Genomic DNA, 46,149 nt, shown 5'->3' on the forward strand with positions numbered 1-46,149 from the left:
GGTCCCGCCGTCGGCCTGGGCGTCGAACCCCTCGATCTCCACGACGCGGATCGTCTCCAGGTGCGCGGGCACCAGGTTGCGGGCCGTCCGCACCAGGTCCTCCCGAGCGAACGCCTCCCGCGAGACGAAGCGCACCCGCACCGGGCGGCCTTCGGTGATGATGCGGTTGGCCTCGCGCTCGATCGCCTCGACCCGCGCCCGGTCCAGGTCAACCAGCGCGAAGTCCATGCGCGCCCGGTCCGGGTAGATCTGGCCGCCGGTCACGCTGGCCCCAAAGAGATGGTAGACGACCCCGCTGAGGACGTGGAGGGCGGTGTGGTGGCGCATCACCGCGTAGCGGTGCTCCCAGTCCACCACGACCTGCACCGTGGCGCCCGGCGGCGGCACGGGGCCGGCCACCGCATGCCAGGGCGGATCCCCCTCGACCGCCGGATGCGCGTGGCCCACGACCGCCGCCTCCCCGCCGTCCCAGCGCAGCCACCCGCGGTCGGACGGCTGCCCGCCCCCACCCGGAAAGAGCACCGTGGAGGCCAGCTGGACCCGCGCCCCCTCGACGGCGCGCACGTGGGTGGTCTCCTCGCGCGCGTACGCATCGTGGAGGTAGCGGAGAGCGGCGAAGGGGAGCGTCGCACCCATGACTCCACCACCGACCCGGCAGGCAGAGGTTTCGCGACTCCCCCCTCACAGCTCCTTGCTGACGATGAGGAGGCCGTCGGGACACCAGGGGTGCGGCGTCCACTCCCCGTCGAGGCGCGGCAGGGGGAGCCCTTCCGGCGTGAAGACGACGAGGCGGTGGACCTGGTGCGCCCGCGCGCGCTCGGCCACCACCCCGAGCATGGCCGCCACGTGCGAGGGTGGACCGTCGACGAGACAGACCACGGCGGCGTCGCGGTGGAGGGCGAAGAGCGCCGCCCCCTCGACGGGACCCGCAGGCTCGCCGGTGCGCAGGACCCGGCCATCCCTGGCGAGCCCCTTCACCATGGGGACGAGCAGCGTGCGGAACCGCCACCCCAGCGGGGTCAGGCCCGCCCACGCGCGCAGGGTCTCGCCGCCCTGGAGGCGGCGCGCGATCGCCGCCGCCTCCTCGGGGTGCGCCGGGCGCACGTGGGCATCGTAGGGGACATCGATGGGACCGGCGCCGAGACGGGTCTCGCGGACCTGCGCGCGGGTGACGGGCCGGTAGCCGGCGCGCTCCGCCACCGCCTGCGCCGCGTACTCATGGACGGGGACGGCCGTGCGCGCCACTCCGGCGCCGTAGCGCCGCGCCAGCGCCTCCGCCTCGGCGACAAGCCGCCGCCCGATGCCCTGGCCCTGGCGGTCCGCCCGCACGCGCACCCCCTCGAGCCACGCCTCCTCCGCGCTCACCAGGGCCACGTGCACGGCGCCGACCACCGTGTCGTCCTCGGTCAGGACGACCTGGTGCGCCGGCTCTTCAGCCCACGCGTCCCACTCGGGTGGGAGGGCCGTGCCCGGGTCGAGGGCCACCGCGCCCCGCACCAGCGGTCCACTGTGCACCTGCATCGCCCTGCGGATGCCCGGGGCTCAGGAGGACGAGGGCGATCCGCTCTGGCCCAGCAGGCGGCGGAGGTCGTTCAGGAAGATGTGCAGGAGGAGCCAGAAGAAGAGGACGGCGGTGGTGTGGCGGAAGAGGTGGCGGCCCACCTCGGGGACCCCTCGCGCCTCCATCTGCGCCAGCGCCAGGTGCCCGCCGTCCAGCGGCGCCAGCGGCAGGAGGTTGGCCAGTCCCACGCTCAGGTTGATCTGCGCGGCCAGCACGCGCAGGCTCTCCGGCGTCCCCGCGCGCAGCAGCAGCCCGAGCGCTCCGACGATCCCCGCCAGCTGCACGCGCGGTCCCCGCGCGCCCCCGGGGCGGCGCTCCACCGCCATGGCCCGCCGCACCTCCGGGCTGATGCGGCGGGGGAGGAGGAGCAGGCCCAGCAGGAGGTTGGCCAGCGGGCCGGCCAGCAGGACGGGGATGCGCCGGTGGGGCGGCAGGCGCTCGATGTCGATGGCGGCGAAGCCACCCACGAGAACGGGGCGGAGGCTGATCGTGGTCCCGTCCACCTCGCGCGCCAGCAGGCGCGGCCCGAAGCCGATGCCCACCTCCTGGACGCGCCCGCCCGCCCGGCGCGCCGCCACCGCGTGGGCCGCCTCGTGGACGAGCACGGTGGCCGAGAGCACCCCCAGCGCCCGCAGCCAGGCGCCCAGCGTGGGCCCCGGCGGCGTCGCCGCACGGCCGTCTCCGTTCCGTCCCATCGGCGCCAGCCGCGGCTCCACGGCGCTCAGGCCTCCTTCGAGATCACCGCCACCGCGGCCAGACGGTCGCCCTCGTCCAGCTTCTTCACGCGCACCCCCTGCGCCGCCCGCCCCACCAGCGGCACCGAGGCGGCCGGGGTGCGCAGCACCTGGCCCCGCTCGGAGATGATCAACAGCTCGTCCTCCTCGTCGACGGCGCGCACGGCCACCACCGGCCCTGTGCGCTTGGTGAGCCGGATGTTCACCACGCCGAATCCGCCCCGCCCCTTCAGCGGGTACTGCCCGAAGCGCGTGCGCTTGCCGTACCCGTTCGCCGTGAGGGTGAGGAGCGCCTCCCCCTCGGTGACGTCGGCGATCCCCACGACGGCGTCATCCGGCCGGAGGCGGATGCCGCGCACGCCGCGCGCGGTCCGCCCCGTCTCCCGCACCAGGTCGGCCTTGAACCGCAGGGCCCGCCCCAGGCGGGTGGCCAGGATTACCTCGGTGGCCTTCCGGATGTGCCGCACGCCCACCAGCTCGTCCGGCCCCTCGAAGGTGATGGCGAAGATCCCGGCCCGCCGCGTGTGGATGAACTCCATCAGCCCGGTCTTCTTCACCAGCCCGCGTGCGGTGGCCATGAAGAGGGCGCCCTCCTCCTCGAAGGAGCGCAGGGCGATGAGCGCCGTCACCCGCTCGTCCGGGGCGATGGTGACGAGGTTCACCAGGGCCACCCCGCGGGCCACCCGCCCGCCCTCCGGCACCTCATGGGCCTTCAGGCGGTAGACCTTGCCCCGGTCGGTGAAGATCAGGAGGACGGCGTGGGTGGTGGTCACCACCAGGTGCTCGACGACGTCCTCCTCGCGTGGCGTGGCGCCCACGACCCCCCGGCCGCCGCGCCGCTGCAGCCGGTAGGTCTCCAGCGGCAGCCGCTTGATGTAGTTGTTCCGCGTCAGCGTGATGACGACGTCAACGTCGGGGATGAGGTCCTCGGCCTCGAACGCCTCCGCCTCGCGCGCCTGGATGCGCGTGCGCCGCGCATCCGCGTAGCGCTCCTTCACCTCGAGCAGCTCCTGGCGGATGGCCGCCATGATCAGCCGGGGCCGCGGGGCGTCGGCGTCCGCCAGCATCTCGGTGAAGCGGGCAATGTCCTGGAGGAGCTGCCGGTACTCCTCCTCGAGCTTCTCCCGCTCCAGGCGGGTCAGGCGCTGCAGCCGCAGCTCCAGGATGGCGTCGGCCTGGGCCTGGCTGAGGCCGAAGGTCTGCATCAGCCCGTCGCGGGCTGCGGCGGTGTCCCGGGCCTTGCGGATGAGGGCGATGACCGCGTCCAGGTGCCGCAGGGCGGTGCGCAGCCCCTCCAGGATGTGGGCGCGCGCCTCCGCCCGCGCCAGGTCGTGGCGGGTGCGGCGGATGACCACCGTGCGCCGGTGCGCCAGGTAGTGCTCCAACAGCTCCCGCAGCGTCAGCACGCGCGGCACGCCGTCCACCAGGGCCAGGAGGATGGCGCCGAAGGTCGTCTGCAGCTGGGTGTGCTTGAAGAGCTGGTTGCGCACGATCTGCGGGTTGACGTCGCGGCGTAGCTCGACGACCACGCGCAGCCCCCGCCGGTCCGACTCGTCGCGCAGGTCGGTGACGCCGTTGAGCTTGCGCAAGCGGACCAGCTCGGCGATGCGCTGGATGAGCGCGGCCTTGTTCACCATGAAGGGGAGCTCGGTGATGACGGCGGCCGTCTTGCCGCCGCGCAGCTCCTCGATCTCCACTTTGGCCCGCACGGTGATGCTCCCCCGGCCCGTCGTGTAGGCGGCCTTGATGCCGTCGCGGCCCAGGATGACCCCGCCGGTGGGGAAGTCGGGCCCCTTCACGTACCGCAGCAGCTCGGCGTCGGGCAGCGCCGGGTCGTCGATGAGGGCCACCAGGGCGTCGACGACCTCGCCCAGGTTGTGGGGCGGGATGTTCGTGGCCATGCCGACGGCGATGCCGCTGGCGCCGTTCATGAGCAGGTTGGGCACGCGCGCCGGCAGGACCACCGGCTCGCGCAGCGACTCGTCGAAGTTGGGGACGAAGTCCACCGTCTCCTTGTCGATGTCCGCCAGCAGCTCCATGGCCAGGCGGCTGAGGCGGGCCTCGGTGTACCGCTGGGCCCCCGGGGGGTCCCCGTCGATGGAGCCGAAGTTGCCCTGCGGGTCCACCAGCGGATAGCGGAAGGACCAGTCCTGCGCCATCCGCACCAGCGCCTCGTAGATCGGCGCGTCCCCGTGCGGGTGGTAGCGGCCCATGACGTCGCCGACGATGCGGGCGCTCTTCTTGTAGGGGGCGTCGGGGCGCAACCCCAGCTCCAGCATCCCGTAGAGGATGCGGCGCTGCACCGGCTTCAGCCCGTCCCGCACGTCGGGCAGCGCCCGGCTGACGATGACGGACATGGCGTAGTCGAGGTAGGAGGTCTTCATCTCCTCCTCGATCGCCCGGGCGATGATGCGTTCCTCTAGGGCCACGGTTCTCCCCTCACCGGTGCGCCGACGTCTCCCCGCTCAGGGGCGCGCAGCGGCGCCACCTCGTCCCGGCAGCCGGAGCAGACCACGGGCCCGCGCCGGGCCGACGGCGCGTCGATCCGCACCCTCGGTCGGAAACAGGGGGCGCTCAAATGTCCAGGTTCCGGACCTCGCGGGCGTACTGCACGATGAACTGGCGGCGCGGCTCGACCTCCTCGCCCATGAGGGTGGCGAAGAGCCGGTCGGCCGCCTCCTTCGCCTCCGAGACCTCGACGCGCTTGAGCGTGCGCGTGCGCGGGTCCATGGTCGTCTCCCACAGCTGCTCGGGGTTCATCTCGCTGAGCCCCTTGTAGCGCTGCACCTCCACCTTCGCCCCCGCCGCCTCGAACTCCCGCACGATCACCTGCCGCTCCTCGTCGGAGTAGGCGTAGCGGACCTCCTTCCCGCCCTTGACCCGGTAGAGCGGCGGCTGGGCGATGAACACCCGCCCGTGCTCGATGAGCTGCGGCATGTACCGGTAGAAGAAGGTGAGCAGGAGCGTGCGGATGTGGCTGCCGTCGACGTCGGCGTCGGCCAGGAGGATCGTCTTGCCGTAGCGGGCCTTGGCCAGCTCGAAGTCCGCCCCGATCCCGGTGCCCAGCGCGGTGACGATGGCGCGGATCTCCTCGTGCCCGAGGATCTTGTCCATCCGCGCCTTCTCGACGTTGAGGATCTTCCCCTGGATGGGCAGGATCGCCTGGAAGTGCCGGTCCCGGGCCTGCTTGGCCGACCCGCCGGCCGACTCCCCCTCGACGATGAAGAGCTCGGCCCGCTCCGGGTCGCGCTCCACGCAGTCGGCCAGCTTCCCCGGCAGGGTGGAGACGTCCAGGGCGTTCTTGCGGCGCACCAGCTCGCGGGCCTGCTTGGCCGCCTCGCGCGCCCGCGCGGCGGTGATGGCCTTGGTGAGGATGCGCCGCGCCTCGGTGGGGTGGGTCTCCAGGTACTCCTGGAGAGTCTCGGCGACGATGGACTCGACGAGCGGCTTGACCTCGGTGTTGCCGAGCTTGGTCTTCGTCTGCCCCTCGAACTGCGGCTCCGGCAGCTTCAGGCTCACCACCGCGGTGAGGCCCTCGCGCACGTCCTCCCCCGTCAGCGTCACCTCGCCGTTCTTCACCAGTCCGGAGCGGCGCAGGTAGTCGTTGAGCATGCGCGTCAGGGCGGACCGGAAGCCCACCAGGTGCGTCCCGCCCTCGGTGGTCGGAATGGTGTTCACGTAGGTGAGGACGTGCTCCAGGTAGGAGTCGTTGTACTGGATCGCCACCTCCACCTCGGTCCCGTCGCGCTCGCGCCGGCTGTAGATGGGGTCGTGCAGCTTGGCCCGGTTGCGGTTGAGGGTCTGGACGAGCTCGCGGATGCCCCCGGCGTGCTTGAAGGTGGCCGTCGCACCGGTGCGCTCGTCCCGCAGCACGATCTCCAGTCCCGCGTTCAGGTAGGTGATGTCCTCGAGGCGGCGGCGGATGACCTCGGCGTTGAACTCCAGCGCGGTCATCACCTGGGGGTCGGGCTTGAAGCGCACCAGCGTGCCGCTCGGCAGTGGGGCCCCCGGGCTGCTGTGCAGCCCGCTCACCGGCTCGCCGCGCTGGAAGCGCTGCCGATAGGTCTTCCCCTCCCGGTAGACCTCCACCTCGAGCCACTCGGAGAGGGCGTTCACCACCGAGACGCCCACCCCGTGCAGCCCGCCGGAGATCTTGTAGCCGCCCCCGCCGAACTTCCCGCCGGCGTGCAGCGTGGTGAGGACCACCTCCACGGCCGGCCGGCCCACATCGGGGATGATCCCCACCGGGATCCCTCGCCCGTTGTCGAGGACGCTGGCGCTGCCGTCGGCGTGCAGGGTGACCTCGATGCGCGTGCAGAACCCCGCCAGGGCCTCGTCCACCGCGTTGTCCACCACTTCGTAGAGGAGGTGGTGGAGCCCGTCGGGGCCGGTCGACCCGATGTACATGGCGGGGCGCTTGCGCACCCCTTCCAGGCCCTTGAGGACCTGGATGTCCTGGGCGTCGTAGGTCGCGGCGGCGTTCACGTCCACGTTGTCTCCAGGCTCCTCGTCTGCGTGCCAGGGCGCCCGCAGGGTCCGCCGCCCCAGATGTGCGGCGGGCAGGACCTCACGCACCAGAAAACGGGCGTGATGGCGTTTGCCCCATCACGCCCGTCGTGCGGATCTGCGGCGGCGACGCCGATTCCTGCGGGCGTCTGGCCCCGTCGAACCAATTGTCAGTATAGCACGCGAACTCCCCGGGGGTCAAACGCGCAAACCCGCTCCGGGCGCGGATTTTCGCCTACGGACCCAGGCGGACGACGGGGCGGAGGGCGGTGAGCGCCGCGCCCGGAAGCCGCCGGCGCAACGCCTCCAGCACCTCCCCCTGGCGCATGCGAAGCTCGTGGGCGACGGCGGGGTGGCGGCAGGCCACCTCCAGGACGCCCCGGCGCACCGTCACCGGCTCCGCCCCCGAGGCCAGCGGGCCGACCACGTCCTCCCACACCTCGCACACCCGGGCCAGGTGCAGGGCTCCCTCCACCCCCAGCGCCCGCGCCGTCGTCGTCAGGAGGTCTCGAAGAGCGGTAAGCATGCCACCTCCCGGACCGTTCCCGCCTCGACCTGGTAGAGCCGGACCGGGCGGTCGAGCGCCCGCGCCCCCACCGTCGTCAGCGCCAGGATGGCCTGACCCTCCCCCAGCACCCCCAGGAGGCGGTCCCGCCGGGTTGGGTCCAGCTCGGCCACCACGTCGTCCAGTAAGAGGATCGGCGCCTCCCCCCACTCTTCCCGGGCCACTTCGTACTCCGCGACGCGCAGCGCGAGCGCCGCGGCGCGCTGCTGCCCCCGGGATCCGAACGTCCGCAGGTCGCACCCGGCCACGGCCAGGCGGAGGTCGTCCCGGTGGGGCCCGGTGAGCGTCACGCGCCTGGCCGCCTCCGCCCGCCGCACCGCGCGGAGAGCGGCCTCCGCCACCCCGGGCAACGCCTCCTCGGACCCGGCCCAGGCCGGAGCGTACTCCACGCGCAAGGGTTCCTCCCGCCCGGCCAGCATCGCGTACCAGGCGGCGGCCCGCGGGGCCAGTCGCTCCACGTACGCACGGCGGCGCGCCGTCAGCCGCGCCCCCAGGTCCACGAGCTGGGCGTCCCAGGGCTCCACGCCCTCGAGGCGCCCCATCCGGAGGAGCCGGTTGCGCTGCTCCACCACCCGGAGGTACCGGGCGAGCAGGTCGTGGTAGGCGGGGCTGAGCTGGACGAGCGCGGCGTCGAGGAAACGCCGGCGCAGGGCCGGGGGACCGGTCACGACCGCCAGGTCCTCGGGCGCGGCCAGCACGCTGCCCACCCGTCCCGACAGCACGCGGCGGCTGCCCGGGACCCCGTTCACGCGCAGGCGTCTGAGCGCCCGCTCCCCCTCGCGGAGGAGCAGGAGGTCGACCTCCTCCAGTCGGCCCGCCCGCTCCCGCTCCAGCCCGACCCGCACCCGCGCCGCCTCCGCCCCAAAAGTCATCAGGTCCACGTCCCTCCCCGCCCGCGCCGAGCGGCCGGTCAGGGCCAGATGCAGCGCCTCCAGCAGGTTAGACTTGCCTTGAGCGTTGGCGCCGAAGACCAGGTGCAACCCCTCTCCGAAGGCCAGGTCCGCCTGCCGGTAGTTGCGAAAGTGGCGCAGGGTGAGCGTGCGGACCTTCACGTGTAGACCCGCACCGGAGCCAGCACGTAGACGTAATCGGGCTGGTTGACGGGCCGGATCGCCCCCGGCTGCAGCGGTCCGGTCAGGTCGAAGACCAACTCATCGGTCTCGAGGATGCTCAGGCAGTCCAGCAGGAACCGGGCGTTGAACGCGACCTGCACCGGCTCGCCCTCAGCCTGCACGGGCACCTTCTCCACCGCCCGTCCCACCTCGGGCGTGTTGGACGTGATCGTCAACGTGCCCGCCTCCGTGCTCAAACGCACCACGTTAGCGGAGTCGCGGGCGGTGATGGCGGCCCGCCGCACGGCGCGCAGGAAGCGCTCGGTGGACAGGCGCAGACGCTGCTTCGCCGTCTGCGGGATGACTTGCTGGTAGTTGGGGAACTGCCCGCTGATCAGGCGCGAGACCAGTCGGACCTCGGGCAGGGTGAAGACGAGCTGGCTGTCGGCCAGGGCCACCGCCACCTCCCCGCCCGCTGAGGGCAAGAGGCGCGCCAGCTCGTTCATGGTCTTCGCCGGAACGATGACGGCCAGCTTCTGCCGGAGGGGTCCCCCCAGCGGTGCCGTCCGCAGCGCCAGCCGCCCGCCATCCGTGGCCACGAGTCGCACTTCACCTTCGTCGAGGACGAAGTAGACCCCGGTGAGGAACGGGCGCGTCTCGTCGGTGGAAACCGAGAAGATGGTCTGCCGGATCATCGCGCGCAAGAGCCCGCTGTCCAGCGTCGCCACCGATGGCGCATCGGCCTCGGGCATGAGCGGGAAGTCCGCGGCCGGCAGCCCATGAATCTCGAAGGTCACGTTCTCTGCCAGGACCTCGGCCTGGGTGCTGTTTTCCTCGACTCGGAGCTCGACGCGCCCTTCAGGCAGATTGCTCACAATCTCCTGTAGCAGCCTGGCCGGTAGCGTGATGGCTCCGCGGCGGCGGACCGTTGCAGGAACCGTGGTCTGGATTCCCAATTCCAAGTCGGTCGCCGCCAGCTTCACAGCGTCTGGGACCGTTTCGAGCAGAATGTTGCCCAGGATCGGCATAGTCGTCCTGGCCGAGATCGCCCGGCTGACGATTTGGACTCCCCGCAGCAAGTGAGCCTGTTCACTAAGGATGTGCATATGCGTTATCCCTTCTCAACTTATAGAGTACTTAACTTCGTCATCATCATAGATGTTGTGGTTGGTGGGGATAAGAGGGGGTCGGGCCGGTTTTGAACGGCCCGACCGGGTGAACGCCCCTGTGGGTGGGGTGGGGATGGTTCGTGGGGTTGGCTGGGGACGGACGGGGGCTCGGAGAGCTCGAGGCGCCGTCCCCAGCTTGCCCACCGGGTTATCCACCGTGCTGCAGGCGCTCCGTCAGGCGTTTGAGACTGGCCGCCAGATGGGGGTCCTGCTGCAATGCGTGCTTGACCCGGTCGCAGGCGTGCATGACGGTCGTGTGGTCGCGCCCGCCGAAGGCCTCGCCGATCCTGGGGAGTGAGGCGTCGGTCAGCTCTCGCGCCAGGTACATGGCGACCTGGCGCGGGAAAGCTACGGCCTTGGTTCGGCGCTTGGCCCGCATCTCCTCGAGTCGGATGCCGAAGTAGTCCGCGACGGCTTGCTGGATGGCCTGGATGGTGACGGCCGACGGTCGGGAGGCGGGCAGGAGTTCGCGCAGGACCTCTTCGGCAAGGGTGCTGGTGATGGCCGACCGCGTGAGCGTCGCGTAGGCGACGACGCGGACGAGCGCACCCTCCAACTCGCGGATGTTCGTGGTAATCCGCTGGGCGATGAACTCGGCTACCTCGTCCGGGAGGTGGATGCCGTCCACCTCGGCCTTCTTGCGCAAGATGGCGATGCGGGTCTCCAGGTCGGGGGGCTGGATGTCGGCGATGAGGCCCCACTCGAAGCGCGAGCGCAGGCGCTCTTCCAGGGTCGGGATCTCCTTCGGGGGCTTGTCGCTCGTTATGATGATCTGGCGGGTGGCCTCGTGCAGCGTGTTGAAGGTGTGGAAGAACTCCTCCTGGGTGCGTTCCTTGCCCGCCAGGAACTGGATGTCGTCGATGAGGAGCACGTCCACGTTGCGGTACTTGTGGCGGAACTCGATCATGCGGTCGTCGCGGATGGAGTTGATGAGTTCGTTCGTGAACTTCTCGCTGCTGACGTAGGCCACCCGGTGCAGGGATTCGTGGTCGACGACGTGATGACCGATGGCCTGGAGGAGGTGGGTCTTCCCCAGGCCCACGCCGCCGTAGATGAACAGGGGGTTGTAGGCGCGTCCGGGCGCTTCGGCGACCGCACGGGCGGCGGCGTGGGCGAAGCGGTTACCGCTGCCCACGACGAAGGTCTCGAAGGTGTACTTGGGGGAGAGGGCGAGGCCGTCGATCGTGCGCACCGGGGCCGGCTCCCGGGCGGCGGACGGGAGCGCCGGGGGTGGGCCTTCGCTCACCGTCAGCTCGACGGTGACAGGCCGTCCGGCGATGCGCCGCAGCTCACTCTGGATGAGCCCCAGGAACCGGGACTCGATCCAGTCCTTGGCGGCCCGGTTGGGGACGGCAAAGGTGACCGTATCGCCGCGGACCCCCAGCGGGCGCATGGTCTTCACGAAGACCTCGAAACTGGGCTTGCCGAGCTGGCCTTCGATGCGGGAAACCGCGGCAGTCCACAGCGACTGCGCGGAGGCGGGGTCGGTGGTGGCCATGGCGTCCTCCTCCGAGGCAGGTGACATCGGCACGGGTCGGTCGGGGCACACGAGGTGCCGGGACGTCCGGCTTCGCGGGCATGACGTCGGTCATGACGTGAAGATGGCTCCCAGGTGGGCGATCCCGTCCTCGGTCAGCGTGCGCTTCCCGGAGCCCCGGTGCTGCACGAGGCCGAGCGACTCGAGGGCGACGAGTTCCCGGTAGGCGGTGCTGTGGCTGATGTCCAGCTCTTTGGCGATGCTGGTCGGTCCGGCCGCGCCCAGCTCGCCAATGAGTAGGAGGATCTTCTTCTGCCGGGACGTGAGCTCTGCCGGGTCCGGGCGTCGCCCGGCCGGCGGGCCGGGGGGCGCGGCCGGGCGCGCCAGGCTGAGGGTGACAACGGTCCCGCCATCCAGGTTGTCCTCCAGCGTCAGGGTCCCGCCGAGGAAGGTCAGTTGCTCGCGGGCGACGGGCAGGCCCGAGCCCACGCCGCGGATGTAGCGGCGCATCTCGGCGGAGGCGGTGGTAAACCCCGGCAGGAGGGCCCGCTCCTTGTCGCGGATACCCGGTCCTTGATCGGCGATGCGGATCGTGTTGCCGTCGTCGAGGATGCTGATCACGGCGTTGTGGAAGTAGGCATGGATGAGGTTCTCCACGATCTCCCGGATGACCACAAAAGGGATACGGCCCCCGCGGGCCTGCGACTGCGTGTAGGTCGTCGTCGCCAGGTCGTCGATGAGGGCCTTGAGGTCGCCGCCCGTCAGCGAGATCACCCGCGGCGTGGCCAGCGGCGAGTCGTACACCGCCAGCCGGACCTCGGGGTCGACCTCGGCATCCTCCGCGCCTCCCCTGGCTGCTTCCCGCAGCCGGCGGAGGGCATCACGGATCGTCGTCGGCTCAACCGACATGACGCATGTTTTCTGGGATGGTCGGAATTCCTACTGTCCCGGCCGGTGTTCGAGTCTGTGTTCGGGTCTTTTCATGCCAGCCATGCGGCAGGCTGAAGATCACCGGAAATGTGGATATCGCCGTCCCGGGCAGTGCGGGTTTCGGCGGGGGTATCCGCTCTTCCTGCGGGGCGGATGGGGAGGAAACCCTTTGGTTGCGCGGGCGTTTGCGGACTTGTCCACAGGTGTGGGCAAGGCTGTGGACAGACCTGGGGGGTTGTGGGCAGAGGAATGGGATCGCGGGGTCGACAGACCCGGGTAATGGGTGCCTGGGCGCCGGCTGATGGGACGGTCCCGGCCGGATTGTGGACAGAACCCGGTGTTATCCACAGATTGTCCACAGTCCACCCGCTCCATTCCCGTTGCCGCACTGTTCATTGAAGCCCGGATGCGCGGTGTGGTATAAGAAAGCGGGACTTTTACCCCCTTTCCCGACCGGAGTGGTATGGTCAAACGGACTTATCAACCGAAACGGCGGCGGCGTCAGCGCGTCCACGGGTTTCTGGCCCGGATGCGAACTCCGGGGGGGCGCAGGGTGTTGAAGCGCCGTCGTGCCAAGGGTCGCCGCCGCATCGCTCTTTGAGCTTGCTTTGAGCTTGTGCCCATCTGAGGGGACCGCTCCCGCGAGCCAGGGCCGGGCAGGACGATCGACGGGGCGCCTGAGCACGCAACAGGACTTCCAGGCTGTCTACCGGCTGGGACGCCGGGCGTCTACACCCCTCCTCACGGCGTACGTGCGTCCGGGCACCGGTCCGGTCCGGTTGGGCATCGTGGTGCACCGGCGGGTGGGAGGCGCGGTGACCCGTAATCGGGTCCGGCGACGGGTTCGGGAGGCATTCCTCCGGGTCAGTCCCCGGCTGGTGGGCGGGGGCGATGTCGTCCTGGCTCCGCGTCCGGAGGCGCTGGAGGCCCCGTTCCCGGAGCTCGTCAGGGCCGTCGCCAGGGCGCTGGCGGTCGGCGGGATGCCATCCAGGGAAGAGTTCGACCGGGATCCCAGACCGGGAGCCGGAGAGCGCGACCTATGAGGGGTCCTGGAGGAGGGGCGGAGATGGTCGCGGGGCGGGGCCCTGGACAGCCCTGGCCGGTGGCGGTACAGATGACCCGGCTGGTGCAGACCATGCTGGTAGCTGCCATCCGCCTCTATCAGGTGGTCCTCTCCCCGCTGCTGGGAAAGCGCTGTCGGTTCTACCCCAGCTGCTCCTCCTACGCCCTGGAGGCGGTCGGGCGCCACGGGCCCTGGCGGGGGAGTTTGCTGGCGGTCCGCAGGCTGCTGCGTTGCCACCCCTTCCATCCTGGGGGGTACGACCCGGTCCCATAGGAGAGTCCGGTGCTGCGACCGATCGAAGACGCCCTTGCGGCCGTCATCCATGCCCTGACCGCCTGGACGGGCAGTGTGGGGCTGGCGGTCGTCCTCATGACCGTCCTGATCCGCCTGGTCCTCCACCCGCTGACCCGGTGGAGCCTGAACTCCATGAAGCGCATGCAGGCCCTCATGCCTCAGATCGAGGTCCTGCGCCGCAAGTACAAGGACGACCCCCAGCAGGCCAACCTCGAGATCATGAAGCTCTACCGGAGCAGCGGGGCCAACCCCTTTACCGGTTGCCTACCGCTGTTCATCCAATTTCCCGTCCTCATTGCGCTCTTCCGCGTCTTGCAGCGGCAGGAGCTGTTCGCCGCCCAGACCTTCCTGGGGATTCCGCTGGACTCCCGTCCGTCGCTCTCGGCCATTGCGGACAACCCCGTCCTGCTGGTCATCCCCGTGCTCATGGGCGTGACGACCTATCTCCAGCAACGCCTGAGCATCACCGACCCGCAGCAGGCCCGCATGTTCGTCATCATGCCGATCCTCTTCGCCTGGTTCAGCTTGAGCTTCCCCGTGGGCCTCTCGTTGTACTGGATCGTCTCGACGGTGGTGTACATTGGGGAATACCTCCTGGTGGTCGGTCCTCCTCGCCGTTCGGCTTCGGCCCGCGCCCCCGCCCGACGAGCTGCGAAGACGGCGGAGAAGCGGTCCTAGGGGTGTAGCCAGTACGGCAGAGCAGCGGGCACCGGAAACGGAGGTCGACAGGAGACGTCGCATGAAGAGCCCCCAGCACGAAATGCGGACGGTTGAGGAGGTCGGCCGGACCGTCGAAGAAGCGGTCGAGCGGGCCATCGCCCACCTGGGTGTCGCCAGGGATCGCGTCCAGGTGGATGTGCTGGATGAAGGGAGCCGTGGCGTCCTCGGGCTCGGCGCGCGCGAGGCGCGCGTCCGGGTGACGGTGCAGCCCGGGGCGGACGAGGTCGTGACGACGATTCTGGAGGGGCTCCTGGAGCACATGGGGGCCGAGGCTGCCGTGCAGGCCCAGGAGGAAGGCGGGGTGCTGCGCGTGCGCGTGGAGGGGGACCAGCTGGGAAGCCTCATCGGCAGACGGGGGCAGACGCTCTCCGCGCTCGAGCACCTGCTGGGGGTTATGGCCGCACGGCGGCTGGGGCGGCTGATCCGGTTGGAGCTGGACGTCCAGGGGTACCGGGAGCGGCGCCGGGCGGCCCTGGAAGCCCTGGCCCGGCGGACGGCGGAGCGGGTCGTGCGACAGCAGCGGGAGATCGCCCTGGAGCCCATGGAGGCCCGGGAGCGACGGATCGTGCACATGGCGTTGCAGGACCATCCCGCGGTGGTGACCGTGAGCCGCGGCGAGGGGGAGTGGCGGCGGGTCGTCGTCCTTCCACGTGAAAAGGCGGGCCCGCCCGAGGAGGTGGGCGAGCAGGAACCCCTCAACGCCCGATATCGTTTCGGCGAGCGGACGCGACGCCCTGAGCAGGGAGGATCCCCACAGCGTTCTGACCGCGGGCGGAGGACGTGGCCGGGGAATCGAGAGCGGACAGCTCAGGGACGCAGGCCGAGGCCTCCCCGTCCAGGCGCGACTCCTGGGGCTGACCGACATGGGCAGGGATACGGTCCTCGCATGGGCCGCGCCCCCGTCGTCCCACCATGGGCCGCACCCTCCCGCGGCACGGAGAAGGAGGGCCCGCCGGGCCGCCGCCCGGAGGGGCTTCCCGCGGATGAGGAGTTGGAGGCAGAGATCGAAGCGCTGGCCCGAAGGATGGGACGGTCGCCCGAAGACGATCAGTCGAAGTAGCCGGGCCTGGCGCAAGGGGGTCTGACTGGCCCACCCCTCCGAATCTCCCCGGGAACTCATCCTCGAGGGTGCTCGAGCTCTCCGCCTCGAAGTCCCACCTGAGGCGCTCGGACGCCTGCTCGCCTACGCCAGGCTCGTGCTGGAGTGGCGCGACCGGGCCAGCCTGACCGCCTATGGGGCCCTGGAGGTGATCGCACGGTGCCTGGTGGTGGAGTCGCTCTTCTGCCTGGCCGCGTTCCCCTTTCCCCCTCGCGCCCGAGTCATCGACATCGGCACCGGGGCCGGCTTCCCGGGGGTCCCCCTGGCAGTCCTCCGTCCGGACCTGGACGTCACGCTTCTGGAGGCTTCCCGGCGGAAGGTGGCGTTCCTGGAGATGGCCACTCAGGCGATCGGCCTTGCCGTCCGGATCATCCACGGAAGAGCCGAAGACATCGCCCGGCAGCAGGAGCACCGCGAGGGGTATGGAGTGGTCGTCTCCCGTGCCGCCGCCCCCCTGCGAATCATCCTGGAGCTAGCCCTCCCGCTGCTGGCTGTTGGAGGTGCTGGTCTCTTCTCCTCCGGCGCAAGAGCCGCCGAAGAGGTGGCCTCTGCTGGCGCTCACCTGGCTGCCCTTGGAGGGGTCCTGGGCTCCGTCTGGTTGCCTCCTCCGGCCCTGGAGACGGTCTCGCGGGTGGTCGTGGTCACCAAGGTGGCTCGAACGCCGGAGAGGTTCCCCCGTCGCTTTCAGCGGATGCGTCGCGACGTTTTCACGTGAAAACGGGGGGAGGAGGCGAGGTAGCTCCGGCGAAGAAGCCAGGAGGTCGCAGCAGCCTTACGGCACCTTTCGTCGCACCGTGCATCGGACTATCGCCATCGTGAACCAGAAAGGCGGGGTGGGGAAATCCACCACCGCCGTGAACTTAGGGACTGCGCTTGCCCTCGAGGGTCTGCGGGTACTCGTCGTAGACCTCGACCCCCAGGCCAATGCCACGAGCGGGCTGGGCGTCCCCAAGCCTCCCGCGCGCGCTTCCATCTACCACGTCCTCATCGAGGGAACCTCGCTGGAGCAGGTGATCGTCCCGACCGCCGTGCCGGGCGTCTTCCTGGTCCCCTCGAACATCCACCTGGCCGGAGCCGAGGTCGAACTGGTCCCCATGCTCTCCCGGGAGACCCGGCTGCGGGAGGCCCTGGGTGCGCTGCGCGAGGCCTACGACGTCATCCTGCTCGACTGCCCGCCTTCGCTCGGCCTGTTGACGATCAACGCGCTGACGGCGGCGCAGGAAGTGCTGATCCCTATCCAGTGCGAGTACTACGCCCTCGAGGGGCTGAGTCAGCTCCTGGACTCCATCGGCCTCGTCCGCCGCCACCTGAACTCGCAGCTGGAGGTCACCGGTGTCCTCCTGACGATGTACGACAGCCGGACCAGGCTCTCCGATCAGGTCGCAGACGAAGTCCGCGGGTTCTTCAAAGAACGGGTCTACCGGACGATTATTCCCAGGAGTGTGCGATTGGCGGAGGCTCCCAGCCATGGCCTCCCCATCGCCCTGTACGATCCCGGCTCGCGCGGCGCGGAGGCGTATGCCGAGCTGGCCAAGGAGGTCATGACCCGTGGACGACCGGTTGGGGTCATCGAGCACGTCGGCTGAGCACCGGCGTCGAGCGCTCGGGCGTGGGTTGAGCGCGCTGCTGGGCCGGGAGGCGCTCGACGAGGGCGCGGTGCGGGAGATTGCCATCAGCGACATCCGTCCCGGTCCCTTCCAGCCCAGGGGCCCCGTCGCGGCCGAGGATCTGGCCGACCTGATCGCATCCGTCCGCGAGCGCGGCGTCATCCAGCCCGTGGTGGTGCGGCCTGTGGAGGACGGCTACGAGCTGGTGGCAGGCGAACGACGGTGGCGGGCGGCGGTGGCGGCCGGCCTGGCCGTCCTCCCGGCCGTGGTGCGGCGCCTGTCCGATCAGGAAGCCCTCGAGGTGGCCCTGATCGAGAACCTCCTGCGGGAGGACCTCTCGCCGCTCGAGCGCGCGCGCGCCTACCGGCGTCTCCACCAGGAGTTCGGCCTGACGCAAGAACAGATCGCCGCCCGTCTCCACCGCAGCCCCTCCAGTGTGGCCAACACGCTGCGGCTCCTCCACCTCCCCCCGGAGGTCCAGCACGCCCTGGAGCAGGGTCGGCTGACCGAGGGACACGGCAGGGCCTTGCTCGGTCTGGCCGACGAGGAGGCGATCGTGGCGGCGGCCCGGGAGGTGCAGCGGCGCAACCTCACGGTGAGGCAGGCCGAGCGCCTGGTCAGGCGGTGGGGTGCAGGGCCCCGCCGGCGTGGTCGACCGCACAATCTGGACCTCCAGGCGGTGGAGGAGGAGTTGACCGCCCGGTTCAAGACCCGGGTCACCATCACGGGCGGGCGGCGCGGGGGGCGCATTGCCATCGCCTTCTACAGCTTGGAGGACCTGGACCGGCTGGTCGCCCTGCTCCAGCAGGCTGCCGAGGCCGCATCCAGGCCGGATTCGGCCCCTCCTCCGGTCGCCCCCACGCCGGTAGCCTCTACCCCTCTCGGGTGAGGCCGCCCTGGGCCGGGCCGTGACCCGCGAGGAGGCCTGGGAGCTCCTCTGCCGGTGGGTCCAAAGTCCGGCGCTCAGGCGCCACCTGCTGGGGGTGGAGGCGGCCATGCGCGCCTACGCCCGGCGGTTGGGCGGTGACCCTGACCTCTGGGGGCTGGCCGGGCTCCTCCACGACCTCGACTACGAGCGCCATCCCTCCCAGGAAGCGGGCCACCCCTACCGCGGGGCGGAGGCCCTCCAGGCGGCCGGTGCCCCTCCGGAGGTCGTCCGGGCTGTCCTGGCCCACGCCGACTATACGGGCGTGACCAGGGAAACACCCATGGAGAAGGCGCTCTTCGCCTGTGACGAGCTCGTGGGGTTCCTGATCGCCGTCGCCCTCTCCCGCCCGGGACGGACCATCGCCGAGGTGGACGTCCCGGCGGTCTTGAAGAAACTCAAGGAGAAGGCCTTCGCGCGCGGGGTGAATCGCGAAGAGCTCAGGCGGGGCGCTGCTGAGCTCGGGGTGCCGTTTGAGAAGCACATCCAGGTGGTGCTGGAGGCCCTCCAGGCAGAGGCGCCGGCGCTGGGCCTCGCCGGCGAGGCATCGGTCCCACCGGGGTCCGGTTAGGCGGATTCCACGCCGAGGCGGCGGAGGAGATCGCCTCCTGGCTGTGGAAGGTGAGCCGCGATCCCGGTCCCCACGGTCCGGCACTCCACATGGCCGTCCGCATCGACCCGATCGTCCTCAGCATCGCCCTGGTCGCCCTCGCTACCGTGCTGGCGGTGACGGCGCTCTTTCTCGTGGTGCTGCTTCGACGGCAGCTCCGCCTGGCACCCCGGCCTGCTCCCGACGACCGCGGGACGGCAGATCGCCTCATGGCGGTCGAGCGACGCCTCGCGGACCTGGCCGACCAGGTCCGCGAAGTGCGCGACGCCCTCGACCGTACTGTGCAACACGTCGGCATGGTCCGCTACGATGCCTTTCAGGACCTTGGCGGGCAGATGAGCTTCAGCCTGGCGCTGCTCGACCGGCGGCGTACCGGCGTGGTGGTGAGCGTCCTGAACGGTCGGGACGGAAGCCGGGGCTATGCGAAGGCGGTCGTCGGTGGGCGCCCCACCCTCCCCCTGTCAGAGGAGGAGGCGGAGGCGGTCGCTCGGGCGCTCGGCACCCCGTCAGTCTGAGGGGATCCCGGAGCCGCCGGCTGCGGCGCGGCGTCGGCGGCCGGGGCGCGCCCATCGGACACCGATGCGGGTTCGGCCTCGGGTGTCCGGCCGTTGACCCGCCCGGGGTGAGGTAGCGGAGCGCCGCCCGTGCTCTTCCGCGACCGACGCGAGGCCGGTGAGCGGCTGGGGGAAGCCCTGAGGGGCCTCGACCTGGCTGATCCGGTGGTCCTGGCCATTCCCCGGGGCGGCGTGATTGTCGGGGCGGCGGTCGCCGCAGCCCTCGCCGCTCCCCTCGACGTCATCGTCCCGCGCAAGTTGCGCGCGCCCGACAACCCCGAGCTGGCCATCGGGGCGGTGGCCCACGACGGCTCGGTGTACCTGGACCAGACGCTCCTCCACCTGCTGGGGGTGGACGACGCCTATGTCGCCGAGGAGGTCCGCCGCCAGCGTGAGGAGATCCGCCGCCGCCTCTTCCTGTACCGGGGACGGGAGGACTACCCCTCCATGGCCGCGCACACGGTGATCCTGGTCGACGACGGCATCGCCACCGGTGCTACGATGATCGCAGCAGCACGGGCCGTTCGGGCGATGCGGCCCGCTCAGACGGTGATCGCCATCCCGGTCGGTCCGCCGGACGGCGTGCAGCGGCTGGAACGGGAGGCCGATCGGGTGGTCGTCCTGGAGACCCCGCCGACCTTCTACGCGGTGGGCCAGTTCTACGAGGACTTCACCCAGACGACCGACGAGGAGGTCCTGGAGGCGCTGGGGCGCTCCGCCGGTGCCGCAGGTCCGGGGCCGGCGCGGGGCGCGGCGCCCGGCCGGGAGGACGGGGAGCGCCGGGAGGGGGAGGGCGGGCAGCATCGGCCAGGGGAGGGCGGGGCATGAGTGAGGGACTGAATCGTGGGTGAAGCGACCACGCTGCGGCGGACGCCTCTCCACGCCGCGCACCTGGCGCTCGGGGCGCGGATGGTACCCTTCGCCGGGTGGGAGATGCCGGTGCAGTACCGGGGGATCATGGAGGAGCACCTGGCGGTCCGCTCGCGGGCGGGGCTCTTCGACGTCTCCCACATGGGCGAGATCCTGGTCGAGGGGCCGGGCGCCCTGGAGACGCTCCAGCGCCTGCTCACCAACGACGTCGGGCGGCTGCGGGTCGGGCAGGGCCTGTACTCTCCTATGTGTGCACCGCACGGCGGCATCCTGGACGACCTCACCGCCTTCCGCGTGGGCGAGGAGCGCTACCTCCTCGTCGTGAACGCCGCCACCACGGCCAAGGACCTGGCCTGGGTGGCCGACCACGGCGATCAGGCGGTCGTCCGCGACGTCTCGTCGGAGATGGCCCTGCTGGCCCTGCAGGGACCGGCCGCCGAGGTTATCCTGAGCCAGCTGACGCCGGCCCCGCTCGCGCGCCTGCGTCCCTTCGACGCGGTGCCGCGCACGACGGTGGCCGACCGGCCGGCCTTCCTCTCCCGCACCGGCTACACCGGCGAGGACGGGTTCGAGATCGGCCCGGCCTGGGAGGACGCGCCCCCGGTGTGGGAGGCCCTCCTCGCCGCCGGCCAGCCCCTCGGGCTGCAGCCGGCCGGATTGGGAGCGCGCGACACGCTGCGGCTGGAGGCGGGTTTCATGCTCTACGGCAGCGACATCGACGAGACGACGACGCCGCTCGAGGCGCCGCTGGGGTGGACGGTGAGGTGGGAGAAGGGAGACTTCATCGGGCGGGCGGCGCTGCTGGCGCAGCGGGAGCGGGGGGTGGAGCGCCGGCTCGTCGGCTTCACCCTGGCGGAGCGCGCCATCGCCAGGCACGGCTTCCCCATCCTGCGGGACGGCGCTACGGTCGGGCGCGTGACCAGCGGGACCTTCAGCCCGACGCTGCAGCGCAGCATCGGCCTGGGCTACGTCGCCGTGGTCCACGCGGAGCCGGGGACCCCGCTGGCCGTGGAGATCCGCGGCCGCCCCGTGCCGGGGGAGGTCACCCGCCTCCCCTTCTACCGGCGCCCGAAGGCAGAGCGGCCGGTCGCCGCGGGGCGCTGACGGCGACGAGGTGGGCGATGTTCCCTGAGGACCTCCGGTACACGAAGGAGCACGAGTGGGCGCGGCGCGAGGATGGGCGGATCCGTGTCGGCATCACCCGGTTCGCCGCCGACCGCCTCAGCGACGTCGTCTTCATCGAGCTCCCCCGTCCCGGCAGCACGGTGACCCAGATGCAGACCTTCGGCGTGATCGAATCGGTGAAGGCCGTCTCTGACCTCTACGCCCCGGTCTCGGGGACGGTCGTCGAGGTGAACACGCAGCTGGCCGAGCGCCCCGAGCTGGTCAACCAGGACCCGTACGGAGCGGGGTGGATGCTGCTCCTGGAACCCAGCGACCCCACGGAGTGGGAGCGCCTGCTGTCGGCGGAGGAGTACCGGCGGCTCGTCGGCGAGGAGGCCTAGCGGTGGCCCGCGCCTGGGTGCCCCACAGGTACCTGCCGCTGACCGAGGCGGACCGCGCGCAGATGCTGGCGACGATCGGTGTGGCCGACGTGGAGGACCTCTTCGCCGACATCCCGGCGAGCGTGCGGCTGCTGCGGGACCTCCGCCTTCCCCCCGCCCCCAGCGACGCCGAGCTGCTGGCGGAGCTGCGCGCGTTCAGCGGCCAGAACGCCGACGCGGACCGCTACGTCTGCTTCCTCGGGGCCGGCGCCTACGACCACTTCATCCCCAGCGTCGTCTGGCACCTGGCCGGGCGCGCGGAGTTCGTCACCGCCTACACCCCCTACCAGGCCGAGCTGATGCAGGGAGAGCTGCAGGCCACCTACGAGTACCAGAGCCTGCTGTGTGCCCTGACCGGCATGGAGGTGGCCAACGCCTCCATGTACGACGGGGCCAGCGCGACCGCGGAGGCGGCCGTCATGGCGCGTGACCTCACGCGGCGCTCCGGCATCCTCCTGTCCACCGCGGTCCACCCCGAGTACCGCCAGGTGCTGCGCACCTACACCGCCCCGCTGGGGCTCACCGTGACCGACCTGCCGCACGAGGGCGGGGTCACGACCCCGCAGGCGGTGCGCGACGCCCTGGACGGCGAGACCGCGGCCGTCGTCGTCCAGCACCCCAACTTCTTCGGCCGCCTGGAGGAGGTGCGGGCGCTGGCGGAGGCCGCCCACGCCGCCGGCGCGTTGTTGGTGGTGGCGGTGGCCGATCCGGTGGCCTACGGGCTGCTGCAGCCGCCGGGGGCGCTCGGCGCCGACATCGTCGCCGGCGAGGGGCAGCCGCTCGGCAACCACCTGAACTTCGGCGGTCCCTACCTGGGCATGCTGGCCACGCGCGAGGCCTTCGTGCGCCGTATGCCCGGACGTCTCGTCGGCGCGACGGTCGACGCGCGTGGCCGTCGCGGCTTCGTCCTCACCCTGCAGACCCGCGAGCAGCACATCCGGCGCGAGCGGGCGACGAGCAACATCTGCACCAACGAGGCCCTCAACGCCCTGGCGGCCGCCGTCTACATGGCGGCGCTGGGGCCGCACGGCCTGCGCCAGGTGGCGGAAGCATGCGTCCGCAAGGCCCACTACGCGCGGGAGCGCCTGTGCGCCCTGCCCGGGTTCGGCCTGGCCTTCCCCGGCCCGACGTTCCACGAGTTCGTCCTCACTTGCCCGCTGCCGCCCGAGCGGCTGAACGACGGGCTCCAGTCCCGAGGGATCCTGGGGGGACTGCCGCTCGGCCCCTGCTACCCGGACCTCGACCACGGCTGGCTCCTCTGCGTGACCGAGATGCGCACCCGGGCGGAGATCGACCGGCTGGTGGAGGCGGTGGCGGAGATCGCCGAGGAGGACGTCCGATGACGGAGCACCACGGGATCGCCTCGGCCGGGGTGAGCGCCCCGCCGCAGGAGGCGCCGCGCCGGCCGGACGCGGACGGGATCCCGCTGCTCATCGAGCAGAGCGCCCCGGGTCGTCGGGCCGCCGCCCCGCCGGCGAGCGACGTGCCCCCCGTGCCGCTCGAGGCCATCCTCCCCCCGGCCGTCCTGCGCCCCACGCCGCCGCCGCTGCCGGAGGTGAGTGAGCTCGACCTGGTGCGCCACTACACCCGCCTCTCCCACCGCAACTACGCGGTGGATCTGGGGTTCTACCCGCTGGGGTCGTGCACGATGAAGTACAACCCCAAGGTCAATGAGGACGCGGCGCGCCTGCCGGGCTTCGCCCGCCTCCACCCCTACACCCCCGGGCCGCTGGCCCAGGGGGCGCTGCGGCTCATGGCGGAACTGGAGGCGATGCTGGCCGAGATTACCGGCATGGACCGTGTCACCTTCCAGCCCGCCGCGGGCGCGCACGGGGAGCTGACGGCGCTCCTGATGGTCCGGGCCTACTTCGCCGACCGCGGGGAGCGTCAGCGCACGCGCGTGGCCGTCCCCGACTCGGCCCACGGCACCAACCCGGCGTCGGCGGCGATGTGCGGCTACGAGGTCCTCACCGTGCCCAGCGACCGGCGCGGCAACATCGACGTCGAGGCGCTGCGGCGCATGGCCGACGGGCGCCTGGCCGCCCTCATGCTCACCAACCCCAACACGCTGGGGCTTTTCGAGGAACGCATCCTCGAGGTGGCCGAGCTGGTGCACGGGGTCGGGGCCCAGCTCTACCTGGACGGCGCGAACTTCAATGCCATGCTGGGGATCACCCGGCCGGGCGACCAGGGGTTCGACCTGATGCACACCAACCTGCACAAGACCTTCAGCACCCCGCACGGTGGCGGGGGGCCGGGCGCGGGGCCGGTGGCGGTGAAGGCCCACCTGGCGCCCTACCTGCCGGTCCCGGTGGTGGAGCGCGACGGCGACGGCTACCGGCTGGACTACGACCGCCCGAAGTCGATCGGCCGCGTGCGGGCCTTCTACGGGAACTTCGCCGTGCTGGTGCGCGCCTACGCCTACATCCGCGCCTACGGACCGCTGCTGCGCCAGGTCTCCGAGGCGGCCGTCCTCAACGCCAACTACCTGCTGGCGCTGCTGCGCGACGCCTTCGACCTTCCCTACGACCGGCCGTGCAAGCACGAGTTCGTCCTCTCCGGCCGGCGGCAGAAGCGGGAGTCCGGGGTCACCACGCGGGACATCGCCAAGCGCCTCCTCGACTACGGCTTCCACGCGCCGACGATCTACTTCCCGCTCATCGTGGAGGAGGCCATCATGGTCGAGCCCACCGAGACCGAGAGCCGCGAGACCCTGGAGGCCTTCGCCCGGGCCATGCTGGCTGTGGCGGAGGAATGCCGCACGCAGCCCGACTTGGTGCGCACCGCCCCGCACACCACGCCCGTGGCGCGGCTGGACGAGGTCACCGCCGCGCGCCGCCCCAACCTGCGCTGGCGGTTGCCGGAAGACCCCCCGGCGTGACGGACGCGCCAGGCGCCGAGCGGGGTGGGGCGGCGGCCAGCGCTGTCGCGCTGACGCTGGAGGCCATCCGGGCGGCGCGCGAGCGCATCGCCCCGCACGTCCTGCGCACGCCCCTCCTGCCCTTCCACCCGCAGCCGGGGATCTGGCTCAAGGTGGAGGGAGTCCAGCCCACCGGCTCCTTCAAGGTGCGGGGGGCGGCGAGCCACCTCACCACGCTGTCACCCGGGCGCGGGGTTATCACCGCCTCTTCGGGCAACCACGGACAGGCGGTGGCCTACGTGGCCGCACGCCTCGGCCGGCCCGCCACGGTGGTCGTCCCCGAGGACGTTCCGGCGGTGAAGGCCGAGGGGATCGCCCGCTGGGGCGCGCGCCTCCTGCGCCACGGGCGCACCAGCGAGGAGCGGATCCGGCTGGCCCTGGACCTGGCCGAGCGCGAAGGGCTGGCCTACGTCCCGCCGTTTGACGACCCGCTGGTCATGGCAGGGCAAGGCACCGTGGGTCTGGAGATCGTGGAGGACCTGCCGGAGGTGCGGGCGGTGCTGGTGCCGGTGAGCGGTGGAGGGCTCATCTCCGGGGTCGCGGTGGCGGTCAAGGGGCTGCGCCCCCAGACGGCCGTCCTGGGCATTGAACCGGCCCTGCTACCCCGGTTTGCCCGCTCCCGCGCCGCCGGACGCCCTGTCCGGCTCCCCTTTGCTCCGACGGTGGCAGACGGCCTGCGCGTCCTGGAGCCCGGTCGCCTCACCTGGGAGGTGACCCGGGTCTGCGTCGACGACTTCGTGGCGGTGCCGGAGGAGGCCATCCTGGAGGCGGTGCGCCGCCTCCTCCTCGAGGCGCGGCTAGTGGTGGAGCCGTCGGGGGCGGTCGGGCTGGCTGCGCTCCTCAGCGGAACCGTCGACGTGCCCCGCGCCGCCGTGATCGTGCTGTCCGGCAGCAACGTGGACCCGGACCTGCTCGCTCGGGTGCTGGCGCGGTCCACGCTCTAACCGGTCGGTCGCTCTCCCCGTCAGCTCCTCGGGCTTCCCTGCGTCAGTTGTGAGCCTGGAGCGTGCTCAGGCTCGGCGCCAAGGAGCTCCTGCGGGTGCGTCCCCTTCAAGATTGCGCTCTGACGCGTCTGGCCCCGCGCGAGGCCGTGTGAGGGAGAAAATCGTACATCTGTTCGCTAAACCAGGGTTGCTGTTCGTACGTGTGTTCGGCATACGCTTGTCCCGACGAGAGGCCACCCTGCCGTGGCAGGCGGCCCGGAGGCCATTCAGGAGGGCCCGGTCCGGGCACGGTTGAGAGGCTCGAGGAGGCAGCAAAGAGATGGGCGGGCGGCTGACCCAGCGTCAGCAGCAGATCCTGCAATACGTCGCCACCTGCATCCGCCGCTCCGGCTACGTCCCCTCGGTCCGCGAGGTGGGCAGGGCGGTGGGGTTGCGCTCCCCGTCCACGGTCCACCAGCACCTGGTGGCGTTGGAACGCAAGGGCTACATCCGCCGGCACGGCGACCGCATGCGGGTGCTCCAGATCACCGACCGCAGCGCGCTGCGTGACCTCGAGGAGACGGTCGCCCTGCCGCTGGTGGGGCGGGTCTCGGCCGGGCTGCCGGTGCTGGCCGAGGAGCACGTGGAGGACATGATCCCTGTGCCCCGGCGCTTCGTGGGGTGGCAGGAGGAGTGCTTCCTGCTCACCGTCCGTGGCGACAGCATGGTCGGGGCGGGGATCCTGCCGGGCGACCTCGTCATCGTCCGCTGCCAGCAGACTGCGCAGCCCGGGGACATCGTCGTGGCGCTCTACGGGGAGGAGGCTACCGTGAAGCGCCTGGCCCGCGAGGGGGAGCAGCTCGTGCTCAGGGCCGAGCACCCGGCCTACCCGGTGCTGCGGGGGACGTTCGAGATCATCGGCAAGGTGGTGGGGCTTCTGCGTGGATACCACGAGGCGCGGGGATGAGCGCGGGGCCGGCGGTCGCCAGACGCCTCGCCTACCGCGCGGCACCGTCGGCGCGGCCGGCGCCCCCGCGCCGGCGGGCGGTGTGGGAGCGGCTCCTGGACGACGAGCAGGCCCTGCGGCTCAAGGCGTTGCTCTTCCTTGTCCTCCTGCTGGTCACCGCCTGGTGGGAAGGTCCCCTCCGGCCTTGACCCGGCTCGACCCACCCCAGGCAGGGCCCTTGCGACGCGGTTGAGCCGGGCCTCTCGACACGTGGGGGGGGTCCCCACCCGGGGCCGTCCCACCCTAGGAGACCACACCGCAGGCGCCGAAGCCCCGCTGCGTGGGCGAGGCCGACGCACGGCCGCACCTGGAGGCCGGGGAGGACGCGCTCCGACGGGAGGCCTGGCCGGAGGCCGAGGCCGCCTTCCGCGAGGCCGTGGCGAAGCACCCCGACTCGGCCGTGGCCTACAGCAAGCTGGGCGTGGCGCTGGCACGGCAGGGCCGGTACGAGGAGGCCCTCCAGGTCCTCCAGGTGGCGGTGGCGCTCAACCCCCGGTACGCCGCCGCCTACAGCAACCTGGGCAACGTCTACCGCGAGCTGGGGCGGCGCGACGAGGCACTGCGCGCCTACGAGCGGGCCATCGAGGTCGACCCGGACTACTGGGTGGCCCACCAGAACCTGGGCGTCCTCTACAAGGAGATGGGGCGCGTCGGCGATGCCGTGCGGGAGTTCAAGAAGGCCACGCGGCTCTCCATGCGTGCGCCCGCCGGTGCCCCCCGTCGCGGCTGCCTGGGGCCGGCTGCGGCCATCGCCCTCCTGGGTGCTGCCCTCCTCCTCACGCCGCTGCTCCTCTCCGCGCGCTGAGGGCCCCCCGCAGGGCACGTTTGGCCCATCAGGGAATGTTGGGCAGCGGGCGGGCGTTACGCTATGGTAGCGGGGGAGCTGCGCGGTGTGCTCCCGTCCGCAGGACGGTGACCGTAGGAGGAGCGAGGGACGCATGGCGAAGCCGACGCACGTCACGGAGGAGACCTTCGAGCGCGAGGTGGTCCAGGCCGACCTGCCGGTCCTGGTGGACTTCTGGGCGGAGTGGTGCGGCCCGTGCCGGATGATCGCTCCCATCGTCGAGGAGTTCGCCAGGGAGTACGAGGGGCGCATGAAGGTCGCCAAGGTGGACGTGGACACCAACCAGGGGCTGGCCATGCGCTTCAACATCATGAGCATCCCCACCCTCGGGCTCTTCAAGGGCGGGCAGCTGGTCGAGCGAATCGTCGGGTACATGCCGAAGGCGGAGCTCAAGCGGCGGGTGGACGCCGCGCTCGCGGCGAGCGTGCGCTGACCGGCCAGGCCCCGAGCGGCCGACCGCACAGGCCCCGCCGGGCCCGGGTCAGGAGGGTCGCGGGGAGGGGGTTTCGGCCACCGAGCGCGGCTCCCAGTGCTCCTCGGGGGTGAGCGCCTCCGCCCCCTGCAGCCAGCGCTCCGCCTCCATCGCCGCCATGCACCCGAAGCCGGCGGCGGTGACCGCCTGGCGGTAGGTGTGGTCATGGACGTCGCCGGCGGCGAAGACGCCCTCCCGGCTCGTGCGCGTCCCCCGGACGACGAGGTAGCCCTGCGGGGTCATCTCCAGCTGCCCCTGGAAGAGGCGGGTGTTCGGGACGTGGCCGATGGCGATGAAGACGCCGTCGGTCCGGAGCACGCTCTCCTCCCCCGTCTGGCGGTCCCGCACCCGGACACCCGTCACCTTCTCGTCGCCCAGGACCTCCACCACCTCGCTGTTCCAACGGAAGCCGATCTTGGGGTGGCGCCGGGCCCGCTCCTGCATGATCGCGCTGGCCCGCAGCCGGTCGCGGCGGTGGATCACCGTGACGGAGCGCGCCAGGTTGGCCAGGTAGAGAGCCTCCTCCATCGCCGTGTCCCCGCCGCCTACGACGACCACGTCCTGGTTGCGGAAGAAGAAGCCGTCGCAGGTGGCGCAGGTGGAGACCCCCCGCCCCAGCAGGCGCTGCTCCGAGGGCAGTCCCAGCATGCGCGGCGAGGCTCCGGTGGCAATGATGAGGGCGGCGGCCAGCACCTCCTCGCCGCTGGCCGTGCGGATGCGGAAGGGCCGGCGCGACAGGTCCACCGCCTCCGCGTCCTCCGAGCGGAACTCCGCCCCCACGCGCTCGGCCTGCAGGCGCATGGCCTGCATGAGGTCCGGGCCCATGATCCCGTCGGGGAAGCCGGGGTAGTTCTCCACCAGGGTGGTGAGCATGAGCTGGCCGCCCGCCTCGCTCCCCTCGATGACCAGCGGCGCCAGGTTCGCCCGGGCGGCGTAGATGGCCGCCGTCAGCCCGGCGGGGCCGCCCCCCAGGATCACCACGCGCCGCACCCGCCCCTCCATTCCCGATTCGATGCCCTCCTCGTCACGCCTGGACAGCGTTGGCCTGGACGACGTGACACCGTGAGCCTACCCGAAACCCGGGCGCGGGGAAATGGCCGCGGGCGCCGGCGCCGGACAGGCGAGGGCCGCGGCGACACCGACCGGCCCGGGCGGGGCGCTGCCGTCGTCCGGCCGCATCACGCCCTCAAACGCCGGACGGCACGGGGCCATTCCCCGGGCCCGTCGTCGTGGCCAGGGCGCGGCAGGTGGTGCAGGCGTGGTGCAGGGCGCCGCGCCCCGGTCCGGAATTGACAATATTATTGTCAGATCCCTTGACAATGGCGCTGACAGTGGGTAGGTAAGGGGTATGGAGGTATGGGGCTGGGCACCACGCTCAGGAAGGCGAGGGCGGGAGGCATGAGGAGTCGGCGGGAGGACACGCCCCTCTACCTCATCAGCATCGCCGCCGACCTGGCGGGGCTCCACCCCCGGACGCTGCGGATCTACGAGGAGAAGGGCCTGCTGGCCCCCCGGCGGCGGAACCGCATCCGCCTCTACTCCGACCGGGACATCGAGCGGGTGCGGCTGATCCGCCACCTGACCCAGGAACTCGGGGTAAACCTGGCCGGGGTGAAGCTCCTCCTCGAGGTCTACGACCGGGAGGAAGCGGGCCGCAGCGGGGACGTGACCTGGATCTTCAGCCGGCGCAGCGTGCGCGTGCGCCGGAGCGGCGAGCGGTGAGTGGCTGAGGACGCGGACGCGAAGGGCGAAGGGAGGGAGGAGCGGTGAGCATCCGGCGGTGGGACCCGTTCGATGAGCTGGCCTCGCTCCGGGAGTCGATGGAGCGGGTCTTCGACGAGTTCTTCACCTCCCGGCGGACGGAGCGGCGCGGAGTCCCGGCGGTCTGGGAGCCGGCGGCCGAGCTGTTCGAGACCGACAGCGAGGTCGTCTTCCGCGCCGAGATGCCCGGCATCGATCCGAAGAGCGTCGACGTGACGGTCTCGGAGGACGCGCTGACGGTGCGGGGCGAGGCGCGCGCCGAGGAGGAGCAGAAGGGCCGCAACTACTACCGCCGCGAGCTGCGCTACGGTTCGTACCAGCGGACGGTGGCGCTGCCGACGGCGGTCCAGGCGGACCAGGCCCGGGCGGCCTACCGGAACGGCATCCTGGAGGTCCGCCTCCCCAAGGCGGAGCGGGCCCGGGCCAAGTCGATCAAGGTGGAGGTCGAGTAACCGTGGCACGCGTCGTCGGCATCGATCTGGGCACGACCAACTCCGTCATCGCCACGATGATCGGTGGCGAGCCCCAGGTGATCCCCAACGCCGAGGGAGGGCGCATCACGCCGTCGGTCGTCGCCTTCACGAAGACGGGGGAGCGCCTGGTGGGCCAGATGGCCAAGCGCCAGGCCATCCTGAACCCGGAGAACACCGTCTACTCCATCAAGCGCTTCATGGGGCGCCGCTACACCGAGGTGGAGACGGAGCGGCGCATGGTCCCCTACAAGGTGGAGGAAGGGCCCAACGGCATGGCCGTGGTGCGCATCCCGGCCGCGGGCAAGACCTTCACCCCCGAGGAGATCTCGGCGATGATCCTCCAGAAGCTGAAGACCGACGCCGAGGCCTACCTGGGGGAGAAGATCACCGAGGCGGTCATCACCGTGCCGGCCTACTTCAACGACGCCCAGCGCACGGCCACGAAGAACGCCGGGGAGATCGCCGGGCTCAAGGTCCTGCGCATCATCAACGAGCCCACGGCCTCGGCGCTGGCCTACGGGCTGGACAAGAAGGGCGCCGAGACGGTGCTGGTCTTCGACCTGGGCGGCGGCACCTTCGACGTGACGATCCTGGAGATCGGCGAGGGGGTCTTCGAGGTCAAGGCCACTTCCGGCGACACGCACCTGGGCGGGGACGACTGGGACGAGCGCATCGTCAACTGGCTCGCCGACGAGTTCCGGCGGGAGCACGGCATCGACCTGCGCAAGGACCGCCAGGCCCTCCAGCGGCTGCGCGAGGCGGCCGAGCGGGCCAAGGTCGAGCTCTCCACCGTGGTGCAGACCACCATCAACCTCCCCTTCATCACCGCCGACGCCACCGGCCCCAAGCACCTCGACTACGTGCTGACCCGGTCCAAGTTCGAGGAGCTGACGGCCGACCTGGTGGAGCGGTGCATCGGGCCGGTGAAGCAGGCGCTCAGCGACGCCAAGATGACGGAGAAGGACATCCACGAGGTCATCCTGGTCGGCGGCGCCACGCGCATGCCGATGATCCAGGAGCTGGTGCGCCGCCTCCTCGGCAAGGAGCCCAACAAGGGGGTCAACCCCGACGAGGTGGTGGCCGTGGGCGCGGCCATCCAGGCCGGGGTGCTGGCCGGGGAGGTGCGCGACGTGGTCCTGCTGGACGTCACCCCGCTCAGCCTGGGCGTGGAGACGCTGGGGGGCGTCATGACGGTGCTCATCCCGCGCAACACCACCATCCCCACGCGCAAGAGCGAGGTCTTCACCACGGCGCAGGACGGCCAGACCCAGGTCGAGGTGCACGTCCTCCAGGGCGAGCGCCCCATGGCGCGCGACAACCGGACGCTGGGGCGCTTCATCCTGGACGGCATCCCGCCGGCGCCGCGGGGCGTGCCGCAGATCGAGGTGACCTTCGACATCGACGCCAACGGCATCCTCAACGTGACGGCCAAGGACCGCGCCACCGGCCGGGAGCAGTCCATCAAGATCACCGGCACCTCCACCCTCTCCAAGGAGGAGGTGGAGCGGATGGTGCGGGAGGCCGAGCGCTACGCCGAGGAGGACCGCCGCAAGCGCGAGCAGGCCGAGCTGCGCAACCGCGCCGACAGCATCGCCTACCAGACCGAGCGCATGCTCCGCGAGGTGGGGGACAAGGTCTCCGCCGAGGAGCGGCAGCGGGTGGAGGCGGCGCTGCGGGAACTGCGCGAGGCCTTCGGCACCGACGACCTGGAGCGCATCCGCCGCGCCAGCGACGCCGTCCAGCAGGCCAGCTACAAGCTGGCGGAGGAGATGTACCGGAAGACCGCGGCCCAGCCGGCCGGGGCGACGGCGGGGCGCCCCGAAGGGGAGAAGCCGGGCGAGGACGTCATCGACGCCGAGTACCGTCGCACGGACGGATGAGGAGCGGGGGCGACGATGACGGAGGAGCGCAAGGCGCCCGAGGAGCTGGCACCACCCAGCGAGCCCCGCGACGAGGTGGCCGCACCGGAGGCGCCGGTGGAGGGGCCGCGGGAGGGCGCGGTCGCCTCACCTGAGGCGACCATCGAGCAGCTGCGCGCCGAGGTGGAGCGCTACCGCGAGGAGGCGGACCACCACTGGCAGCAGTTCCTCCACGCGGCCGCCGACCTGGAGAACTACAAGAAGCAGGCGGCGCGGGCGCGGGAGGAGGCGGTGGCGCGGGCGCGGCGCGAGCTGCTGGCCGTGATCCTGGGAGCGGTGGACAACCTGGAGCGGGCCCGCGCCTACGCCCGAGAGGCGGCGGTGCGGGCGGCGTCGCCTGAGGGGGACGTCACCGCGGCCCTGGCCGGCCTGCAGGAGGGGCTGGAGATCACCCACCGGCAGATCCTCGAGCTCCTGGAGCGGTTCGGGGTGCGGCCGTTTGCGGCCGTCGGCCGGCCCTTCGACCCGCGCCTCCACGAGGCCATCGAGGCCGTGCCGCCCGACGAGGCCCATCCTGCCGGCACGGTGGTCGAGGAGGTGGAGCGCGGGTACCTGATCGGGGAGGACGTGCTGCGCCCCGCGCGGGTCCGGGTGGCCCGCGCGGGCGACGGCGCCTGATCGGGCGCCGCGGCGCCGGGACGGGGCGGCACGGCGGCGGGGAGCACGTCGGGGCGGGCGGAGATGGAGTTCAAGGACTACTACAAGATCCTGGGCGTCGAGCGGACCGCCGACCAGAAGACGATCAGCCAGGCGTTCCGCCGCCTGGCCGCCCAGTACCACCCCGACGTGAACAAGAGCCGGGGGGCGGAGGAGCGCTTCAAGGAGATCAACGAAGCCTACCAGGTCCTCCACGACCCGGAGAAGCGGGCCCGCTACGACCAGATCTACGACGCCTACCAGCGCGGCGGAGTCCCCTGGGAGCAGTTGTTCCGCGGCGCCTACCAGCAGGCGCCCGGCGGCTACACGGTCACCTTCGGGGACCTGGGCGACCTGGAGGACCTGCTGGGCGGGGGCTTCAGCGAGTTCTTCCAGCAGTTCTTCGGGGGGCTGGGTGCGCGCCCGGGCCGCCGCCGCGCGGGGCGCCGGCCCTCCGCCGTGGAGGAGGTGCTGCGCGGGGCGGAGGCGCGGCCGCAGGCGAGCGCGGAGTTGGAGCTCACCCTGGAGGAGGCCTTCCGGGGCGTGCGCAAGCCGGTGACGCTGCAGGTGGACGGGACCACCCGCCGCCTCGACGTCACCGTGCCCCCGGGGGTGCGCGACGGGCAGCGCCTGCGCCTCGGCGGCGCGCTCGACGGCGGCGACCTCTACCTGACCATCCGCATCCGCCCGCACCCGGTCTTCACCCGGCAGGGTGACGACCTGCTGGTGGAGGTGCCGGTCTCGCTCCCCGACGCGCTGCTGGGGGCGGAGGTCGAGGTCCCCACACTGGAGGGGCCGGTGCGCATGCAGATCCCGCCCGAGACGCAGAACGGGCGGACCTTCCGCCTGCGCGGGCTGGGGATGCCCCGGGCCGGTGGCGGACGGGGCGACCAGTTCGTGCGCGTGCGGGTGGTGCTGCCGGAGCGGCTCACCGAGGAAGAGCGGCGGTTCTTCGAGGAGATGCGGCGGCGCCGCGCGGGCGGCGGGCGCGCCCGGGCCGCCGGCAAGGTCTAGGCGCGGGGCGGCGGAGCTGCACGAGCCCAGGGGCAGGGAGGGTTTCGGTCATGGCCAGCCGGTTCGAGCGGTTCACAGAGCGGTCCCAGGAGGCGCTGATCACGGCCCAGCAGGAGGCCCGGCAGCGCCAGCACCCGCAGGTGGACGTGGAGCACCTCCTGCTGGCGCTGGTGGACCAGCCGGACGGCGTCGTCCCCCGCATCCTGCAGGCCATTCAGGTGGATCCGCGCGTGGTGCGCACGCGCCTGGTGCACGAGCTCGACCGCCGGCCGCAGGTGCAGGGGGCGGGCGTGGGCGAGGGGATGTACGTTTCGCCGCGCCTGCAGCGCGTCCTCACCGACGCCCAGGACGCTGCCCAGCGGCTGGGTGACGAGTACATCAGCACGGAGCACCTGCTGCTGGCGGCCGTGCGCGACACCGAGGACCCCGCGGCGCGGCTCCTGGCCGACGCCGGCGCCACCCCGGAGCGGATCCTCCAGGGGTTGCAGCAGGTGCGCGGCCACCAGCGCGTCACCGACCCCCACCCGGAGTCGAAGTACCAGGTGCTGGAGCGGTACGGCCGCGACCTCACCGCCCTGGCCGCCCAGGGCAAGCTCGACCCGGTGATCGGCCGCGACGAGGAGATCCGCCGCGTCATCCACGTCCTCAGCCGGCGCACCAAGAACAACCCGGTGCTCATCGGCGACCCCGGCGTGGGCAAGACGGCCATCGTCGAGGGGCTGGCCCAGCGCATCGTGCGCGGGGACGTCCCCGAAGGGCTCAAGCACAAGCGCATCTTCCAGCTCGACCTGGGGGCGCTGGTGGCCGGGACGAAGTACCGGGGGGAGTTCGAGGACCGCCTGAAGGCGGTGCTGCGGGAGATCCAGCAGAGCCGGGGGGACATCATCCTCTTCATCGACGAGCTGCACACCGTGGTGGGCGCGGGGGCGGCGGAGGGGGCCATCGACGCCGCCAACATGCTCAAGCCCATGCTGGCCCGCGGCGAGCTGCACACCATCGGCGCCACCACCCTGGACGAGTACCGCCGGCACATCGAGAAGGACGCGGCCCTGGAGCGGCGCTTCCAGCCGGTCTTCGTGGGCGAGCCGTCGGTGGAGGACACCATTTCCATCCTGCGCGGCCTCAAGGAGCGGTACGAGGTCCACCACGGGGTCCGGATCACCGACTCGGCGGTGATCGCCGCGGCCGTGCTCTCCGACCGCTACATCAGCGACCGCTTCCTGCCGGACAAGGCCATCGACCTCATCGACGAGGCCGCAGCCCGGCTGCGCATGGAGATCGACAGCAAGCCCCAGGAGCTCGACGAGGTCGACCGGCGCATCATGCAGCTGGAGATCGAGCGGGAGGCGCTACGGCGCGAGGAGGACCCGGCCAGCCGCGAGCGACTGGCCGGGATCGAGCGCGAGCTGGACGAGCTGCGCGCGCGATCAGAGGCCCTCCGCCGGCAGTGGGAGCGGGAGAAGCGGGCCATCCAGGCCATCCGCGAGACCAAGCAGCGCATCGAGGAGACCCGCCGCCAGATCGAGGAGGCGGAGCGGCGCGCCGACCTGGAGCAGGCGGCCCGGCTGCGCTACGGCGTCATCCCCGACCTGGAGCGCCAGCTGCGCGAGCAGGAGGCGGAGCTGGCCCGGGTCCAGGGCGGCCGCCGGCTCCTCAAGGAGGAGGTGACGGCGGAGGACATCGCCGAGGTGGTGGCCCGCTGGACGGGCATCCCCGTACAGCGCCTCATGGAGGGGGAGATGGCCAAGCTCCTCCACCTGGAGGAGCGGCTGCACGAGCGGGTGGTGGGGCAGGACGAGGCGGTGCAGGCGGTGGCGGACGCCATCCGCCGCGCCCGCGCCGGGCTGAAGGACCCGCGCCGCCCCATCGGCTCCTTCCTCTTCCTCGGGCCCACCGGCGTGGGGAAGACGGAGCTGGCCCGCGCCCTGGCCCAGGTCCTCTTCGACGCCGAGGAGGCCATGGTGCGCCTGGACATGTCCGAGTACCAGGAGCGCCACACGGTCAGCCGCCTTATCGGCGCCCCGCCGGGCTACGTGGGCTACGAGGAGGGCGGGCAGCTCACCGAGGCGGTGCGCCGGCGGCCCTACCGGGTGATCCTGCTCGACGAGATCGAGAAGGCCCACCCCGACGTCTTCAACCTCCTCCTGCAGGTGCTGGACGACGGCCGCCTGACCGACGGGCACGGCCGCACGGTGGACTTCAAGAACACCGTGCTGATCATGACGAGCAACCTGGGCAGCCGCTACCTGCTCCACCTCGACCCGGAGGACGAGGCCGGCTACCAGATGGCGCGCGTCCAGGTGCTCGACGAGGTGCGCCGCACCTTCCGGCCGGAGTTCCTCAACCGCATCGACGAGATCATCGTCTTCCGGCCGCTCTCGCGGCCGCAGCTGCGCACCATCGTCGACCTGCAGCTGCGCGACCTGCGCCAGCGGCTCGCCGGGATGAAGGTGGGCCTGGAGGTGACCGAGGCGGCGAAGGACTACCTGGCCCGGGAGGGCTACAGCCCGGAGTTCGGGGCGCGGCCGCTGCGGCGGCTCATCCAGCGGGCGGTGGAGAACCCGCTGGCCCGCCGCATCCTGGCCGGGGAGCTGAAGGAAGGCGACGTGGCCGTGGTGGACCTCCAGGCCGGGGAGCTGGTCTTCACGCGCCGCGAAGCGGTGCCGGCGGCGTCGGGATGAGGGATCCCCGGCGGCCTCCGGGCGGCCTCTGGTAGGATGATCTCGACGCCCGCGGCGCGCGCCGACGCCGCGACGCGTCGGCCGCGACGCAGCCCAACGACCGGGAGGCACGCCGGGTGCTCGAGGTCACCGTCTTCACCAGCGGGGCGGTCCTGCTGGTCCTGGAGATCGTCGCCAGCCGCGTGCTGGCGCCGTTCTTCGGCAACTCCGTCTACGTCTGGGGGAGCCTGATCGGGGTCTTCCTGGCCGGGCTGACCCTCGGCTACTTCGTCGGGGGCCGGGTCGCCGACCGCTGGCCCTCGCCGGTGCTCTTCAGCGCGCTGGTCTTCCTGGCCGGCGCGCTGACCTTCCCCATCCCCTACGTGGCGCGCCCGCTGCTCGGGGCCCTGGTCCTGGCCGGATTCGGCCCCCGTGCCGGCTCGCTGCTGGCCGCCGCCCTCCTCTTCCTCCTGCCGAGCGTGGTCATGGGCACGGTCTCGCCCTTCGCCGTGCGCCTGCGGGCCCGCAGCGTCCTCACCGTCGGCAACGTCGCCGGCGTCCTCTACGCCCTCTCCACGCTGGGCAGCATCCTGGGGACGCTGCTGGCCGCCTTCGTCCTCATCAACGCCTTCGGCGTGCGCGCGATCATCCACGGGCTGGGGATTATCCTCATGCTGCTGGCGGTGGCGGGGCTCCTCACGGCCCGGCGCGCGGTGGCGGCGGCCGCCACCGGCGGGCTGGCGGTGGCCCTGGTGGCCGGCGGGGTGGCGGCTGGTCCGGTGCACGCGCCGGACGGGGTGGTCTTCCAGCGCGACACCGTCTACCACCAGATCACCGTCTCCGACGAGGGGCGGGTCCGCTACCTGAAGCTCGACAACTACTGGCAGAGCGGCCTCGACCTGGACGACCCGCACCGCACCGTCTTCGCCTACAGCGACTACATGCACGCGCCGCTCCTGCTCGTCCCGCGGCCGGAGCGGGTGGCGCTCATCGGGCTCGGCGGCGGCACCGTGCCGCGCCGGTTCGTCGAGGACTACCCGCAGGTGCAGGTGGACGTGGCCGAGCTCGACCCGGAGGTGGTCGCCGCCGCCTACCGGTACTTCGACCTGCCGCGCACCCCGCGGCTGCGCGTCATCGCGCAGGACGGCCGCCTCTTCCTCTTCACCACCCCGACGCGCTACGACCTCATCCTCCTGGACGCCTACCTGATCGACACCATCCCCTTCCACCTGGCCACGCGGGAGTTCTTCGAGCTCGTCGCCGCGCGCCTGCGGCCGGGCGGGGTGGCGGCCAGCAACGTCATCGGCGCCCTGGACGGCCCCGACAGCCGCCTCTTCCGCGCCATCTACAGGACCTTCCGCACCGTCTTCCCCACGGTCTACGTCTTCCCGGTCGGGTGGCACGCCTACGGCAGCGCGGCGTCGGTGCGGAACATCATCATCGTCGGTACCCACGGGGCGCCGCTCGACGCCGCGGCGCTGCGCGCGCGGGGGGCGGCCCTGGCGGGGACGGTGGTGCGGGTGCCGGGCTTCCCCGACGTGGTGGCCAGCCTCTACCCGCACCCCGTCCGCACCGAGGACGTGCCGCTCCTCACCGACGACCACGCCCCGGTGGACGCGCTGATCCCGCGGCGGTGAGCGGGCGGTGGCCATCCTCAAGCTCTACGAGGGGGACGTCGTCCGCACCCGCAGGCCGCACCCCTGCGGCAGCGACACCTGGCAGGTGGTCCGGCTGGGGGCCGACGTGCGCATCACCTGCACGGGGTGCGGGCGCAGCGTGCTGGTGCCGCGGGTGAAGCTGGAGCGGCGCATCCGGCAGTTCGTCCGCCGCGGTCCGGGCTACCGCCCCGACTAGCCGGTGGCCCTCCGGGCGGGGCTGGTCGGGTTGCCCAACGCGGGAAAGTCCACGCTGCTGAACGCGCTCTCCCAGGCCCGCGCGGCCACCGCTCCCTACCCCTTCACGACCATCGACCCCAACCGCGGGGTGGCCTCCGTCCCGGATCCGCGTCTGGAGGCGCTCGCCCGGGTCCTCCGTCCGGCGCGGGTCGTCCCCGCCACCGTCGAGGTCGTCGACATCGCCGGGCTCGTACGTGGCGCCTCGCGGGGCGAGGGGCTTGGCAACCAGTTCCTGGCCCACGTGCGCGAGGCGGACGTCCTCCTGCACGTCGTGCGCCTCTTCGCCGCGCCCGAGGTGGCGCACGTAGAGGGGGCGATCGACCCGGTGCGGGACGCCGAGATCGTCGAGGCGGAGCTGCTCCTGGCCGACCTAGCCCAGGTGGAGCGGCTGCGGGAGCGCGCCGGCCCGCGGGCGCGCAGCGGCGATGTGGCCGCACGGGCGGAGGTGGAGGTGCTCGACCGCCTGAGGGAGGCGCTGGCCCGGGGGATCCCGGCGCGCCACGCGCTGGAGGGGGAGGAGCTGGCCCGTCTGGCCCCCTGGCGCCTCCTCACCGCCAAGCCGGTGCTCGTCGTGGCGAACGTGGACGGGGCGGCCTCGAGCGCGGCCCTCGAGGGGCTGCAGCGTCACGCCGAGGCACAGGGGGCGCGCCTCGTTGCCCTGGACGCCCGCCTGGAGGCCGACCTGGCCGAGCTCCCCGCGGAGGAGGCGGCGGAGTTCCGCCGTGCCCTGGGCGTCGACGAGAACGCCTCCGGCGTCGGCCGCCTGCTGCGGGCGACCTACGAGCTGCTGGAGCTCATCACCTTCTTCACCGTCCTCTCCCAGGAGGTGCGGGCCTGGCCGCTGCGCCGGGGCGCCACGGCGCTCGAGGCGGCGGGGCGGATCCACACGGACATGGCACGGGGGTTCATCCGGGCCGAGGTGGTGCCCTGGGAGGGGCTCGTGGCGGCGGGCAGCCTCGAGGCGGCGCGGGAGCGGGGGCTCCTCCGCGCGGAGGGGCGGGGATACGTGGTGCAGGACGGCGACATCCTCACGATCCGGTTCGCCGTATAGGAGGAGATCTGCCCGGTTTGCGCGAAACCTACCCGACAGCCATCATGCCGACATCCTGACATGCCGTCATTGCCGGGCTCAACCCGCCTCAAACCCGACCGCCCCGCTGTGGGCTGGACGCCCCGGCCCGTCTCCGCCCAGCCCCTCAGCCTCGTCCCCAAGTACCACCAGGTGCGCGCGGACATCGAGCGGCAGATCGCCGCGGGGACCCTGGCCCCGGGGACGTTGCTGCCCCCCGAGCGGGACCTGATGCGGGCGTACGGGGTGAGCCGGATCACGTTGCGGGAGGCGCTGCGCCCGCTCCTGCTCCAGGGGACGCTCGTCTCGGTGCGGGGACGCGGCATCATGGTGGCCCAGCCCACCATCCGCCAGGCCGGGGACGTGCTGGTCTCCTTTACCGACGTGCTGCGCTCCCAGGGGCTGGAACCCGGCATCGGGCAGGTGGAGATCACGGTGGAGCCGGCGCCTCCCGAGGTGGCCGCCGGGCTGCGCCTGCCGCCGGCGACCCCCGTCGCCCGGGTGGCCAGGGTGCGCACCGCAGGGGGTCGGCCGGTCAACTACAGCGTCTCGCACCTACCGGCCTCGGCGGTCCCTGGGCTCGAGGTCGCCCGGCTGGCAGCGGTGGGATCGCTCTACCACCTCCTCCGCCAGGACTACGGCCTGGAGGTCGCCCGGGCCGAGGACGAGATGTGGGCCCGGGGGGCCACGCGGCGGGAGGCGGCCTTGCTGGGCATCCGCGCCCGCGCTCCCGTCCTCATCCTGCGGCGCCTGGCCCTGCTCAGGAACGGCGAGCCCATCGAGCACGGGATCTCGGTGATCCGCTCCGACATCTACCGGTACGGGGTCCGGCTGGCGGCGCCGCCGGTCGGCGGAGGCTAGACGGTGACGCGTGCGGAGGCGGGTGGCGGCGCCGAGCAGGGCGTAGGCGTAGCCCGCCGGGCCGCCGAGATCCTGGACGACCTGCGCCTGCTGCGGATCCGGGGCGGGAGCGCCATCGGCCGGGCGGCATTCACCGCGCTGGCACTGGCGGCGGCGGAAGGGCCCGACGACCCCGCCGCGCTGGGTGCGCACGTGCTCGACGTGGGACGGGAGCTGCTGGCCCTGGCCCCCGTCATGGCCACCGTCGCCCGCGTCGTCCACGACGCCGAGGCCATCGTGGAGGAGGAGCTTGGCCGGGGCGCCCCCGCATCCCAGGTCCGGGCGCGCCTTCAGGCCTGGGCAGAGCGGAGCGTCCGGCGGTCTGAAGCCGACATGGCCCGCCTGGCCGAAGTGGGGGCGCGCCTCGTGGGGTCGGGACGAACGCTGGTGACGCACAGCTTCAGCGACACCGTCCTGCGGGTCCTCACCCACGTCGCGCGCGCCGGGGCGACGGTGCGGGTGGTGGTAACCGAGTCCCGCCCCCTCTTCGAGGGCCGGCGCCTGGCCGAGGCGGTGGCGGCGCTCGGGCTGCCCTGCGAGCTGATCCCAGACGCCGCCATGGGCGTGCGGGTGCGGGGGGCGGACCTGGTCATGGTCGGCGCGGACGCCGTCCTCCCCTCGGGGGCCTTCCTGAACAAGACCGGCACCTACCTGCTGGCGCTCGCCGCAGCGGCTGCCGGTGTCCCTGTCTACGTGGCGGCAGAGACGACGAAGGTGGACCCGCGGGCCGCCCTGGGGTGGCCCGTGCCCGTGCCCGACCGCCCGGCGGCAGAGGTGTTGGGCGAGTGGACGCCGCCGCCAGGGCTCATCGTCTGGAACCGCTTCTTCGAGACCACGCCGGCCAGGCTGGTGGAGGCCTTCGTCACGGAGCGCGGCGTGTTGAGCCCGGCGGCGATGGCGGCCTCGGCCCGGGCCGACGAGGCGTAACTGCGGGCGATGCCGGGGGTGGACCTCTACGACCGCATCCTGGGCAGCCTGGCTGCCGGCGTGATCGGCGACGCCATGGGCGCGGCCACGGAGCAGCGCAGCTTCGAAGAGATCGTGCGCCTCTTCGGGGGCCCGGTGCGCGAGTTCCACCGTCCGCCACCGGACAGCCCCTTCGCGGGGGGGCGCGAGGCCGCCCAGATCACGGACGACGCGGGGCAGATGTTGGCCATGGCCCGGGCGCTGATCGAGACCGGAGGCGTCCTCAGCGTCGAGGCCGTGGCCCGTCACCTGCTGCGCTGGGCGGAGGATCCCGAGGTCTTCCGGCGGTTCGCCGGCCCCACCACGCGCGCGGCCATCGAGGCGATGCGCGAGGGGGTCCCGCCGCTGGAAGCGGGACGGCGCGGGCGCCTCACCAGCGTGGGCACGAGCAACGGCGCGGCCATGCGGGTGGCCCCCGCCGGACTGGCGCACCCCGGTGACATCGACGGCGCGGTGCATGATGCGGTGGTGATGTGCCTGCCTACCCACGCCACCCAGCTGGCCATGGCGGGCGCGGCCGCTGTGGCCGCCGGCGTGGCCCAGGCGCTCACCCCGGACGCCGACGTCTACAGCGTGGTGCGCGCGGCCTTTGCCGGTGCGGAGCAGGGCGAGGCGTCGGGGCGGCGCGAGGGGCGGGTGGTGGCAGGGCCGTCGGTGCAGCGGCGCATGGAGCTGGCGGTGGCGCTGGCGTTGCGCCACTCCGACCTGCTGGAGGCGGTGCAGGCGATCCACGCCGTGGTGGGCAGCGGGCTGCACATTGCCGAGGCCGTCCCCGCCGCCGTGGGCGTCTTCGTGGCGGCGGGCGGGGACCCGCTGGAGGCGATCATGGGGGCGGTGAACATCGGGGACGACACCGACACGGTGGCCATCATCGCCGGCAGCCTAGCCGGAGCGCTGCGGGGGGCCCGGGCCCTGCCGGCCGACCTCATCGAGCGCGTCGAGCGCGCCAACGCGCTCGACCTGCGCGCGGTGGCCCGCGAGCTGACGGCGCTGGCCGAGCGGGCCCGAGTCCCCAGCGCCCGCTAGGGCGCTGCGGGCCGTCCGTGACCGTACCGTGGCGGGCGGTTCGGGAGGGGAGGTGAGAGGGGTCTCGTCGTCTAGGCGGAGGAGGGAAGGAGGTCGAGACGATGTGGGTGCGAGTGTGGGGAGGCCTCACGGCCCTGCTCGTCGCCGTGGTCGCCGGTGCGCTGGTGGCGAGCACGGTGCTGCCGGTCCGGGCGTCCCCCCGACAGGCTGAGGAGGCGGCCGCGGCCGGCGGGGCGGTGGCGCAGGCGGCGCGGCCGCGCGTCGTGCTCAAGTTCCTGACCATCACCGACGACGCCCAGATCAACGCCTGGAAGGAGATCCTCCAGGAGTTCCGCAAGATCGAGGGCGGGAAGTGGGCCCACGTGGACCTGGCCTTCGAGTCGGTGCCGTTCCAGGACCTCTTCCCCAAGATCGAGAGCGCTGTGGCCGCGGGCGCCCAGATGGACCTGGTGCAGTCCGATGGCCCCGACATGAAGCACTACGCCTTCTACCGCAGCCTGGTGCCGCTGGGCCGCTACTTCACCCCGGAGGAGCTCAAGCAGTGGCTGCCGCAGTCCGTCGAGGAAGGCAGCTTCCGCGGCGTGCTCTACGGCCCGCCGATGATGCAGTCCTGCTCACTGATGATGTACAACCGACAGATGACCGACGCCGCCGGCATCAAGCCGCCCACGACGCTGGGGCGGAGCTGGACGATGCGCCAGGCGCTCACCGCGTGGCAGAAGACCACCCGCCGCCCCGCCGGCTCCAGCGTCCCCACGGTGTGGGGGCTGCGCTGGGGGCAGGGGACGTGGGTCGGCGACTACGAGCACGGGATCTTCCGGCGGTCGAACGGGGCCAAGGGGTCCAAGACCTTCCAGGGCATGGGCCCGGACGGGGTTACCTTCGTCGGCTACTTCGACACGCCCGAGGCCGTCGAGGCGATGCAGTTCTACCAGGACCTGCACCGCCGCTACCGGGTGACGCCCATCGAGCCGATCCCGCAGATCTTCGAGACGCGCAAGGCCGCCTTCATGGTGACGCCCGACAACCGCATCGGGGAGCTCAACCGCCTCTACGGGGAAGGGAAGTTCCCCTGGGGCGTGACCGGCATCCCCTACTTTAAGACCCAGCTCTGCCACACCGGGAGCTGGCACTACGGGATCTCGCCGAACACGCGCCACCTGGAGGAGGCGGTGGCATTCGTGAAGTTCGCCAGCAGCGACGCGGGGGCGCGCATCTGGTACAAGCACGTGCGCCAGCTCCCCGCCAACGTCAACCTGCTCAACAGCCTGCCCGAATACCGGCCGGGCGGGCGGCAGCACATGTGGTTCGAGGCGATGCAGCGGATCGGGGTGCCGCGCATCCAGACCCCCGGCTACACCGAGTACCAGCAGGTCTTCGCCGAAGTGACCCTCAACATCATCGCCGGCGCCGACGTCGCCCAGCAGATGAAGGCCGGAGCCCAGCGCATCCAGGGCCTGCTGGCCAAGTACCGGGGCTGGAACCGCTAGCCCCACGCGCGGGGCCGCCCACGGGGCGGCCCCGCGCACCGCGGAGGAGCGCACGCGCCCAGAGGGCCAGGTGAGCGTCGCCACGCCCGCCCTCCCCGTCCCGCGCCGGTGGTGGACCGCCCGCCGCCGCGGCTACCTACTGGCCTTCCTGTTCATCGCCCCCGCCCTGGTGAACTTCCTCGTCTTCCGCTACCTGCCGATCCTGGCGGCGCTGCGGTCGAGCCTCTGGCAGTACAGCCTGCTGGGCGGGTACGGGACGTTCATCGGTCTGGGCGCTTACGGGCGCATGCTCGAGGACCCGATCTTCTGGACCTCGCTGCGGGTGACCGCGCTCTACGTCCTGCTCAAGGTGCCGGCGCAGGTGGCGCTCAGCCTGCTCTTCGCCGTCCTGCTCCAGCGGGAGACGCGCTTCGCCGCCCTGGTCCGCTCGGCCGTCTTCGCCCCCGTGGTGGCCTCCATCGTCGTCGTCTCGGTGATCTGGGCGCTGATGTACCACGTGCAGCTGGGGCTGCTGAACAGCATCCTCACCAGCCTGGGCCTGCCGCGGATCGCCTTCCTCTCCAACCCGCAGCTGGCGCTCGTGGCCATTGTCGTCATGATGGTCTGGAAGGAGCTCGGCTTCAGCATGATCATCCTCATGGCGGGGCTGAAGGGCATCCCCGACATGTTCTACGAGGCGGCACGCATCGACGGGGCCAGCCCCTGGCAGCAGTTCCGGGCCATCACCCTGCCCCTGCTGCGCCGGGTGCTGATGTTCGTCCTCGTCACCCAGACGATCTTCTCCTTCCAGGTCTTCGTCCCCGTCTACACCATGACCCGCGGCGGGCCGCTGGACGCGACGAAGGTCATCGTCTACTACATCTACCAGAACGGCTTCCTCTTCCAGGACATGGGGTACGCCGCGGCCATCTCCATGGTGACGCTGGCCATCCTGCTGGTGGTGAGCGGCGTGCAGATGCGGCTGCTGCGCAGCGAGGTGGAGTACTGATGTCCTCCGGGCCTGTGGCCGAAGCCCGCGCGGTCCTGCCGGCCCGGCGAGGGGCGGGGACGGCGGCGTTCCTGGCCCGCTGGGCGCGCGCGGCCGGGCGGGACTGGTGGTGGTACCTCACCGGGGTCGTCATCCTGGTCCTCTACGTCACGCCCTTCGCCTGGATGATCCTGGGGAGCCTGCGGCGGGAAGTGGAGATCTTCGAGTACACCTACCCGCTGACCTGGCGCACCTTCGTCCCCGTGGAGTGGACGCTGAAGAACTTCCTCGACGTGCTCGGTCTCTCCCCGGAGGGGCGGGCCTTCGGGCTGAACTTCGGCCGGGCCCTGGCGGTGACGGCCTTCGTCTCGGCGGCCGTCGTACTCAGCTCGCTGGTGGTGAACACCATGGGCGCCTACTTCTTCGCCCGCCTGGACTTCCCGCGCAAGGAGGCGCTGCTGCTCGTCGTCATCGCCACCATGCTCATCCCCTTCGAGGCAGTGATGGTGCCGCTCTACATCGTCGTGCGGGCGCTGGGGGTGCAGGACACGGTGTGGGCCCTCGTCCTCCCCTGGTACGCCAGTCCCTTCGTCATCTTCGCCCTGGTTCAGTTCTTCAAGGAGATCCCGCGGGAGCTGGACGAGGCCGCCATCATCGACGGGGCCTCCTTCTTCGGGGTGCTGCGCCACGTCATCGTCCCCAACGCCGTCCCCGGGCTGGTGACCACGGCGCTGCTGGAGTTCCAGTTCATCTGGAACCTCTTCTACTGGCCGCTCATCGCCGTGGGGCGCAAGGAGCTGCAGACGATCCAGGTGGCCATCGCCCAGCAGACGACGCAGACGCAGATCTACTGGGGGCGCATCTTCGCCGGCTCGGTGCTGGCCTCGGTCCCCATCATCCTCCTCTTCCTCCTGATGCAGCGCTACTACGTCCGCGGCGTCGTCCTCTCCGGGGTCAAGGGGTAGGCCATGGCCCCCCGGCGGGTGCTCATCGACACCGACCCCGGCGTGGACGACACCATGGCCATCCTCCTGGCCCTGGCCTCGCCCGAGGTCGTGGTGGAGGGCCTCACGGTGGTCTACGGCAACACCGACGCGGAGCAGTGCGCCCGCAACGCCCTGGCCGTGCTGGAGGTGGCGGGCCGGCCCGACCTGCCGGTGGCGGTGGGCGCCCGGCGCCCCCTCCTGCGGCCCTACACCGGCCGCGGCCGGCAGGTGCACGGGGCGGACGGACTGGGGGAGACCGGCCTCGGGGCCGGCCGGCCCGTCCCCGAGGGGAACGCCGTGGAGTTCCTCATCGCCCGCGCCCGGGAGGCCCCGGGCGAGCTGACGGTGCTGGCGCTGGGCCCGCTGACCACCCTGGCCCTGGCCGTGAGCGTGGAGCCGCGCCTGGCGCAGTGGGTGCGCGAGGTGGTCCTCATGGGCGGCGGGGTGCGCGAACGGGGGAACGCCACCCCCGTGGCCGAGGCGAACTTCCACAACGACGCCGAGAGCGCCCGCATCGTCCTCCACGCCGGCTGGCCGGTCACCATGGTGGGGCTGGACGTTACCCACCGCGTGATCATGACGCCGGCGCACCTGGCGCGGCTGGCCGCCGCCCGCACGCCGGTGACCGAGCTGATCGGGGCGATCACCCCCTTCTACCTGCGCGCCGCCCGCCAGTTCGCCGGCATCGACGGGTTCTTCGTGCACGACCCCACCGCCGTCACCTACCTGCTCCGCCCCGAGTGGTTCACCACGCAGGAGCTCTACGTCGACGTGGTCACCGACAGCGAGCGGGCGCGCGGCCAGACCATCGCGGACTTCCGCGGGCAGTGGGGACAGCCGCCCAACGTGCGTGTCTGCCTGGAGGTGGACGCGGAGCGCGAGCTGGCCCTCTACCTCGAGCGGGTGACCGCCTACCGCCCGGGTGCCGCCCCGTCATGAGCG

General features: G+C 72.1%; 46 protein-coding genes. 35 read left to right on the plus strand and 11 right to left on the minus strand.

All coding sequences use genetic code 11. The features are described 5' to 3' along the window. From RB146_07915 to RB146_07960, 10 genes are all read right to left on the minus strand, one after another. Nucleotides 1–636: alanyl-tRNA editing protein (locus tag RB146_07915; GenBank protein ID MDQ7828906.1), on the minus strand; the 636-nt coding region annotated here is incomplete at its 3' end. 45 nt (nucleotides 637–681) lie between these two features. Continuing rightward, nucleotides 682–1,521: a GNAT family N-acetyltransferase gene (locus RB146_07920; protein ID MDQ7828907.1), complete on the minus strand. Its 840-nt coding sequence runs from the start codon at nucleotides 1,519–1,521 to the stop codon at nucleotides 682–684. Between the two features lie 21 nt (nucleotides 1,522–1,542). Next, nucleotides 1,543–2,277 carry a site-2 protease family protein gene (locus tag RB146_07925; GenBank protein ID MDQ7828908.1) on the minus strand — a complete coding sequence of 245 codons (735 nt, stop codon included), beginning with the start codon at nucleotides 2,275–2,277 and terminating at the stop codon, nucleotides 1,543–1,545. Nucleotides 2,278–2,282: 5 nt separating this feature from the next. Beyond that, the gene (gyrA, locus tag RB146_07930; GenBank protein ID MDQ7828909.1) at nucleotides 2,283–4,724 is read right to left on the minus strand and encodes a DNA gyrase subunit A; all 2,442 of its coding nucleotides are present in this window, start codon (nucleotides 4,722–4,724) and stop codon (nucleotides 2,283–2,285) included. A 145-nt stretch (nucleotides 4,725–4,869) separates the two neighbouring features. Further along, nucleotides 4,870–6,786, minus strand: coding sequence for a DNA topoisomerase (ATP-hydrolyzing) subunit B (gyrB, locus tag RB146_07935; protein MDQ7828910.1), 1,917 nt, complete (start codon nucleotides 6,784–6,786; stop codon nucleotides 4,870–4,872). Between the two features lie 250 nt (nucleotides 6,787–7,036). After that, nucleotides 7,037–7,327, minus strand: a complete 291-nt coding sequence (locus RB146_07940) for a DUF721 domain-containing protein (GenBank protein ID MDQ7828911.1) — start codon at nucleotides 7,325–7,327, stop codon at nucleotides 7,037–7,039. Continuing rightward, entirely contained in the window at nucleotides 7,300–8,418 is a 1,119-nt protein-coding gene (gene recF, locus RB146_07945; protein MDQ7828912.1) for a DNA replication and repair protein RecF, read from the minus strand. The genes RB146_07940 and recF overlap by 28 nt, the downstream gene beginning before the upstream one ends. Further along, a complete protein-coding gene (dnaN, locus tag RB146_07950) occupies nucleotides 8,415–9,524 on the minus strand; it encodes a DNA polymerase III subunit beta (GenBank protein MDQ7828913.1) in 1,110 nt (369 codons plus the stop codon). Before dnaN ends, recF begins: the two co-directional genes overlap by 4 nt. A gap of 211 nt (nucleotides 9,525–9,735) precedes the next feature. Continuing rightward, nucleotides 9,736–11,085 (minus strand): chromosomal replication initiator protein DnaA, encoded by a 1,350-nt coding sequence (gene dnaA / locus RB146_07955; protein MDQ7828914.1) that lies wholly within the window; start codon nucleotides 11,083–11,085, stop codon nucleotides 9,736–9,738. Between the two features lie 90 nt (nucleotides 11,086–11,175). Beyond that, a complete protein-coding gene (locus RB146_07960; protein MDQ7828915.1) occupies nucleotides 11,176–11,973 on the minus strand; it encodes an ATP-binding protein in 798 nt (265 codons plus the stop codon). 484 nt (nucleotides 11,974–12,457) lie between these two features. Here RB146_07960 and rpmH point away from each other — a divergent pair, with 484 nt between their 5' ends. The 19 genes from rpmH to trxA all read left to right on the plus strand — a co-directional run bounded on the left by rpmH (nucleotide 12,458) and on the right by trxA (nucleotide 27,406). Then, the gene (rpmH, locus tag RB146_07965; GenBank protein ID MDQ7828916.1) at nucleotides 12,458–12,595 is read left to right on the plus strand and encodes a 50S ribosomal protein L34; all 138 of its coding nucleotides are present in this window, start codon (nucleotides 12,458–12,460) and stop codon (nucleotides 12,593–12,595) included. A 513-nt stretch (nucleotides 12,596–13,108) separates the two neighbouring features. Next, nucleotides 13,109–13,330: a membrane protein insertion efficiency factor YidD gene (yidD, locus tag RB146_07970; protein ID MDQ7828917.1), complete on the plus strand. Its 222-nt coding sequence runs from the start codon at nucleotides 13,109–13,111 to the stop codon at nucleotides 13,328–13,330. A gap of 9 nt (nucleotides 13,331–13,339) precedes the next feature. Further along, complete coding sequence (locus RB146_07975; GenBank protein ID MDQ7828918.1) at nucleotides 13,340–14,029, plus strand: YidC/Oxa1 family membrane protein insertase; 690 nt, start codon at nucleotides 13,340–13,342, stop codon at nucleotides 14,027–14,029. A gap of 61 nt (nucleotides 14,030–14,090) precedes the next feature. Further along, complete coding sequence (gene jag / locus RB146_07980; protein MDQ7828919.1) at nucleotides 14,091–15,131, plus strand: RNA-binding cell elongation regulator Jag/EloR; 1,041 nt, start codon at nucleotides 14,091–14,093, stop codon at nucleotides 15,129–15,131. Nucleotides 15,132–15,246: 115 nt separating this feature from the next. Then, the gene (gene rsmG, locus RB146_07985; GenBank protein MDQ7828920.1) at nucleotides 15,247–15,885 is read left to right on the plus strand and encodes a 16S rRNA (guanine(527)-N(7))-methyltransferase RsmG; all 639 of its coding nucleotides are present in this window, start codon (nucleotides 15,247–15,249) and stop codon (nucleotides 15,883–15,885) included. A gap of 79 nt (nucleotides 15,886–15,964) precedes the next feature. After that, the gene (locus RB146_07990) at nucleotides 15,965–16,756 is read left to right on the plus strand and encodes an AAA family ATPase (protein MDQ7828921.1); all 792 of its coding nucleotides are present in this window, start codon (nucleotides 15,965–15,967) and stop codon (nucleotides 16,754–16,756) included. Then, the gene (locus tag RB146_07995) at nucleotides 16,719–17,666 is read left to right on the plus strand and encodes a ParB/RepB/Spo0J family partition protein (protein MDQ7828922.1); all 948 of its coding nucleotides are present in this window, start codon (nucleotides 16,719–16,721) and stop codon (nucleotides 17,664–17,666) included. The genes RB146_07990 and RB146_07995 overlap by 38 nt, the downstream gene beginning before the upstream one ends. 19 nt (nucleotides 17,667–17,685) lie before the next feature. Further along, nucleotides 17,686–18,273, plus strand: a complete 588-nt coding sequence (locus tag RB146_08000) for an HDIG domain-containing protein (protein ID MDQ7828923.1) — start codon at nucleotides 17,686–17,688, stop codon at nucleotides 18,271–18,273. A 50-nt stretch (nucleotides 18,274–18,323) separates the two neighbouring features. Next, nucleotides 18,324–18,827, plus strand: coding sequence for a DUF4446 family protein (locus tag RB146_08005; GenBank protein MDQ7828924.1), 504 nt, complete (start codon nucleotides 18,324–18,326; stop codon nucleotides 18,825–18,827). A gap of 129 nt (nucleotides 18,828–18,956) precedes the next feature. After that, entirely contained in the window at nucleotides 18,957–19,694 is a 738-nt protein-coding gene (locus tag RB146_08010) for a phosphoribosyltransferase family protein (protein MDQ7828925.1), read from the plus strand. Nucleotides 19,695–19,709: 15 nt separating this feature from the next. Then, the gene (gene gcvT / locus RB146_08015; protein ID MDQ7828926.1) at nucleotides 19,710–20,840 is read left to right on the plus strand and encodes a glycine cleavage system aminomethyltransferase GcvT; all 1,131 of its coding nucleotides are present in this window, start codon (nucleotides 19,710–19,712) and stop codon (nucleotides 20,838–20,840) included. 17 nt (nucleotides 20,841–20,857) lie between these two features. Continuing rightward, nucleotides 20,858–21,241, plus strand: coding sequence for a glycine cleavage system protein GcvH (gene gcvH / locus RB146_08020; protein ID MDQ7828927.1), 384 nt, complete (start codon nucleotides 20,858–20,860; stop codon nucleotides 21,239–21,241). Between the two features lie 62 nt (nucleotides 21,242–21,303). Further along, on the plus strand, nucleotides 21,304–22,623 hold the full coding sequence (gene gcvPA, locus RB146_08025) for an aminomethyl-transferring glycine dehydrogenase subunit GcvPA (protein MDQ7828928.1): 1,320 nt from the start codon (nucleotides 21,304–21,306) through the stop codon (nucleotides 22,621–22,623). After that, on the plus strand, nucleotides 22,620–24,161 hold the full coding sequence (gene gcvPB / locus RB146_08030) for an aminomethyl-transferring glycine dehydrogenase subunit GcvPB (GenBank protein ID MDQ7828929.1): 1,542 nt from the start codon (nucleotides 22,620–22,622) through the stop codon (nucleotides 24,159–24,161). The genes gcvPA and gcvPB overlap by 4 nt, the downstream gene beginning before the upstream one ends. Next, entirely contained in the window at nucleotides 24,158–25,144 is a 987-nt protein-coding gene (locus RB146_08035) for a threonine/serine dehydratase (protein ID MDQ7828930.1), read from the plus strand. The genes gcvPB and RB146_08035 overlap by 4 nt, the downstream gene beginning before the upstream one ends. 319 nt (nucleotides 25,145–25,463) lie before the next feature. After that, complete coding sequence (lexA, locus tag RB146_08040; protein MDQ7828931.1) at nucleotides 25,464–26,090, plus strand: transcriptional repressor LexA; 627 nt, start codon at nucleotides 25,464–25,466, stop codon at nucleotides 26,088–26,090. After that, a complete protein-coding gene (locus RB146_08045) occupies nucleotides 26,087–26,278 on the plus strand; it encodes a hypothetical protein (GenBank protein MDQ7828932.1) in 192 nt (63 codons plus the stop codon). The genes lexA and RB146_08045 overlap by 4 nt, the downstream gene beginning before the upstream one ends. Nucleotides 26,279–26,409: 131 nt before the next feature. Further along, nucleotides 26,410–26,934, plus strand: a complete 525-nt coding sequence (locus RB146_08050) for a tetratricopeptide repeat protein (protein MDQ7828933.1) — start codon at nucleotides 26,410–26,412, stop codon at nucleotides 26,932–26,934. A gap of 133 nt (nucleotides 26,935–27,067) precedes the next feature. Continuing rightward, a complete protein-coding gene (trxA, locus tag RB146_08055; protein ID MDQ7828934.1) occupies nucleotides 27,068–27,406 on the plus strand; it encodes a thioredoxin in 339 nt (112 codons plus the stop codon). A 48-nt stretch (nucleotides 27,407–27,454) separates the two neighbouring features. Here trxA and trxB read toward each other — a convergent pair whose 3' ends face one another. Next, nucleotides 27,455–28,447 (minus strand): thioredoxin-disulfide reductase, encoded by a 993-nt coding sequence (trxB, locus tag RB146_08060; protein MDQ7828935.1) that lies wholly within the window; start codon nucleotides 28,445–28,447, stop codon nucleotides 27,455–27,457. Nucleotides 28,448–28,843: 396 nt separating this feature from the next. Here trxB and RB146_08065 point away from each other — a divergent pair, with 396 nt between their 5' ends. The 16 genes from RB146_08065 (at nucleotide 28,844) to RB146_08140 (ending at nucleotide 46,146) form a co-directional block, all read left to right on the plus strand. Then, entirely contained in the window at nucleotides 28,844–29,167 is a 324-nt protein-coding gene (locus RB146_08065) for a MerR family transcriptional regulator (protein ID MDQ7828936.1), read from the plus strand. A 44-nt stretch (nucleotides 29,168–29,211) separates the two neighbouring features. Then, on the plus strand, nucleotides 29,212–29,658 hold the full coding sequence (locus RB146_08070; GenBank protein MDQ7828937.1) for an Hsp20/alpha crystallin family protein: 447 nt from the start codon (nucleotides 29,212–29,214) through the stop codon (nucleotides 29,656–29,658). A 2-nt stretch (nucleotides 29,659–29,660) separates the two neighbouring features. Then, nucleotides 29,661–31,559: a molecular chaperone DnaK gene (gene dnaK / locus RB146_08075; protein ID MDQ7828938.1), complete on the plus strand. Its 1,899-nt coding sequence runs from the start codon at nucleotides 29,661–29,663 to the stop codon at nucleotides 31,557–31,559. Between the two features lie 15 nt (nucleotides 31,560–31,574). After that, a complete protein-coding gene (locus RB146_08080) occupies nucleotides 31,575–32,216 on the plus strand; it encodes a nucleotide exchange factor GrpE (protein ID MDQ7828939.1) in 642 nt (213 codons plus the stop codon). 63 nt (nucleotides 32,217–32,279) lie between these two features. Next, nucleotides 32,280–33,248, plus strand: a complete 969-nt coding sequence (locus RB146_08085) for a DnaJ C-terminal domain-containing protein (protein MDQ7828940.1) — start codon at nucleotides 32,280–32,282, stop codon at nucleotides 33,246–33,248. Nucleotides 33,249–33,298: 50 nt separating this feature from the next. After that, nucleotides 33,299–35,929, plus strand: a complete 2,631-nt coding sequence (clpB, locus tag RB146_08090; GenBank protein MDQ7828941.1) for an ATP-dependent chaperone ClpB — start codon at nucleotides 33,299–33,301, stop codon at nucleotides 35,927–35,929. A gap of 116 nt (nucleotides 35,930–36,045) precedes the next feature. Further along, on the plus strand, nucleotides 36,046–37,545 hold the full coding sequence (locus RB146_08095) for a fused MFS/spermidine synthase (GenBank protein MDQ7828942.1): 1,500 nt from the start codon (nucleotides 36,046–36,048) through the stop codon (nucleotides 37,543–37,545). 7 nt (nucleotides 37,546–37,552) lie between these two features. Then, nucleotides 37,553–37,762: a DUF951 domain-containing protein gene (locus RB146_08100; GenBank protein MDQ7828943.1), complete on the plus strand. Its 210-nt coding sequence runs from the start codon at nucleotides 37,553–37,555 to the stop codon at nucleotides 37,760–37,762. Nucleotides 37,763–37,765: 3 nt separating this feature from the next. Next, the gene (gene ychF / locus RB146_08105; GenBank protein MDQ7828944.1) at nucleotides 37,766–38,854 is read left to right on the plus strand and encodes a redox-regulated ATPase YchF; all 1,089 of its coding nucleotides are present in this window, start codon (nucleotides 37,766–37,768) and stop codon (nucleotides 38,852–38,854) included. Between the two features lie 108 nt (nucleotides 38,855–38,962). Further along, nucleotides 38,963–39,733, plus strand: coding sequence for a GntR family transcriptional regulator (locus RB146_08110; protein ID MDQ7828945.1), 771 nt, complete (start codon nucleotides 38,963–38,965; stop codon nucleotides 39,731–39,733). Nucleotides 39,734–39,736: 3 nt separating this feature from the next. Beyond that, nucleotides 39,737–40,699, plus strand: a complete 963-nt coding sequence (locus RB146_08115; GenBank protein ID MDQ7828946.1) for a hypothetical protein — start codon at nucleotides 39,737–39,739, stop codon at nucleotides 40,697–40,699. Nucleotides 40,700–40,708: 9 nt separating this feature from the next. Continuing rightward, nucleotides 40,709–41,764, plus strand: coding sequence for an ADP-ribosylglycohydrolase family protein (locus tag RB146_08120; GenBank protein ID MDQ7828947.1), 1,056 nt, complete (start codon nucleotides 40,709–40,711; stop codon nucleotides 41,762–41,764). Between the two features lie 101 nt (nucleotides 41,765–41,865). Further along, on the plus strand, nucleotides 41,866–43,254 hold the full coding sequence (locus RB146_08125; protein ID MDQ7828948.1) for an extracellular solute-binding protein: 1,389 nt from the start codon (nucleotides 41,866–41,868) through the stop codon (nucleotides 43,252–43,254). A gap of 70 nt (nucleotides 43,255–43,324) precedes the next feature. Further along, complete coding sequence (locus RB146_08130; GenBank protein ID MDQ7828949.1) at nucleotides 43,325–44,242, plus strand: sugar ABC transporter permease; 918 nt, start codon at nucleotides 43,325–43,327, stop codon at nucleotides 44,240–44,242. Continuing rightward, nucleotides 44,242–45,186: a carbohydrate ABC transporter permease gene (locus RB146_08135; protein ID MDQ7828950.1), complete on the plus strand. Its 945-nt coding sequence runs from the start codon at nucleotides 44,242–44,244 to the stop codon at nucleotides 45,184–45,186. The genes RB146_08130 and RB146_08135 overlap by 1 nt, the downstream gene beginning before the upstream one ends. A 3-nt stretch (nucleotides 45,187–45,189) precedes the next feature. Beyond that, nucleotides 45,190–46,146: a nucleoside hydrolase gene (locus tag RB146_08140; GenBank protein ID MDQ7828951.1), complete on the plus strand. Its 957-nt coding sequence runs from the start codon at nucleotides 45,190–45,192 to the stop codon at nucleotides 46,144–46,146. The last annotated feature ends 3 nt before the right edge of the window (nucleotides 46,147–46,149 follow it).

It is taken from the genome of Armatimonadota bacterium (assembly GCA_031081585.1).
Classification (GTDB): domain Bacteria; phylum Sysuimicrobiota; class Sysuimicrobiia; order Sysuimicrobiales; family Humicultoraceae; genus Geohabitans; species Geohabitans tengchongensis.

Bases quoted from the DNA above. Each gene is read 5' to 3' on its own strand.
- RB146_08135 (MDQ7828950.1), top strand. From the start codon at position 44,242: ATGTCCTCCGGGCCTGTGGCCGAAGCCCGCGCGGTCCTGCCGGCCCGG.
- RB146_08125 (MDQ7828948.1), top strand. From the start codon at position 41,866: ATGTGGGTGCGAGTGTGGGGAGGCCTCACGGCCCTGCTCGTCGCCGTG.
- RB146_08065 (MDQ7828936.1), top strand. From the start codon at position 28,844: ATGAGGAGTCGGCGGGAGGACACGCCCCTCTACCTCATCAGCATCGCC.
- RB146_08080 (MDQ7828939.1), top strand. From the start codon at position 31,575: ATGACGGAGGAGCGCAAGGCGCCCGAGGAGCTGGCACCACCCAGCGAG.
- trxB (MDQ7828935.1), bottom strand. From the start codon at position 28,447: ATGGAGGGGCGGGTGCGGCGCGTGGTGATCCTGGGGGGCGGCCCCGCC.
- yidD (MDQ7828917.1), top strand. From the start codon at position 13,109: ATGACCCGGCTGGTGCAGACCATGCTGGTAGCTGCCATCCGCCTCTAT.
- RB146_07960 (MDQ7828915.1), bottom strand. From the start codon at position 11,973: ATGTCGGTTGAGCCGACGACGATCCGTGATGCCCTCCGCCGGCTGCGG.
- RB146_08120 (MDQ7828947.1), top strand. From the start codon at position 40,709: ATGCCGGGGGTGGACCTCTACGACCGCATCCTGGGCAGCCTGGCTGCC.
- gcvPB (MDQ7828929.1), top strand. From the start codon at position 22,620: ATGACGGAGCACCACGGGATCGCCTCGGCCGGGGTGAGCGCCCCGCCG.
- trxA (MDQ7828934.1), top strand. From the start codon at position 27,068: ATGGCGAAGCCGACGCACGTCACGGAGGAGACCTTCGAGCGCGAGGTG.
- gcvH (MDQ7828927.1), top strand. From the start codon at position 20,858: ATGTTCCCTGAGGACCTCCGGTACACGAAGGAGCACGAGTGGGCGCGG.
- rpmH (MDQ7828916.1), top strand. From the start codon at position 12,458: ATGGTCAAACGGACTTATCAACCGAAACGGCGGCGGCGTCAGCGCGTC.
- RB146_07940 (MDQ7828911.1), bottom strand. From the start codon at position 7,327: ATGCTTACCGCTCTTCGAGACCTCCTGACGACGACGGCGCGGGCGCTG.
- jag (MDQ7828919.1), top strand. From the start codon at position 14,091: ATGAAGAGCCCCCAGCACGAAATGCGGACGGTTGAGGAGGTCGGCCGG.
- dnaA (MDQ7828914.1), bottom strand. From the start codon at position 11,085: ATGGCCACCACCGACCCCGCCTCCGCGCAGTCGCTGTGGACTGCCGCG.
- RB146_08140 (MDQ7828951.1), top strand. From the start codon at position 45,190: ATGGCCCCCCGGCGGGTGCTCATCGACACCGACCCCGGCGTGGACGAC.
- clpB (MDQ7828941.1), top strand. From the start codon at position 33,299: ATGGCCAGCCGGTTCGAGCGGTTCACAGAGCGGTCCCAGGAGGCGCTG.
- lexA (MDQ7828931.1), top strand. From the start codon at position 25,464: ATGGGCGGGCGGCTGACCCAGCGTCAGCAGCAGATCCTGCAATACGTC.
- RB146_07920 (MDQ7828907.1), bottom strand. From the start codon at position 1,521: ATGCAGGTGCACAGTGGACCGCTGGTGCGGGGCGCGGTGGCCCTCGAC.
- gcvPA (MDQ7828928.1), top strand. From the start codon at position 21,304: ATGCTGGCGACGATCGGTGTGGCCGACGTGGAGGACCTCTTCGCCGAC.
- RB146_08045 (MDQ7828932.1), top strand. From the start codon at position 26,087: ATGAGCGCGGGGCCGGCGGTCGCCAGACGCCTCGCCTACCGCGCGGCA.
- RB146_08085 (MDQ7828940.1), top strand. From the start codon at position 32,280: ATGGAGTTCAAGGACTACTACAAGATCCTGGGCGTCGAGCGGACCGCC.
- dnaN (MDQ7828913.1), bottom strand. From the start codon at position 9,524: ATGCACATCCTTAGTGAACAGGCTCACTTGCTGCGGGGAGTCCAAATC.